We start from the raw sequence: 42,063 nt of genomic DNA on the forward strand, positions 1-42,063 counted from the left end.
GATATTATGTTATTATTAATGTAGTTTATCATAAGGAGTTTTTATCATGAAAAAGTTTTTAAAAGTTTTTTTAACTGTACTAGTACTTATTCTAATTGTAGGTGCAGGCGGTCTCTATTTCTGGAATAATCGTCAGTCACTAGAGGGGAAATGGCGTACAGTTTCTTTAGAGAAGCAAGTTGAGAAAGAAATAGAACAACAACTTGGAAGTCAGGCAGCGGATATGGGGATTAGTGCAGCTGATTTGGTTAAGGGCGCTAATATGCATATGAACGTCAAAAACGATGAGGCAAAGATAACAGTCACTGCTCAAATTGATGAGGTAAAATTCCATCAAGCTATAAAAACTTTTATTGATAAAGCTCTTGAAAAACAATTAAAAGATCAAGGTTTGACTTACAATGATTTAAGTGAAGCAGGTAAAAAGATTTTTGATGAAACAAAAATCACTGACAAACAAATTGACCAACAAATTGATAGAAGTTTCCAAAGTGCTGCACAAGCTGTCGGAGGAAAATATAATACTAATACTGGTGAAATGACATTGCCAGTTATGGATGGTAAAGTACATCGCTTAACAAGTGTTATTAAAGTATCGCATATCAATAAAAAGGCAAATGCGTTCTATGGTAATATTGTGAAAAATGGTGAAAAAACAGCCTATAAAAAAGAGGGCTCTAAATTGATTTTAGGTAATGAAAAATCATATCCATTTATGAAAGTAACTAAATAATTGTGAATTAGTAATGAAAGAGGATCAGAGCATATTCTGGTCCTCTTTCGGTTTTCCTGCCACGTTTTAAAGCTTGTGATATAATAGTCAATGTGAGGAGGACTATCATGTTATTTAAGGAAAAAATTCCTGGACTAATATTATGCTTTATTATTGCTATACCATCTTGGTTGCTTGGGCTTTATCTCCCTTTAATAGGAGCACCAGTCTTTGCTATCTTGATTGGAATAATTGTTGGATCCTTTTATCAAAATCGACAATTATTTAATAAGGGTATTGCTTTTACGTCTAAATATATTTTACAAACAGCAGTTGTCTTATTGGGTTTTGGACTAAACCTCATGCAAGTGATGAAAGTTGGTATATCATCGTTACCCATCATTATTATGACGATTTCCATTTCATTGATTATTGCTTATGTTTTGCAAAAGTTATTTAAGTTAGATAAAACGATTGCTACTTTAATAGGTGTTGGTTCATCTATTTGTGGTGGATCCGCAATTGCAGCGACTGCACCAGTTATTAATGCTAAAGATGATGAAGTAGCACAAGCTATTTCGGTTATTTTTTTATTCAATATCTTAGCGGCTTTAATTTTTCCAACGCTGGGGAATTTTATTGGTCTCTCTGATCACGGTTTTGCATTATTTGCAGGGACTGCTGTCAATGATACCTCGTCAGTTACAGCAACTGCTACTGCATGGGATGCTATCAATCACAGCAATACTTTAGGCGGAGCTACTATTGTTAAATTGACACGAACATTAGCCATCATTCCAATTACGATTGTATTATCTATTTATCATATGAAACAAACGCAGAAAGAACAATCTGTAAGTGTTACTAAGATATTTCCGAAGTTTGTGCTTTATTTTATCTTAGCTTCTTTGCTAACAACGATAGTTGCTTCATTAGGTTTTTCGTTACGTATTTTTGATCCACTTAAGGTTTTATCTAAATTTTTTATTGTTATGGCAATGGGGGCGATTGGTATAAATACTAATGTCAGCAAACTAATTAAAACTGGAGGAAAATCAATTCTTTTAGGTGTAGCGTGTTGGTTAGGCATTATTATAGTTAGTTTAACAATGCAAGCTATCCTTGGAACTTGGTGATCTTGTCTAAAGCTAAATATTTGTAATCGATTTCATAAATGTTATAATGAGGATATCAAAAGGAGGGAACATTATGGCATATAAAACAATTTATCCGTACACTAACGAAGTATTGCATGAATTCGATAATATCAGTGACAGTGATCTCGAACAGTCATTAGACATAGCGCATGCCCTCTACAAGACATGGCGCAAAGAAGATAATGTTGAAGAACGCCAAAATCAATTGCATAAAGTAGCAGATTTATTACGTAAGGACCGTGATAAGTACGCTGAAGTTATGACTAAAGATATGGGAAAACTTTTCACTGAAGCACAAGGAGAAGTGGACTTGTGTGCAGACATAGCTGACTATTATGCTGATAATGGGCAAAAGTTTTTAAAACCTGTTCCGTTAGAAAGTCCAAATGGAGAGGCTTACTATTTGAAACAAGCTGTCGGTGTTTTACTTGCTGTCGAGCCATGGAATTTCCCATTTTATCAGATTATGCGTGTATTTGCCCCTAACTTTATAGTGGGTAATACTATGCTTTTAAAACATGCTTCTATTTGTCCTGCCTCAGCTCAAGCGTTTGAGGATTTAGTCCGAGAAGCAGGAGCTCCAGAAGGAGCGTTTAAAAATATTTTTGCTTCGTATGATCAAGTTTCAAACCTTATATCAGATCCTCGTGTTGCAGGTGTGTGTTTAACTGGTTCTGAGCGTGGTGGGGCATCAATAGCAGCTGAAGCTGGTAAAAATTTGAAAAAATCGTCTATGGAATTAGGTGGGAACGATGCTTTTCTTATTTTAGATGATGCTGATTTTGATTTACTTAGTAAAACAATATTCTTTGCGCGTTTATATAATGCAGGTCAAGTATGTACATCTTCAAAACGTTTCATTGTCATGGCTGATAAGTATGACGAATTTGTAAATATGGTAGTTGAGACCTTTAAGTCTGCTAAATGGGGTGACCCAATGGATTCGGAAACAACCTTGGCTCCACTGTCATCTGCAGGTGCAAAGGATGATGTTTTAAAACAAATTAAATTGGCGGTAGACCACGGTGCTGAGGTAGTTTTTGGAAATGACACTATAGATCATCCAGGAAACTTCGTCATGCCAACTGTTTTAACGAATATCACTAAAGCAAATCCAATCTATAATCAAGAAATTTTCGGCCCCGTAGCCTCTATCTATAAAGTGGATACTGAAGAAGAAGCTATTGCTTTAGCTAATGATTCTAGTTATGGTTTAGGAAGCACTGTTTTTTCTTCTGATCCAGAACATGCTAAAAAAGTGGCGGCTCAGATTGAAACAGGGATGACATTTATTAATTCAGGGTGGACATCATTACCGGAATTACCGTTTGGAGGTATTAAAAATTCAGGATATGGTCGTGAGTTGAGCCAACTTGGATTTGATGCCTTTGTCAACGAACATTTGGTATTTACACCAAATAGTGATTAATCACTAAGTCAAACACAAGAACCAGATAATGTTATTTGGTTCTTTTTTGTTGAGGAGACAAGGAGAGGTCTTGATACAGGTGGCTAAAATGAGAGGAGTATTTATTAAAGTATGCTATACTATTTTAGTATAGGAGGAAATTTTGAGTAAAAAACATATTACGCCTGTGTTTACAGGTTCACTAATTGTATCGCTTATTTTAGTCTTATTAGGAATTATTGTTCCTCGTGGTTTTCAATCTTGGACACAAATCTTGCGTGAACAGGTATCTACCAATTTCGGTTGGTTGTACTTGTTGTTAGTTACTTCAATTCTTGCTTTGTGTGTCTTTTTTATTATGAGTCCTCTTGGACAAATACGTTTAGGGCAACCTCATTCACGTCCTGAATATTCAACTGTATCATGGATAGCAATGATGTTTTCAGCAGGTATGGGGATTGGTTTGGTCTTCTACGGAGCAGCTGAACCCTTATCGCATTTTGCTATTTCGACACCTGGTACACCTAAGGAATCGCAAACAGCATTAGCTGATGCATTTCGTTTTACATTTTTTCACTGGGGGATACATGCTTGGGCAGTATATGCATTGGTTGCTTTGGCTCTAGCTTATTTTGGATTTCGAAAGCAAGAGAAATACCTCTTGTCTGTCACTTTAAAGCCTCTTTTCGGTGATAAGACAGATGGTTGGCTAGGAAAAATTGTTGATATCACCACAGTTGTTGCTACAGTTATTGGAGTTGCTACGACACTTGGATTTGGAGCTGCTCAAATCAACGGAGGGTTAAGTTTTTTATTGGGTGTTCCCAATAATGCATTTGTTCAAATTGTTATTATCCTTATTACAACAGCTTTATTTGTTATGTCAGCTTTATCAGGTTTAGGAAAAGGTGTTAAAATTTTATCGAACTTAAATTTGATTTTAGCGGTAGCCCTCTTAGCTTTAGTTATTGTATTGGGACCAACGGTTCGTATTTTTGATACCCTAACAGAGTCTTTAGGCTCTTATTTACAAAATTTCTTTGGAATGAGCTTTCGTGCAGCTGCTTTTGACAATACTAAACGTTCTTGGATTGATAATTGGACGATTTTTTATTGGGCGTGGTGGATTTCCTGGCCTCCTTTTGTTGGAGTTTTCATCGCTCGTATTTCTAAAGGGCGTAGCATTCGGGAGTTTTTAACGGTAGTTCTTTTAATACCGACATTATTGAGTTTTGTATGGTTTGCAGCATTTGGTACATTATCAACCCAGGTACAACAACTGGGTACTAATTTGACAAAGTTTGCAACAGAGGAAGTATTGTTTGCTACTTTTAATCACTACACTTTAGGTTGGCTTTTATCCATTATTGCTATCATTTTAATTTTTTCATTTTTTATTACATCAGCAGATTCTGCAACGTACGTTTTGGCTATGTTGACAGAAGATGGTAATTTAAACCCAAAAAATCGAACTAAAGTAATTTGGGGGCTGGTGTTAGCAGTGATTGCTATTGTCTTACTCTTGTCTGGTGGTCTGTTAGCGCTGCAGAACGTTTTAATTATTGTCGCTCTGCCATTTTCATTCGTAATGATTTTGATGATGCTAGCGCTATTAGTGGAGCTTTTCCATGAGAAAAAAGAAATGGGCTTATCGATTTCTCCAGATCGTTATCCACGTAAAAATGAACCATTTAAATCTTATGAAGAATAAAAAGAAGCCAAAAGGCTTCTTTTTATTGGTTAATCGTCTTGATCAGATCATCATCGCTAGTAGTTGGTAAGATACGAACTCGATTAAGAGAAAGCAAACCGTTATCTTTTGTTGCAACTCCTTCGTTTGTTGTAAGGCCTAGTTTATAATATTGACTAGCAATATCCAAAGTTGTAGGATTGTAGCGTCCTGATGGATAAGCAATCGCAAGAGTATCTTGAGAGAGTTTTTGATCTAAAAACTGTTTTGATAGTGTCATTTCTTGGGTTTGTAGTTCTGGAGTTAAGAGAGAAAGATTGGGGTGAGTAACCGTATGTCCTTGGAATGACATGCCGTTTTGCTTCATTTCTAGCATTTGTTGAACGTTGAGGTTAGATTCTCGTCCTTCTTGAACAAAGCCAGTGATGATATTATTAGTGGCTTTAACCTTGTACTTTTTGAGTATAGGGTATGCCTTAGTGTAGAAATCGGCATTTCCATCATCAAAAGTAATCCAAATGACTTTTTTTTCAGGTAAAGCATTTTCGTTTAGTGCACGATATGCCTCGTTAGGGGCTAAGAAGTAATATCCTTCCTTTTTGAGACGTTTTATATGACTTTCAAAAATGTCAGGTGCCACAATTAAGTTAGCACTGGCGGCTTCAGAAGGGTCCATAACATGAACAGCATGGTACATTAAAATGGGTATTTTAACAGGAGTCTTTTGCTTAACCCATTTCTTTTTTTTGATAGATGTGACAATTTTTCGATGACTAGAGGCGTTCGTTTTTGTTTTTATTTCTTGCTTTGAACGATTGTTGAAGAATAGAAATATGCCGATTAAAGCTATTAACAAAAAAAAGACAGAAGCAATAGCTAACCATGGGGAACGTTTTCGTGGTTTACGATGACTAGTAGGTGTGTGTGCCATTTATTTCTCCTTAACTTTTAAAGTACTTTTATTGTATCATCTTTTCTGAAATAATATTCTCTTTTTAAGAACTTTCATAGGACAAGACGCGTTTACCCTATAAAAAATATTGGTAATTTGTTATAATATAGCCAATGTTTGTCTTGAAGTTAGAGACAATTTCTAAGGAGAAATTCATGACTATTAAAATAGCTTTATTAGGTTTTGGAACGGTTGCTAAGGGTATTCCATATTTGCTAAAAGAAAATCAACATAAGCTACTTTCTTTAGAAGGCGAAGATATTGTGATTGATAAAGTATTAGTAAGAGATAATGAAAGCCGCCAGCGTTTCATCAATCAGGGATTTACTTATAACTTTGTGACAGAGATAAATACTATTCTTCAAGATCCACAAATTGATATTGTAGTGGAATTAATGGGGGGGATTGAGCCAGCTAAAACTTATTTGAGTCAAGCATTAGGATTTGGTAAACATATTGTGACAGCCAATAAAGATCTCATTGCTTTACACGGAAAAGAGTTGATGGATTTAGCAGACGCTAGAGGTCTAGCTTTATTCTATGAGGGAGCAGTTGCTGGAGGCATTCCTATTTTAAGGACCCTATCGCATTCGTTTGCCTCAGATAAAATGACACGTTTATTAGGAATTCTCAACGGTACCTCCAACTTCATGTTAACAAAAATGTTTGAAGAGGGATGGTCTTATGAACAAGCTCTAAAAAAGGCACAAGAGTTAGGTTATGCCGAAAGTGATCCTACAAATGATGTTGAAGGTATTGATACTGCCTACAAAGCCACTATCTTAAGTCAATTTGGATTTGGTATGCCTATTGATTTTGATGATGTTAATTATAAGGGGATTTCTAGTATTCGCTCAGAGGATGTTGAAGTAGCTCAGGAGATGGGCTTTGCCATTAAGTTGGTAGCTGATCTTCGTGAAACTCCAACTGGTATAAGTGTAGACGTTTCTCCGACACTAATTTCTCAAGAGCATCCCTTAGCTGCAGTTAATCATGTGATGAATGCAGTATTCATTGAATCAATAGGGATTGGTCAGTCTCTTTTTTATGGACCAGGTGCGGGACAAAATCCAACAGCAACCTCTGTTTTAGCCGATATCATCGATATTAGTCGTAGTATTCGATCACAGATAAAAATTAAGCCTATGAATACTTATCATTGTCCGTGTAGGTTGTCAATGCAGTCTGATATCTTCAATGAGTACTATCTAGCTATTTCTTTGAGAAATGCTGAAGATAGTGATACACTTGGAAGGTACTTTGAGCAAGAAAATATAGGTTTGAAAAATGTTATTGAAAAAGCATTGGATGATAAACAACAAGAAATCTATGTATTAACAGATGAAGTTAGCCAAGAGAAAATAACTCAATTTATTGAGGAGTTTCCTGAGAGTGGTGTCATTCAGTTAATCAATGTTTTCAAAGTAATAGGAGGGTGAAATGAGGATAATTGTACCTGCAACTAGTGCGAATATTGGTCCAGGCTTTGATTCAATAGGAGTTGCGTTATCAAAGTATTTAAGCATTGAAGTATTAGAAGAAAGTACAGAGTGGTTAGTTGAACACAATTTAGTAAATATTCCAAAAGATCATACTAACCTCCTTATTCAAACAGCTTTGCATGTTAAGTCGGATTTGGCACCACACCGCTTAAAAATGTTTTCAGATATTCCTTTGGCCAGAGGTTTAGGTTCTTCTTCCTCTGTAATTGTTGCAGGAATAGAATTAGCTAATCAATTAGGAAATTTGGCTCTTTCTCAAAAAGAAAAATTAGAGATAGCTACCCGATTAGAAGGACATCCTGATAATGTAGCACCGGCCATTTTTGGTGATTTAGTTATTTCATCAATAGTGAAAAATGATATTAAAAGTTTGGAAGTGATGTTTCCAGATAGTTCCTTTATCGCTTTTATTCCAAATTATGAATTAAAAACAAGTGATAGTCGAAATGTACTACCTCAAAAATTGAGTTATGAGGATGCAGTTGCTTCAAGCAGCGTCGCTAATGTGATGGTTGCGTCGTTGTTGAAAGGTGATTTGGTAACTGCTGGATGGGCTATAGAAAGGGACCTCTTTCATGAAAGATATCGTCAACCTTTGGTGAAGGAATTTGGAGTTATAAAACAAATCAGCACTCAAAACGGTGCGTATGCTACTTATTTGTCTGGAGCAGGACCGACGGTAATGGTTCTGTGTTCGAAAGAAAAAGAACAACCAATTGTCACAGAGTTAAGTAAATTATGTTTAGATGGACAGATTCAAGTACTTAATATTGAGCGAAAAGGAGTGAGAGTTGAGAAAAGATAATTTAGGAATTATCCTTGGCTTGTCAGCCTATGTTTTATGGGGGCTTTTATCTCTTTATTGGAAATTATTATCTGGAATTGAAGCATATAGTACGTTTGCTTATAGGATTATATTCACTGTTTTAACTATGCTTATTTATATGCTCGTTTCGGGTAGAAAAACAGTCTATTTAAAAGACTTAAAAGGCTTAGTTAATAATAAAAAGTCATTTTGGACAATGTTTGTAGCCAGTATTTTAATTTCAATTAATTGGTTGGTCTATATTTTTGCAGTCACGCATGGTCACGCTACTGAGGCAAGTCTTGGTTATTATATGATGCCGATTATTTCAATTTTGTTGTCGGTCCTTGTTTTACGTGAACATCTGGCAAGAGTAGTTAGCCTTGCAATTTTGATTGCAATCATGGGAGTTGGAGTTTTAGTTTATCAAACTGGTCATTTTCCTTTAATTTCACTAACTCTAGCGCTTTCTTTTGGTTTTTATGGGTTATTAAAAAAATCAATTTCTTTATCTAGCGATTTTTCGATGCTGGTAGAAAGTAGTTTTATTGCTCCGTTTGCACTCATTTATATAGTGTTTTTCGCCAAAGATTTTCTAACTGATTATAATATATTACAATTAGTTTTACTCTCACTTTCAGGAATCATTACAGCAGTTCCTCTTTTATTATTTGCAGAAGCCATTAAGAGGGCTCCTCTAAATATTATCGGTTTTATCCAATACATCAATCCAACCATCCAATTATTGCTAGCATTGTTTATTTTTAAAGAAACTATCGTTAGTGGGGAGGTAATAGGTTTTATTTTTATCTGGCTTGCTATTTTAGTTTTTAGTATTGGACAAGTACATACGATGTTAAAGAAAGGTAAATAAGATGACTTATCAAGAAGCGCTAGAATGGATTCATAGCAAATTAGCTTTTGGTATTAAACCAGGTTTGGAACGTATGAGATGGATGCTAGAGCAGTTGGGAAATCCTCAAAACAACCTATCTGCCATTCATGTTGTTGGAACGAATGGTAAAGGATCAACAACTAGTTATTTACAACATATTTTTACCAATTCTGGTTATCAAGTTGGAACATTTACATCACCGTATATTGTTGACTTTAGAGAGCGTATTAGCATTGATGGTCAAATGATTCCAGAGTCTGATTTTATCAAACTTGTTGAAACTGTTCGTCCAGTTGTTGAACGGTTGCACCTTGAGACCAACCTAGAACCAGCTACAGAATTTGAAGTTATAACAGTTTTGATGTTCTATTACTTTGGCAATAGCTGTCCGGTTGATATCGTCATTATTGAGGCTGGAATGGGCGGTTATTATGATTCTACCAACATGTTCAAGGCTTTAGCAGTTACTTGTCCGTCAATTGGATTAGATCATCAGGAGGTTTTAGGACGAACTTATGTAGATATAGCTGAGCAAAAAGTAGGTGTTTTAAAAAAAGGAGTTCCATTCGTATATGCTAATGATCGTCAGGATGTTGAAGAAGTCTTTCAAATAAAAGCCGAGGAAACACACAGCCAGACTTATCGTTTACACAATGACTTTTATATAAAAGAAGAGGGAAATTATTTTAACTATATAGGTCCTCAAGCAAATATTGATCATATTCAGTTGCAAATGCCAGGACATCACCAAGTTTCCAATGCTAGCATAGCTATAACTACCAGTTTATTATTAAGAGACAAATATCCAAAGTTAACCCTACAGACCATTAAAGATGGGCTTGAAATGACAAAATGGGTAGGCCGTACAGAATTAATCTTTCCAAATGTAATGATTGATGGCGCTCATAATAATGAAAGTGTCGATGCTCTCGTTCAAGTTATAAAAAAATATCAGCAGAAAAACGTGCATATTCTATTTGCTGCAATTAATACTAAACCGATAGAGAGTATGTTAGAATCATTGTCTAGTATCGCTCCGGTTTCGGTTACTAGCTTTGATTACCCTAAATCAATAAGCCTAGACAAATATCCTAAAGCGTACACTAGAGTTAGTGATTGGAAGAAATGGCTACATGATATAAATCTGATATCAGATAAAGATTTCTATGTGATTACTGGCTCCCTTTATTTTATTTCTCAAGTTCGTCAGGAACTACTATTAATCAAAACTACAACAACTTAAAAAGGATAGGATAAATTAATGCCCAATCAAGAAAAAATGGAAAAAGCTATTTATCAATTTTTAGAGGCTTTAGGAGAAAATCCTGATCGAGAAGGATTGAAAGATACACCGAAGCGTGTGGCAAAAATGTATATAGAAATGTTCTCAGGACTTAATCAAGATCCAAAGGAGCAATTCACTGCAGTCTTTTCTGAAAATCATGAAGAGGTTGTGATTGTCAAGGATATTCCATTCTATTCCATGTGTGAACATCATTTGGTTCCTTTTTATGGTAAAGCTCATATTGCTTATTTACCAAACGATGGACGTGTTACTGGACTTAGTAAGCTTGCACGTGCAGTTGAAGTGGCGAGTAAGCGTCCTCAACTTCAGGAACGTTTAACAGCACAGGTTGCACAAGCTTTAGAGGATGCTTTGGCGCCTAAAGGTATTTTTGTTATGATAGAAGCAGAGCATATGTGCATGACAATGCGTGGCATAAAAAAACCAGGAAGTAAGACGATTACAACGGTAGCTCGTGGTTTATACAAGGACGATCGATATGAAAGACAAGAAATTCTATCGCTAATACAAAAAGGATAAAAGATGAAAATAGGACAATATGATATTACAGGTAAAGCTTGTATCATGGGGATTTTAAATGTAACGCCTGATTCCTTCTCAGATGGTGGTTCTTATACCACAATTGATTCAGCTTTAAATCAAGTTGGTGAGATGCTTGAACAAGGGGTGGCAATTGTAGATATTGGTGGAGAATCAACGCGGCCAGGTGCAGTATTTGTGACTGCTGAAGAAGAAATTAAACGTGTAGTTCCAATGATTAAAGCTATTAGAGAGGTCTACCCTGATCTTTTGTTATCAATAGATACTTATAAAACAGAGGTAGCTCAAGCAGCCCTTGATGCAGGTGTACATATTTTAAATGACGTTTGGTCAGGTTTATATGATGGTAAAATGCTATCTTTAGCAGCAGAACGAAATGTTCCAATTATTTTGATGCATAACCAGGAAGAAGCTGTTTATCAAGATATCAAAAAAGAAGTTTGTGAATTCTTACTTGAAAGAGCAGAGCGTGCTTTAGAAGCAGGTGTTTCAAAGGATAATATTTGGATAGATCCTGGCTTTGGTTTTGCTAAAACAGAGGAGCAAAATTTAGAACTATTAAAAGGTTTGGAACAAGTGTGTGATTTAGGTTATCCTGTGTTATTTGGGATCTCTCGAAAACGTACTGTTAATTATCTTCTAGGTGGTAATAGGGAAGTAATTGAACGTGATATGGGGACTGCTGCTTTGTCAGCATGGGCAATAGCAAAGGGGTGTCAGATTGTACGTGTTCACAATGTTGAAGTAAATAAGGACATTGTGACAGTAATTAGTCAGTTGGTGTAATATGGATAAGATTTATTTAAATAAATGTCGGTTTTATGGTTATCATGGTGCTTTTTCGGAAGAACAAACATTGGGGCAAGTTTTTCAAGTTGATGCTGTTCTATCACTTGATTTGGCAAAAGCATCACAAACTGATGATTTAATTGATACGGTTCATTATGGTGAAGTTTTTGACTGTATTAAAAATCATGTTGAAAACGAACAGTATCAATTAATAGAGAAATTAGCAGGTGTTATTGTTGAAGATATTTTCTTACAGTTTCATCCAGTACAAGCTATTACATTAAAGATTACAAAAGACAATCCACCAATTAATGGGCACTATGAATCAGTTGGAATTGAATTGGAGCGCAAGCGAGCATGACAACCGTTTACTTGAGTTTAGGTAGTAATATTGGTGATAGAGAAACTTTCCTGAAGCAGGCTCTCTTTTCAATTGATCATTTGCAAAAGACAAAAGTTGCGCAAATTTCCGCTATTTATGAAACAGCTGCTTGGGGGAATACTAACCAAGAAGATTTTTTTAATATATGTTGTCAGGTAGAGACAGACTTAGCACCTTTTGAATTATTGGATTATTGTCAAGAAATTGAAAAACGCTTAAAGCGCGTGAGACATGAGCACTGGGGTCCAAGAACAATAGATATTGATATCTTACTTTTTGGTAATCAAGTGATTAACCAAGAAGATTTAGTAGTACCCCATCCGTATATGACGAAGCGAGCATTTGTTTTAGTTCCGTTACTCGAAATAGCACCTCAACTAAGTTTACCTAATGGTTCTAAGCTAGAAGACTATCTCGAAAAATTGAATTTAGGAGAAGTTCATTATTTAAAACCAGTCGAATAGTCAGTTAGGATTTTAAAATTAAAATACACAGAAATTGTGATAATGTATCGTCAACAACCTATATTTTTGGTATAATAGAAATCGGTTTTATGCCGATTTTTTGTGTCTATAAAACACAATAAAACAGAATTGAGATAAAGGTTATGATTAAAACAATACAAAAAGAATTAGAAGGTCTCGATATTCGCTTTGATGAGCCTTTAAAGAAATATACTTATACTAAAGTAGGAGGACCTGCTGATTATCTTGCATTCCCAAGGAATCGCCTTGAACTATCGCGTATTGTTAAGTTTGCTAACAGTCAAAATATTCCTTGGATGGTTTTAGGAAATGCGAGTAATATTATCGTTAGAGATGGTGGTATCCGTGGTTTTGTTATCATGTTTGATAAACTGTCAACTGTTACAGTCAACGGTTATGTTATTGAAGCAGAAGCAGGAGCTAATCTCATTGAAACAACTCGTATTGCACGTTATCATAGCTTAACTGGCTTTGAATTTGCTTGTGGAATTCCTGGAAGTGTAGGTGGAGCAGTCTTTATGAATGCTGGTGCTTACGGTGGTGAAATTGCTCATATTTTATTGTCTGCACAAGTTTTGACACCACAGGGTGAACTCAAGACGATTGAAGCTAGGAATATGCAATTTGGTTATCGTCATTCTGTCATTCAAGAGAGTGGAGATATTGTTATATCAGCTAAATTTGCCTTAAAACCAGGAGATCATCTCATGATTACTCAGGAAATGGATCGTTTAACCTATCTCCGTGAGCTGAAACAACCTTTAGAATACCCTTCTTGTGGTTCTGTGTTCAAACGTCCTCCAGGACATTTTGCAGGGCAACTCATTAGCGAAGCACATCTTAAAGGTCAACGTATTGGTGGAGTAGAGGTTAGTCAAAAACATGCTGGTTTTATGGTTAACATTGCAGAAGGTTCAGCTCAAGATTATGAAAATCTTATTGAACATGTTATTAACACCGTTGAATCAACTTCAGGTGTTCATTTGGAACCAGAAGTTCGTATTATCGGTGAGTCGCTATTATAAAGTAGTTTAGTACTTACTTTAGTCAGAAAAATGGAGGATTTATGAGAATTGACTAACCCAATAATTGCATTTAAAAATGTATCAAAGGTATTTGAAGACAGCAACACCGTTGTCTTAAAAGATATTAATTTTGAACTTGAAGAAGGTAAATTTTACACCTTATTAGGGGCCTCAGGAAGTGGTAAATCAACTATCTTAAATATTATTGCAGGTTTGCTAGAGGCGAGTACAGGCGATATTTACTTAGATGGGAAACGCATCAATGATGTTCCCACTAATAAACGGGATGTTCATACCGTTTTCCAAAACTATGCTTTGTTTCCACATATGACGGTTTTTGAAAACGTTGCTTTTCCATTAAAGTTGAAAAAAATGGATAAGAAAGAAATTCAAAAACGTGTTCAAGAAACTCTAAAAATGGTTCGTTTAGAAGGGTTTGAAAAGCGAGCTATTCAAAAATTATCAGGAGGACAACGCCAGCGTGTTGCGATAGCGCGTGCTATCATCAATCAACCTAAAGTAGTCTTACTAGATGAACCCTTATCAGCATTGGATTTGAAATTGCGTACAGAGATGCAATATGAATTGCGAGAACTGCAACAACGTTTAGGAATTACCTTTGTTTTTGTCACACATGATCAAGAAGAAGCGTTGGCAATGAGTGATTGGATTTTCGTCATGAATGAAGGTGAAATTGTTCAATCAGGAACACCAGTAGATATCTACGATGAACCTATCAATCATTTTGTAGCAACTTTTATAGGTGAATCAAATATCTTATCTGGCAAGATGATTGAGGATTATTTGGTTGAATTTAACGGTAAGCGCTTTGAGGCTGTTGATGGCGGTATGCGCCCTAATGAATCAGTCCAAGTAGTTATTCGTCCAGAAGATCTTCAAATTACCCTACCCGATGAAGGAAAACTTCAAGTTAAAGTGGACACACAACTTTTTCGAGGTGTCCACTATGAAATTATTGCTTATGATGATTTAGGTAATGAATGGATGATTCATTCAACTCGTAAAGCTATTGAGGGTGAAGTTATTGGTTTAGATTTCACTCCAGAAGATATACATATTATGCGTCTTAATGAAACAGAAGAAGAATTTGATGCGCGCATTGAAGAATATGTAGACACTGACGATCATGAGGATGGTTTAATCAATGCTATCGAGGAGGAGAGAAATGAAGAAAACCTCTAGTCTATTTTCAATTCCTTATATGGCTTGGTTATTCTTATTTGTATTAGCACCTGTTGCTTTGATTGCTTGGAACTCGTTCTTTGATATTAATGGGCACTTTACTTTAGCTAATTACCAGACGTTTTTTAGCTCAGGAACCTATCTTAAAATGAGCTTTAACTCGGTCCTATATGCAGGCATCGTTAGTTTCATAACGCTTTTGATTAGCTATCCAGCTGCTTATTTGCTTACAAAATTAAAACACAAGCAATTATGGCTAATGCTAGTTATTTTGCCAACATGGATTAATCTTTTGTTAAAAGCCTATGCTTTTATGGGGATCTTTGGTCAACAAGGGGGAATTAACGCCTTCTTAACCTTTATAGGTATCGGTCCGAAACAGATTCTATTTACAGATTTTTCATTTCTTTTTGTAGCAGCTTACATTGAATTACCGTTTATGTTATTACCCATTTTTAATGCCTTGGATGATATTGATCAAAATCTCATTTATGCAAGTGATGACTTGGGTGCAAATGCATGGCAAACTTTTCAGAAGGTTATATTTCCTCTATCTCTGAATGGTGTAAGAGCAGGTGTACAATCTGTCTTTATTCCTAGTTTGAGTCTCTTTATGCTTACGCGTCTTATTGGTGGTAATCGAGTTATCACTTTAGGGACAGCCATAGAACAACATTTTTTAATCACACAAAATAAAGGTATGGGCTCTACCATAGGGGTTATTTTAATTTTAGTGATGGTTGCTATTATGTGGTTAACAAAGGAGAGGAAAGCATGAAAAAATTCGCAAATATCTATTTAGCACTTGTTTTTATTATCCTTTATATTCCTATTATTTATTTGATTTTTTATTCTTTCAATAAAGGTGGGGATATGAATTCTTTTACTGGATTCACCTTTAGTCACTATGGAGAACTGTTTCAGGATAGCCGCTTAATGCTAATTTTAGTGCAAACATTCTTTTTGGCTTTTCTTAGCGCCTTATTAGCTACAATTATTGGTACCTTTGGAGCTATTTGGATTTATCAGGTAAGACGTAGACATCAAACCTCTATTTTATCGCTTAATAATATCCTTTTAGTAGCACCAGATGTTATGATTGGTGCAAGTTTTCTCTTAGTATTTACTGTTATTGGTTTACAGTTAGGTTTCACTTCTGTATTATTGAGCCATGTTGCATTCTCTATTCCTATTGTTGTTTTAATGGTCTTACCTCGTTTAAAAGAAATGAATGATGATATGATTAATGCTTCCTATGATTTAGGAGCTTCAACTTGGCAAATGCTTAAAGAAGTTATGTTACCCTATTTGTCGTCGGGTATTATTTCAGGTTTCTTTATGGCTTTCACTTACTCGCTAGATGATTTTGCGGTTACTTTCTTTGTTACAGGTAATGGCTTTTCAACGCTTTCAGTAGAAATCTATTCACGCGCACGTCGCGGTATATCATTGGAAATTAACGCCTTGTCAACTATTGTCTTTTTATTTAGTATTTTATTGGTAATTGGTTATTACTATATTTCGAAAGAGAAGGGAGAAAAGAATGCGTAGAGTTTATTCCTTTTTAGGCGGTATTGTTCTTGTTATCCTGATCTTCTTTGGTTTAACCACTTACTTAGAAAAAAAGAGTAGTTCAACACCTAACTCAGATAAGTTAGTTATTTATAACTGGGGAGACTATATTGATCCAGCCTTATTAAAAAAATTTACAAAAGAAACTGGAATTGAAGTACAATACGAAACGTTTGACTCTAATGAGGCTATGCACACCAAAATTAAGCAGGGTGGGACGACATATGATATTGCTGTACCTAGTGATTATATGATTGACAAAATGATAAAAGAAAACCTTCTGGTTAAACTTGATCATTCAAAGATAGCTAATTGGGATGCTATTGGAGCTAGGTTTAAAAATTTGAGTTTCGATCCTAAAAATAAATATTCGATTCCTTATTTCTGGGGAACTGTTGGGATTGTTTATAATGATCAATTAGTTAAAACTCCTCCTAAACATTGGGATGATTTATGGCGTCCAGAGTTTCGAAATAAAATCATGCTAGTTGATAGTGCACGTGAGGTTATTGGAGTTGGTTTAAATTCCTTGGGATATGGATTGAATACAAAGAACATATCAGAATTAAAAGCCGCTTCTAAAAAGTTAGATGCTCTAACACCAAACGTTAAGGCTATTGTTGCTGATGAGATGAAAGGCTATATGATTCAGGGAGATGCAGCGATTGGTGTTACATTCTCTGGAGAAGCACGAGAAATGCTTGATGGGAACAAGCATTTGCATTACGTTGTTCCTAGTGAAGGATCGAACCTTTGGTTTGATAATATTGTAATCCCCAAAACAGTAAAGCATCGCAAAGAAGCCTATGCCTTTATTAATTTCATGATGGAACCTAAAAATGCGGCACAAAATGCAGAATATATTGGTTATGCGACCCCTAATCTCAAAGCAAAAGCGCTGTTACCAGCAGATATCAAAAATGATAAAGCATTTTATCCTCCTGATAAAACAATTGATCATTTAGAAGTTTATAATAACTTGGGTCAAAAATGGCTTGGTATTTACAATGATTTGTACTTACAATTTAAAATGTATCGTAAGTAATCTATTAACTAAAAGTACTTCTCTGATGAGAGGTATTTTTAGTTACCAAGAGTTCCTAGAAAGTTTGTGATATTTTTGTTAAAATAATTGTAAGAAAAGGAGGAAAATATGGAAAATCATAAAAATGAATTTCAGTTTTCACTTGAATCAATTCTGGGATTTGTTTGGAGAGGAATAGTAGTAGGCTTAATAGCAGGATTTGTTGTCAGCATATTTCGATTAGCGATTGAAAAAATTTTTTTAGTTGTTATGGAACTTTATAAAAGTGCCCATTATCAACCAATTATTTTATTGAGCATTACGGTTACTAGTATTATCGCTGCAGTGATAATAGGTTTTTTTATCAAATCTGATCCTGATATTAAAGGTTCAGGTATCCCGCATGTTGAAGGTGAACTTAAAGGAATGCTATCGCCAGACTGGTTTAGTATTGTATGGAAGAAATTCATTGCGGGTATTTTAGCTATTTCTTCGGGACTTATGCTTGGTCGCGAAGGTCCCAGTATTCAGTTAGGAGCTATGACAGGCAAGGGAATTGCACAGTATCTCAATGCTAGTCGAATGGAAAAACGTGTTTTAATTGCTAGTGGTGCGGCAGCAGGTCTTTCAGCAGCCTTCAACGCTCCTATTGCAGGCCTTTTATTTGTAGTTGAAGAAATTTACCATAATTTTTCTCGCTTAGTTTGGATAACAGCTTTGGTAGCAAGTTTAGTGGCAAACTTTGTCTCACTTAATATCTTTGGTTTAACCCCAGTTTTAGCTTTACCATCAGAATTACCATCTTTAAATCTCAACTTTTATTGGATTTTTTTACTCATGGGTCTCTTTTTGGGTATCTTAGGCTTTATCTATGAGTGGGTAATTTTGAGATTTCATGTGATCTATGATTATTTAGGTAAACTATTTCATCTACCATCTCACCTATATGGTATATTAGCGGTAATTTTTATTCTTCCTATTGGTTACTATTTCCCACAATTATTGGGGGGTGGAAATGGCTTAATTGTATCACTGCCTAGGAGTAATCTTAGTCTGATGATGTTAGGATTATTTTTCCTCATTCGTTTTTTATGGAGTATGTTGAGTTACAGTAGTGGCTTGCCAGGAGGAATTTTTTTACCAATTCTAGCTTTAGGATCTTTAGCAGGTGCTTTTTTTGCAGTAGGTATGCAGTACTTTGGTATAATATCTCATCAGCAGATATCTTTATTTGTTGTTCTAGGAATGGCGGGCTATTTTGGTGCAATCTCAAAAGCACCACTAACAGCTATGATTTTGGTTACAGAAATGGTTGGCGATTTAAAACAATTAATGGCTATTGGAATTGTAACAATGGTATCTTATATTGTCATGGATTTATTAAAGGGAGAACCTATTTATGAAGCGATGTTGGCTAAAATGACCTTCAATCCAAAAGATAAAGTAATGACACCTACATTGATTGAATTAACTGTTTCAGATAAAATATCAGGAAAGTATGTCCGAGATTTAGAATTACCAGAAAATGTGTTAATAACGACTCAAATTCATCATAAGACATCGGCTGTAGTATCAGGAAATACTATCTTGAATGCTGGCGACACCATTTTTTTAGTTGTGAATGAATCGGAAATTAAAGAAGTACGTGAACAGCTGATGTAAACTAATTAACGCTTAAATAATAAAAAATAGAAACTAGTCATGGATTTGACTAGTTTCTATTTTTTGTATTTATATTTCTATAGATAAGCGTACTACCGTCTTTTTTGTTGGTAAATTGTTTGCGGTACTGGCGAGGAGTTGTATGATAATAGCGTTTAAATTGGCGATTAAAATTTGATAGATTATTAAAACCAACGCTGTTGGCAATATCAATAATAGCCGTAGTGGAGTTAATAAGATGCTCACTAGCTTTATTAAGACGAACTTGTATGATAAATTCTGTACAGGATGTTCCAGTATGCTGTTTAAATACGGTCATAAAATGTGTCTTACTATACCCCATATAATCAGCTAAAAATTCAATGGTAAGATTTTGCTGGTAATTATTATTAATATAATCAATCAAATCACGAATTCTCTCGTTTTTTCTGTAGGTATCATCAGTATGTTTTTTAATGACATATTGATGATAATAGAGTAAATACAAGAGTTCGTTTAATTTAGCTTTTAGGAGTAGCTCAAAATGTCGATTTTCTTCTTTTGAAATATTAAAAATATCAAACAAACAATTTTTGATATCATTATATCCTGTCATACTAGGTTTGATACATTGGATAAACTTAAAAGAGCTAGTCTGCAACGGTTGTAAATAACGAAGGCTAACTTGGTCTACAATAGAATATCCTATTAAATCTAAGTGAAATTTAATGCTATCTGTGATATGCTCTTTATTTTCAATCGGATGAATAGAATGCATACCATTTGGACGGATCAAGATAATATCACCAGATTGGCTATTAAAAAAATCATAATCGATGTGATAACGTGCGGTCCCCTCGTGGACATATGAAATTTCAAGTTCCGGATGCCAGTGAAATAAAACGTCAGGGTAACCATTTCTAACCTCAGTATGCATGTGTTCGTAGGGTAATAAATGCCGGTTATCATCTAAATTATGTGATAGTAAATTATCAAGTGAGTTCATCGTTTTTCTTTCTAAAATCGTAGGATAGTATTATTATAACAGAAAACTATCAAAAAATGGGTTTCGTAGGATAGTATTATTTTTTGAAAGGATAGTGTAAGTTTTGTATAGGAACATGACATATAATATAAGTCATAGAGAAAACGCTTTAAAATTTTTGCTTAGAGTGTTTCTAATAACTTCAAAATCCTTACAGGGTCGTTTAATCTCCTTATCTCATGTAAGGATTTTTTGTTGTATTAATATGACCAAATTTATTAATATACTCAATTATTTATTTTTTCAAAATAGAATAACTATGTGAAAAAAATAATTTTAGGTCTCTCAAAAACACGTATAGCCATTTCGAATCTCAAATATTTTATTATGACTATTGCAATAGTTACGAATCTATTATTCAACTCAACAATAAGAAAACTCTTCAGTAAATCATTATGTTAAACAAGCTCTGATAGTATGGAGATAAGTATAGCTAAAAGTCGATTTAATCTCTGAAACAAAATTTAACTTAATTAATAGAACCGTTGATGTATCAGGTATCAAATCTTTTTGGTTTATATGTGATATAATGAAAGAACATATTGAGATATTTGGCACCCTCTTGAAAGGCAAAGGTTACTTGTATGATTAAATTGATAGCAACAGATATGGATGGAACTTTTCTACGCTCAGATAAAACTTATGATAAAGCACGGTTTTCTTCTTTATTAACGTTGATGGAGAAGTATGATATTAAATTTGTAGCTGCTAGTGGTAATTTATACGATCAATTGTTGTTAAACTTTTTGGAATACCCTAATCGTATCGCCTACGTCGCTGAAAATGGTGGTCGTGTCATTGACCAAGATGGCACATTACTAAAAGAAACTTATTTATCTAATGATACAGTTGCAGCTGTTTTATCCTATTTATATCAGAACTATCCTGAGACACTCATCAGCTTATCTGGTGAAAAACGTTCATACCTTGAGCAAAGAACTCCTATTAATAGGCGGACTGAATTAGAATACTATATGCCTAATTTTATCTATAAAGACCATTTGCTGCCCTTAGATGATGACCGCTATTTTCAAATGACACTTTGGGTAAATGAAAATCTTGTTTCTGAGATGTTGTTAGATATTAGTGAACACTTTAAAAATCATCATATCAGATTGACCTCTAGTGGTTTTGGTTGTATCGATGTCTTACCAGCTGATGTCAATAAAGCGGATGGTATCGCTATTCTTCTTGAAAAGTGGGGATTGAAACAGGATCAAGTGATGGTTTTTGGTGATGGGGGCAATGATGTGGAAATGTTGAGAGCAGCAAATATTTCTTACGCTATGTCAAATGCGCCAGAAGAAATTAAAGCTATTGCTAAATATCAAACAGTTAGTAACGATCAGGATGGTGTGTTAGAAACGATAGAGAACTTTCTTCACAAGATGAGTGATAATGAATAGGACCACGTAGCTTTTAACGAAGCATACTATTCAATTCTCAGGTGAAATTTTGTTATAATACAAGAAAGCCTAGAGAAATATTTAATAATGAAGGAGAACGATGTTAGAAGTTATTGACAAAGCTTTAAGAGATTATCAAATGAAACGAGAACAGTTTTTTGAGATTAACAATCAGACAGTACAAGAAGGTGCCATTGTTTTCACAGGAGATTCTATCGTTGAGTTTTTTCCTTTAAAAAAACATTTAGGACGTGACTATCCTTTAGTTAATAGAGGAGTAGCAGGATCAGATACTTATTGGCTTTTAGAAAACTTGAGAACCCAAGTATGGGAATTATTACCATCCAAAGTATTTATTTTAATTGGAACAAATGATATTGGTTTAGGGCATTCACAGTCAGAAATCATAGCTAATATCACGGATATAATTGCAGAAATTCGTGCGGAATCTTATATGACAGAGATTAATATACTGAGTGTTTTACCTGTTAGTGAAGAAGATGACTATATAGAGCGTGTCAAGGTAAGAAATAATCAAACAATAAAAGCTTTAAACAAAACCTTATCAGTAATTTCTGGCATTAATTATATTGAATTGTATGATTTATTAGTTGACGAAAAAGGTCAGCTTGCTAGCAGTTTTACAAAAGATGGTTTGCACCTAACAGATCAAGCCTATGCTAAAATTTCTGAAACGATAAAACTCTACCTTTAAAAGTGTTTTGATACTATTTTTAAGTATTTAAATACACAGAATTAGTGAAAAGACCTTCTAAGTAGAAAGTTCATGTCATGGATAGTACCAGTATTTGGCGAATCAATGTCAGTAACTGGTCTTTTTTAATATTATGATAAGAAAAAACAAGAGGGGTAAATGATGGTAAAACAAGTATTTCCAAAAGGTTTTTTATGGGGCGGGGCAACTGCTGCCAATCAATGTGAAGGAGCTTACAATGTTGATGGACGTGGCCTAGCAAATGTAGATGTTGTTCCTACTGGAGAAGATCGATTTGCAATTATTTCAGGACAAAAGAAAATGTTTGATTTTGAGGAAGGATACTTTTATCCAGCAAAAGAATCAATAGATTTTTATCACCATTATAAAGAGGACCTTGCATTACTTGCAGAAATGGGTTTCAAAACCTATCGTATGTCAATAGCATGGACGCGTATTTTTCCAAAGGGTGATGAGCTATATCCAAATGAAGCTGGTCTTCAGTTTTATGAAAATATTTTTAAAGAGTGTCGTAAGTATGGTATTGAACCTTTGGTAACCATTACACATTTTGACTGTCCTATCTACCTTATTAAACATTACGGTGGGTGGCGGAGCCGTAAAATGATTGGTTTTTATGAGCGCCTTGTACGAGCTTTATTTACTCGTTTTAAGGGGTTAGTTAAATATTGGTTGACCTTTAACGAAATCAATATGATTTTACACGCTCCTTTTATGGGCGCTGGCTTATATTTTGAAGATGGTGAAAATCAAGAGCAAATTAAATATCAAGCAGCTCACCATGAGTTAGTGGCTTCGGCTATTGCAGTAAAAATTGCTCATGAAGTTGATCCAAATAATCAAATCGGATGTATGCTAGCTGCAGGTCAATACTATCCAAATACGTGTCATCCACAAGATTATTGGGCTTCGATGCAAAAAAATAGAGAAAATTATTTTTTTATTGATGTGCAAGCGCGTGGCAAATACCCTAATTATGCTAAAAAACATTTTGAGCATTTAGGTATTTCAATTCAAATGACAGCAGAAGATCTTGCTTTGTTAAGAGACTATACGGTTGATTTTATTTCATTTTCTTACTATTCAAGCCGAGTAGCTTCAAGTAATCCAACCGTCAGTGAACAGGTTCAAGAAAATATTTTCGCATCACTTAAGAATCCTTACTTGAAATCTTCTGAATGGGGATGGCAAATTGATCCGCTTGGATTACGTATTACCTTAAATGCTATCTGGGATCGTTATCAAAAACCGATGTTTATTGTTGAAAATGGACTTGGGGCAGTAGATATTCCTGATGAGAATGGTTACGTAGAAGATGATTATCGTATTGATTACCTCCGTCAGCACATTGCTGCAATGAGAGATGCTATATATGTAGATGGTGTTAATTTAATTGGCTATACTACATGGGGATGTATTGATTTAGTATCTGCAGGAACTGGTGAAATGGAAAAACGCTATGGTTTCATTTATGTTGATTGCAATAATAAAGGAGAGGGAACACTCAAGCGTTACAAGAAAAAATCGTTTTATTGGTACAAGAAGGTTATTGCAAGTAATGGCAGTCAAATAGAATAAAGAGCAGACTAATAACTGTTAACTCTCTTTTTCTCATTCATAAAATAGTGTATAATAATTGAAAGAAATTAAGATTAATAAGGAGATTTCATGAAATTTGAAAAACGGCAGGTCTATTATGTTGTCATAACATTTGCTATTTGCTATGCTATACAGGCTTATTGGGGAGCTGTTTCTAATATTTTAACTACGCTTCATAAGGCAATATTTCCTTTTTTGATGGGAGCTGGAATTGCCTATATTATTAATATTGTAATGTCAGTCTATGAGCGATTATATATAAAGCTTTTTAAAGGATCTAGACTATTAATGGCAATCAAGCGTAGTGTTTCTATGATTTTATCCTATGCAACTTTTATTGGTTTAATTGTCTGGCTATTTTCAATTGTCATTCCAGATTTGATTTCTAGTTTGAGTTCTTTATTGGTTATTGATACCGGAGCACTTGCTAAATTGGTTAATAATCTCAATGAAAATAAACAAATTTCTGAGGCTTTAAATTATATGGGAACAGATAAAGACTTAGTTTCTACTTTAAGTGGTTATAGCCAGCAGATTTTGAAGCAAGTTTTATCTGTTTTAACAAATTTACTAACCTCAGTTTCCTCTATTGCGGCAACACTCCTGAATGTTTTTGTTAGTTTTATTTTTTCAATTTACGTTTTGGCAAACAAGGAGCAGTTGGGACGTCAGTTTAATTTGTTAATTGATACCTATTTAGGTTCAACAGGCAAAACATTCCATTACGTTCGTCATATCCTTCATCAACGTTTCCATGGTTTTTTTGTAAGCCAAACTTTAGAAGCTATGATTTTAGGAAGTTTGACGGTTATTGGTATGTTGATCTTCCAATTTCCTTATGCTTTAACAGTTGGGGTTTTAGTTGCTTTTACAGCTCTAATACCGGTTGTGGGAGCCTACATTGGTGTTACAATCGGTTTCATCTTAATTGCTACTGAATCGCTTACTGAAGCATTCTTGTTTGTTCTTTTCTTGATCCTTTTACAACAATTTGAAGGAAATGTCATTTATCCGAAAGTTGTCGGTGGATCGATTGGACTGCCTTCTATGTGGGTTTTAATGGCTATTACTATCGGAGGTGCTTTATGGGGGATCTTAGGCATGTTACTTGCTGTTCCTGTTGCAGCTACTATCTATCAGATTGTAAAAGATCATATTATCAAGCGACAAACGCTTAGAAATCGTGCACGAACCTATCGTTAAATAAAAAATACTTAGATTTTTCATCTAAGTATTTTTTATTGATTTAAAATATGAGTTTTTGATTGGTTTACGAATATTATGACTGGAGGTGTTTTATGTACCATATTGAATTAAAAAAGGAAGCTTTACTACCAAGAGAACGCCTAGTTGATTTAGGCGCAGATAGATTGAGTAATCAGGAGTTATTAGCCATTCTCTTACGTACAGGTATTAAAGAAAAACCTGTTCTGGAAATTTCAACGCAAATTTTAGAAAACATAAGCAGTTTAGCAGATTTTGGTCAATTATCCTTACAGGAGTTGCAATCCATTAAAGGAATCGGTCAGGTTAAATCCGTCGAAATAAAAGCTATGCTAGAACTAGCAAAACGGATTCACAAAGCTGAATATGATCGTAAAGAGCAAATTTTAAGTAGTGAACAATTAGCGAGGAAAATGATGCTCGAATTAGGGGATAAAAAACAAGAACATTTAGTAGCTATTTATATGGATACACAAAATCGTATTATCGAACAGAGAACAATTTTTATTGGTACTGTACGTCGTTCAGTAGCAGAGCCAAGAGAAATTCTACATTATGCTTGTAAAAACATGGCAACTTCTTTGATTATCATACATAATCATCCCTCAGGTTCTCCAAAGCCCAGTGAAAGTGATTTAAGTTTCACTAAAAAAATAAAACGATCATGTGATCATCTGGGAATTGTTTGCCTAGATCACATCATCGTTGGAAAAAATAAATATTATAGTTTTCGAGAAGAAGCAGATATTTTATAAATAATGAACTATTTATTGCTGCTGGTTCATGAAATAAAGTAAAGTTTGTAATTCGCTTGTTAAATCTACATACTGAACAATGATATCTTTTGGTAATGTTAAATGAACTGGAGAAAAACTCAAGATGCCTTTTATACCTGCTTTGACTAAGATGTCAGCAACTTCTTGGGCTTCTGTACTAGGTACTGTTAGGATAGCAGTTTCAATATCACTATCTATTAAATGGTCATTGATAGTCGAAATACCGTAGACAGGAATGCCATCCTCGGTTGTTTTACCAACTAAATCATTGCTATCTAAATCAAAAGCCATTGAAATTTGCATTTTATTGCGATCGTGGAAACGATAATGCAAGAGAGCTCTACCGATATTTCCACATCCCACCAACATAACATTTGTTGTAGAATGATCGTTCAATATTTCTGCAAAGAAGTTCATAAGTTTTTTGACATCATAACCAAAACCACGGCGTCCTAGTTCACCAAAATAAGAAAAATCACGTCGAACAGTAGCAGAATCGATACCTAGGGCATCTGCAATTTGTTTGGAACTAGCTTTTTCGATGCCATCAGTATTAAAACGTTTAAAAATACGGTAGTACAGTGATAAACGTTTAGCAGTTGCTTTAGGAATAGACTTATCCATAATCACAAAATTATCTCCTTGTTAAAAATTTTATTATTCGATTTAGAATTAGTTATATAACTTAATTCTTCACATCTCTATTGTACAAAAAGATTGTGAAAGTGACAACAAAATGGTTCGCAAAAAGACCACTAAAATGTTAAAAATAGTGGTCGATAAATTATTTTGCAGTTTTCGTAAAGATATCACGCTCAACGAGGCTGTCCATTAAGAAATAAAATTTGTCTTGAAGAATTTTATGATCGGTAGATTTAAAGATATTTACTATTCTAAGGCCAGATTTATCAGTAATTAAGAGCTTAAAACCAGAAAGTTCTTTATTGATTGTAATCTTTAGAGGAAAGCCATCGCCAGAATTAGGTACTGTTTCTAGGAGACGCTCTAATTCATAATTACCTAAGCGATTTTGAGTGAATGTAGTATCGCGTAAGGTATATTTTTTAATGTTCGGGCTGATAGTATAAATGTAATTGCAGTCTGGAAGATTTATTTCTTTTTCAAATGCCATATTAATCTCCTATAATTTTTCTTAAGGTTTTAGCTAATTTAAGAATTTCTTCTTGGGTATTTAGTTCTGAAAAACTAATACGTATTGATTCATTTAGACGTGGTGAGTTGGCTCCGTACAAGCTTGTTAAGACATGGCTAGGTTCGACTGTTCCTGCAGTACATGCAGAACCTGTTGAAACTGCGAATCCAGCTAAATCTAATTGTGTCAATAACAAGCCATTATTCTGTCCAGGAAAACCTATATTAAGTACATGAGGTAAGCAGTCTTGACCGTTATTAAGATAGAAGTCAAGGTCTGAAATAGCATCTAAAAAGGTCGTTCTCAGCTGACTAATGTGAGTCCAATTTTTAAGGGTGTTAGTCGTAGCATCAGTAAGAGCTTGAGACATTCCAGCAATACCAATTATATTTTCAGTTGAAGCACGCCTTTTTTCCTCTTGGTCTCCACCATGAAGTAGACTATCAAAGTGATGGGGAGCACAGTAAAGTATCCCAACACCTTTTGGACCGTGAAATTTATGGGCAGAAGCAGCTAAAAAGTCAATTCCTAAAGAATGAGGATCAAGTTCCATTTTGCTAAAGACTTGAACGGCATCAACGTGAAAAACAGCTTGGTGGTTCCTGAGAAGCTGACCAATCTCTTGAATTGGTAAAAAGTCCCCGGTTTCATTATTAGCAAACATGAGAGATACCATAATAGTATCATCTCGTAAAGCTTCTTGAACGTCTTTTGCAGTAATTTGTCCATGGTTTGGTTTTAAGTAAGTAATATCAAAACCAAATCGCTCTGATAAGTAAGTCATAGTATGTAGGACTGAATGATGTTCAATTTCAGAGGTAATAATATGTTTACCTTTTAGCTGATTTGCAAGAGCATACCCTTTGATAGCTGTATTGTTGCTCTCAGTTCCCCCAGAAGTGAAAATAATTTCACGTGAATTAACATTTAGATATTCAGCAATAATTTGTCGACATTCACGTAAAAGTTGATTTGCTTGACGCCCAAAGGTATGTATACTAGATGGATTACCATAGTTACTTGTCATGACATTGGTCATTTTCTCAATAACAGATGGGGTTAGAGCGGTAGTAGCAGCATTGTCTAAATAAATCATCAATTAATCCTTCTTATCTGAACGATATGAAAATAATGGACTTAAAGGTTTTCTTTCATGGATACGGATAATGGCGTCTGCAATGAGATGGCTAGCGGTCAGATATTTAATATTGCTAGGGATACGCTCTTTAGATAAAACAGAGTCTGTTACGATAATTTCTCTAATTGGTGCAGACTCTAAAATATCAGCTGCGCCGCCAGCAAAAAGCCCATGACTAGCAACAGCATAAATCTCAGTTGCTCCACCACGTTCTAAAATTTTTGCAGCTTCGGCAAAGGTTTTTCCTGTATTTAAAATATCATCAATAATAATAGCTTTCTTACCTTCTACCTCACCAATAATATAGCCTTCTTCACGTTCAGAATCATCTTGTGCATAATCAATGATAGCAATTGGAGAGTCAAGGTATTCTGCCAAACTACGAGCACGCTTGATTCCAGAATTTTTAGGACTAACAACGACGACATCTTCACCAGAGAGACCGAGTTGATTATAGTGTTCAGCAAATAGTGGGACAGTAAAAAGATTGTCAACTGGGATATCGAAGAACCCTTGTACTTGTACTGCATGTAAGTCGAGGGTAAGAACTCGATCAACCCCAGCTTTAACTAACATATTAGCGACCAATTTTGCAGTAATAGGTTCACGAGATGCAGCGATGCGGTCCTGACGAGAGTATCCAAAATAAGGGACTACGATGTTAACAGTATTAGCACTTGCACGTTTGCAAGCGTCAATCATAATGAGTAATTCCCAGAGATTATCATTGACTGGGAAGCTTGTAGATTGGATGATATAGATATCGTCACCGCGCACCGTTTCCTCAATATTAATCATAATTTCGCCATCAGAGAATTGACGTGATGACATCTTACCCAAAGGAATTCCTGAAGCTTGGGAAATTTTTTCAGCAATTTCTCTATTAGCGGTTAATGAGAAAAGTTTGATTTGTTTATCGGCGTATTGTTCTGCCATGAGATAGATGACTCCTTTAGATTGATACTAATAGTTTACCAAAAAAATAGAAAAAATTCACGATAAGAAACATGAAAATGCTTGCAATAACAATGTTGAGGAGAGATAGTATGAGATTTTAAGTTCTTGCTTAAATGAGAATTATAAAAGAGATTGGAAAATCCAATCTCTCAACGTTAGTTATTTTTTAAAGTAGCAGAGAATCTAGCTACCTTACTTTTGGCGTATTTAAAATTAATATTATTTTCTTTTAAAAACTGGTCGAAATCTCTTTTCCCTTGTTTAGGTTGTTTGACTTCTAACTCAAGTTCATAATCTTTAATATCAGCATATATATTGCTGTCTAGAGCCATTAAGCCGATTGAAGTTTCCATCTCTCGTCTTGTTGTTGTAAGTTGTCCAAAGACAGCTAATTTGGTTGGATCAACTCCCTTTTCAAGGATTAAAGAAGCAATCTCAGTATCTTCAGGGAACTGGCCATTTTTAACGATATATTTAGCTTCTTCTAAAGTAAGGTCATGATTGTGCTCTAAATTTCCTACTTCTCTAGGGATTTTTAGTGTTAGTTCGGCACGGTTAGGTAACGTTCTAATGCGAAGTGACATTCGGTGTGCTTTCATTTCAAATGTTTCTGTGTCAAAATAGTAATTGGTTTGAGTAATAGGTTGAACATGAGAAAATAAGCTTGTTAGACGATTAAATTCGTCTTTATTCAATAGAGTTTTGTATTCAATTTCTAGGTGTGTCATCTTATCACTTCCTTTTCCTAAATATGGTATAATATTAATTGTTGTGTTAATTTTATAGAAAAAAAGTTTATTTTACAAGAGAGTACATTAAATATTTTGGAGGATTAGAATGTCAATGGATTGGGAAACATTTCTAGACCCTTATATTCAAACGGTTGGTGAATTAAAAATAAAGCTTCGTGGTATTCGTAAACAATTTAGAAAGCAAAATCGTCACTCTCCAATAGAATTTGTTACTGGACGCGTAAAGTCGGTTGAAAGTATTCAAGAAAAGATGGTTTTACGTGGTATTTCAGAAGAAAATCTTGCTCAGGACTTGCAAGATATTGCAGGTCTTCGTATCATGGTACAATTTGTAGATGACGTTGATGAAGTCCTTGCCTTATTGAGAAAACGTCATGACATGACAGTGGTTCAGGAGCGAGACTATATTACCCATATGAAATCTAGTGGATATCGTTCATATCATGTCGTTGTAGAGTATCCTGTAGACACAATAGATGGACAAAAGAAAGTTTTAGCAGAAATACAAATTAGAACTCTGGCTATGAATTTTTGGGCAACCATCGAACATTCATTAAATTACAAGTATCAGGGGGACTTCCCTGAAGAAATTAAACAAAGACTGGAGAAAACAGCAAAAATCGCTTTAGAATTGGATGAAGAAATGCGTAAGATTCGCGAAGATATTCGTGAAGCACAGCTTTTATTTGATCCTTTAAATCGAAAATTGAGCGATGGTGTAGGAAATAGTGATGACACAGATGAATTTTACAGATAGAGCAACACGTGTTGCTATAATTGCTAACGGAAAATATCAAAGCAAGCGTGTAGCCTCAAAGCTCTTTGCTGCTTTTAAACATGATCCTGATTTTTATTTATCAAAAAAGGATCCTGATATTGTCATTTCTATTGGTGGAGATGGTATGCTTTTGTCAGCCTTCCATATGTACGAAAAACAACTGGATAAAGTAAGGTTTGTCGGTGTTCATACAGGACATTTAGGGTTTTATACAGACTATCGAGATTTTGAAGTTGACACATTAATTAATAATTTGAAAAATGATAAAGGTGAACAAATCTCCTATCCCATTTTGAAAGTAACTATTACCCTTGAAGATGGTCGAGTTATTCGTGCGCGTGCTTTAAATGAGTCTACTATTAAGCGTATTGAAAAAACAATGGTAGCGGATGTTGTTATTAATCAAGTGGTATTTGAAAGGTTTAGGGGAGATGGCATTTTAGTTTCTACACCAACCGGTAGTACTGCTTACAATAAATCACTAGGGGGGGCAGTACTCCACCCAACGATAGAAGCCTTGCAACTAACAGAAATTTCTAGTCTTAATAATCGCGTCTATCGTACCTTGGGGTCATCGGTTATCATCCCCAAAAAAGATGCTATAGAGATAGTTCCTAAACGAGTTGGTGTCTATACAATTTCTATAGATAACAAAACGGTCCATTACAAAAATGTTACCAAAATAGAATATAGTATTGACGAAAAAAGTATTAACTTTGTTTCAACTCCAAGTCACACTAGCTTTTGGGAACGTGTTAACGATGCTTTTATCGGAGAACCTGAACATTGAAATTTGAATACATAGCAGAAGAAAGGTGCAAAGTTAAAACACTTTTGAAAAGTCATGATGTTTCAAGGGGGTTATTAGCAAAGATTAAGTACAGAGGTGGTAAGATTTTTGTCAATGGTGAAGAGCAGAACGCTATTTTCTTATTAGAGATTGGCGATGTTGTTACGATAGATATTCCTGACGAGCCTTCTCACGAAACTTTGGAACCAGTACCTCACGATTTAGATATTGTTTATGAGGATGATCATTTTTTGATTTTAAATAAACCTTTTGGTTTCGCTAGTATTCCTAGCTCTATTCATTCAAATACAATTGCTAATTTTATAAAACACTATTATGTGTCTAATAACTATGCCAATCAGCAGGTCCATATTGTGACCCGGTTGGATCGAGATACAAGTGGATTAATGTTATTCGCCAAGCATGGTTATGCCCATGCTCGTCTAGATAAACAACTTCAGGCTAAAGCAATTGAAAAAAGGTATTATGCATTAGTATCAGGGAGTGGTGATTTAGCAGATAGTGGTGATATTATAGCTCCTATTGCACGAGATGTTGATAGTATTATTACGAGGCGAGTCCATGAATCAGGCAAATATGCACATACTAGTTATCAAGTAGTTGCTCGTTATGGTGATGTTAGATTAGTGGATATCAAATTACATACAGGGCGTACTCATCAAATTAGAGTTCACTTTGCTCATATCGGCTTTCCTCTTTTGGGAGATGATTTGTACGGAGGACGTATGGATCTAGGAATAAACAGGCAAGCATTGCATTGTCATTCTTTGTCTTTTTACGACCCTTTTATGGGAAAAATAAATAAACAGACGCTAGACTTGACAGATGACTTTGACAGCGTTATCATGGAATTACATTAATTTAGAAATAGAAGGTTTTATATATATGCGTTCCTTATTTGGTGGTTTAAGAGAAAAAGTTGCAAGTGATTATGTTAAGATTGTTTTCCCTGAGGGAAGCGATGAACGTGTATTACGTGCAGCAGCTCGTTTGAAATTTGAAGGTCTTGTGGATCCTGTTATTTTAGGTAAGGCTGACGAAGTTCACGATTCTTTGGCAAGACTTGGTTTTGTTGATCAAGATTATAGCGTTATTGACCCTGAACAATACGAAAAATTTGAAGAGATGAAAGAAGCTTTTGTTGAGATTCGTAAAGGCAAAGCTACTATGGAAGATGCAGATCGTCTTTTGAAGGATGTTAACTATTTTGGGGTTATGTTAGTAAAACTTGGTTTGGCAGATGGTATGGTATCAGGGGCCATTCATTCAACAGCTGATACTGTACGTCCTGCTCTTCAAATTATTAAAACAAAACCAGGAATTTCACGCACTTCAGGTGTATTCTTGATGAACCGTGAAAATACACAAGAACGTTATATTTTTGCTGACTGTGCTATTAACATTGATCCTAATGCACAAGAGCTAGCAGAAATTGCAGTAAATACTGCGGATACAGCTAAAATATTTGATATTAATCCCAAGATTGCTATGCTTAGTTTTTCAACAAAAGGAAGTGCAAAAGCGCCTCAAGCTGAAAAAGTTCAAGAAGCAGCTAAAATTGCCAAAGATTTATCTCCCGAATTAGCTGTTGATGGAGAATTACAATTTGATGCAGCTTTTGTTCCGGAAACTGCAGAAATTAAAGCTCCTAATAGTGATGTTGCTGGAAAAGCAAATGTTTTTATTTTCCCAGACCTTCAATCAGGAAATATTGGCTATAAAATTGCACAACGTTTGGGTATGTTTGAAGCAATCGGACCGATCTTACAAGGATTGAATGCTCCAGTAAATGATTTATCACGTGGATCAAGTGCTGAAGATATTTACAAACTTGCTATCATTACAGCTGCTCAAGCTATTGATGAGAAATCAAAATAAGTTATAAAACGAGAAGGATTTTTCCTAGCTCGTTTTTCTATATACTAGAGGAGGAGTATTTATGATATCACGTAAAGTTGCGCTTGTGACGGGGGCATCTGCTGGTTTTGGTGCAGCTATTGTTACTAAATTAGTTTCAGATGGTTATAGCGTTATTGGTTGTGCTCGTCGAATGGATAAATTAAAATGCCTTGGAGAAAAGTTTTCAGAGGGTTACTTTTATCCACTTCAAATGGATATTACAAGTAGAGAATCGGTTGACAAAGCTTTAGAAAGTCTGCCTAAAAATTTGCAATCAATTGATTTGTTGGTTAATAATGCAGGTTTAGCACTTGGATTGGATAAATCATATGAAGCTGATTTTGAAGATTGGATGACTATGATTAATACTAACGTTGTAGGATTAATTTACTTGACACGATGCATTTTACCGAAAATGGTAGAAGTTAATAGAGGGTTAATTATCAATTTGGGATCAACTGCAGGAACAATTCCTTATCCAGGAGCTAATGTCTATGGCGCATCAAAAGCTTTTGTAAAACAATTTTCTCTCAACTTGCGTGCCGATTTAGCTGGAACTAAAATCAGAGTTACTAACCTAGAACCCGGTTTATGTGAAGGGACAGAATTTTCAACTGTACGTTTCAAAGGAGATCATAAAAGAGTTGAAAAACTTTATGAAGGTGCGCATGCAATTCAAGCAGAGGATATTGCTAATACCGTGTCATGGGTTGCTAGCCAACCAGAACACATTAATATTAATCGCATAGAAATAATGCCAGTCAGTCAAACTTATGGACCTCAACCTGTTTATCGTGATTAAAATAGTAAAGACCAGGAAACGCTTTAATAATTTCTGGTCTTTTTATAGATAAGTGTTGTTTTTTTAACTTAATCTGCTATAATGAGTTCAGCCATTTTTTTGACTAATATTATTTAATCGGAGGGTTGGCAGAAATGCAACATGTCAATCATTCTTCTTTTGATAAAGCATCAAAAGCAGGATTTATTATTGCTTTAGGCATTGTTTATGGAGATATTGGTACAAGCCCACTCTATACGATGCAATCATTGGTTGAAAACCAAGGTGGTATTTCTAGTGTCACAGAATCGTTTATCTTAGGTTCTATATCTTTAATCATATGGACCTTGACACTTATTACAACTATCAAGTATGTGCTTGTAGCTTTAAAGGCGGATAATCACCACGAAGGTGGTATTTTTTCTTTATATACCCTTGTTAGAAAAATGACACCTTGGTTAATTGTTCCGGCTGTTATTGGAGGTGCAACCTTGTTGTCAGATGGAGCTTTGACGCCAGCTGTAACCGTAACTTCAGCCGTTGAAGGATTAAAAGTAGTTCCTAGTTTGCAGCATATTTTCCAGAATCAGAGTAATGTTATTTTTGTGACCTTGTTTATTTTACTGTTACTTTTTGCCATCCAAAGGTTTGGAACGGGTGTTATTGGGAAATTATTTGGGCCAATTATGTTTATATGGTTTGCCTTTTTAGGTATTAGCGGTCTCCTTAATAGTTTTGTCCATCCAGAAGTTTTCAAAGCAATTAATCCATACTACGGTTTGAAATTGTTATTTAGTCCAGAGAATCATAAAGGTATTTTTATTTTAGGATCTATTTTCCTGGCGACAACGGGGGCAGAAGCACTATACTCTGACTTAGGTCATGTTGGGCGTGGAAATATACATGTTTCATGGCCGTTCGTTAAGGTTGCCATTATACTTTCTTATTGTGGGCAAGGGGCATGGATTTTAGCTAATAAGAACGCAGGAAATGAATTGAATCCCTTTTTTGCTAGTATTCCTTCGCAATTTACAATGCATGTCGTTATTTTAGCTACTTTGGCAGCTATCATCGCTTCACAGGCACTGATTTCTGGATCATTTACCTTAGTTTCTGAAGCTATGCGACTAAAAATATTCCCACAATTTCGTTCAACTTATCCTGGTGACAATATTGGTCAAACCTACATACCTGTTATTAATTGGTTCTTATTTGCCATTACAACCTCTATTGTTTTGCTTTTTAAGACTTCAGCGCACATGGAAGCAGCATATGGATTAGCGATAACAATTACGATGCTAATGACAACTATTTTACTGTCTTTCTTTTTAATTCAAAAAGGAGTAAAAAGAGGTTTAGTCTTATTGATGATGATTTTCTTTGGTATTTTAGAGGGAATCTTCTTCCTTGCTTCAGCTGTTAAATTTATGCATGGAGGCTATGTTGTTGTTATTATAGCAGTAGCAATTATATTCATCATGACTATCTGGTATAAAGGTAGTAAAATTGTTTCGCGTTATGTTAAGTTGTTGGATTTAAAAGATTACATCGGACAATTAGATAAACTTAGACATGATCATCGTTATCCGATTTATCATACTAACGTTGTTTATTTGACAAATCGTATGGAAGGAGACATGATTGATAAGTCTATCATGTATTCTATCCTTGATAAGCGCCCTAAAAAAGCACAAGTTTATTGGTTTGTAAACATTAAGGTCACTGATGAACCTTATACAGCTGAGTATAAAGTTGACATGATGGGAACAGACTTCATTGTGAAGGTAGAACTTTACCTTGGATTTAAGATGCGTCAGACTGTGTCACGCTATCTTCGTACGATTGTAGAAGAATTACTTGAAAGTGGACGTCTGCCTAAACAAGGAAAGACATACAGCGTTAGACCTGATAGTAAAGTAGGAGATTTTAGGTTTATTGTCCTTGATGAACGTTTCTCAAGTAGTCAAAACCTAAAACCTGGTGAACGATTTGTTATGCTAATGAAATCATCTATAAAGCATTGGACAGCAACACCAATACGATGGTTTGGTCTACAATTTTCCGAAGTTACAACAGAAGTAGTTCCTTTGATTTTTACAGCTAATCGAGGTCTACCAATTAAAGAAAAAATTGAACTTACAACAACTGGAGATTGATTAATAAAAGGCGCTGGAATTAAACCAGTGCCTTTTAGTTATTAGTTTTCTTTTTTAGAGTGACGAGTGGATTATAGTTCAAAATCATCGTTAGAGATAGAAGCACCAGACGTGACATCAGACCATCCAACGATAGCTTGACCGGATTCTTTTAAATAACCCTCTAGCAGTGGTTTAATATTATGAACATGTTCAATATAACCAACGAGTTGCCCACTATCATTTTCTAAGCGTTTATAAGATTGTACTAGAATATAATCTTGTGATGCGCTAGGTAAGAGTAAATGTAGCTCTTTCGCTTTTTTCTCTATTAGGCTGTTTTGAACCCATTTGTCTATAGGATATTCTTCTTCAGGATAAATATCAAAAGGATCTTCAGGTTTATGGTTCGAATAAATTGTTTGACCGTCCTTATTATGCAATCTAAAACGATATGGGAGATGGTTAAATAAGTCAAAATTTAGCATATAGTGAAACTCGGTCATTGTTTTGGAGAGTTCCGAGAACGTTTTAATATCGTTAGCCTCTGTTTTTGAGTTAGTCTGACTAATCGCTAAGTAGTTGGAGTCAATTACCAGATGAGGTATGCTAGTTTCTATATCATGGAATGCAAAGCTACCGTCAAAATCTGCATGATTGAGAGTTGAAATATCTGTAATGATTTGTATAGAAAACAAATAATTAAAGTAAGTCTTTAACGTAATAAAGAAATTATTTTCAGATTCATTTGAGGCAAAAGCCACTATTTTCTTGGGTATTAGCATATGAACATGATAACGGTATTAAGAGTAAATTGCAATTGTTATGTTCTCTGAAGTGGTGATTGATGGGTAGAGAATAGATAAGAAAGTGAAGACATTAATATTCAAAAAACTCTTTGTTTTTCTTAGCTTTATTTGATATAATAAGAGCTGTTGATTGTCCTTTGACAACTAATATAAACAATTTAATTTTAATTCGAATGAATTAAATGGAGCACCTTGATTTAGCGGGGTGCTCTATTTTATGATAATAATCAAAGCAAGGAGATTTTAATGACTAAAAAGGGATGGCGTATTATGCCTGCCATAATTACAACGGCTATATTAGGTTTTTCAGGGATTCTTATTGAAACATCTATGAATGTCACTTTTCCGCTTTTGATGAAAGAATTTGGGGTTAACCCCGCTGTTATTCAATGGGTGACAACAGGAAATTTGTTAGCTGTTGCTGTGACTGTGCCTTTGTCAGCATTTATGATTAAAAATTTATCAGAGAGACAAATTTTTACATTGGCAAATGTGCTTTTTTTATCTGGTGTTTTAATTGATAGCTTTGCCCCTAATTTAGCTATATTGTTAGTAGGGAGAGTCTTGCAAGGTGTTGGGACAGGATTAGCCCTCCCTTTATTGTTTCATATCATTCTTACACAAATCCCGATGGAGCGTAGAGGACTAATGATGGGAGTAGCTGCTATGGTCACACTTTTAGCACCGGCAGTTGGACCTACTTATGGTGGTGTTATTTCAGGAATGTTAGGATGGAAGATGATTTTTATGCTTCTGGCACCAATACTTATCATATCTACCTTTATAGGTTTGGCTTCTATTCCCAAACGTCAAGTAAGAATTAATGATAAACTCAATTTTCCTGCCTTTGTCAGTTTAGGTATTGGCTTGGCAACCCTTCTTTTAGCTATTGAAAAGATGTCTATTTTTTACTTATTAGTAGCTATTGTTAGTTTTGTTATTTTTTACTATTTAAATAAACAGCTAGAATTTTTGAATTTGAATGTTTTTAAAGATAAAGATTTCTCAATCTTATTGTATGGCGTACTGGCTTTTCAAATGATTCCTCTAGCACTTTCGTTCTTATTACCTAACCTTTTGCAACTTGTTTTACATCAAACTTCAACCAAAGCTGGTTTGTTTATGTTTCCAGGTGCAATAGCAGTAGTTTTTTTATCCCCTTTTGCAGGTTATCTCCTGGATAAAATTGGTGCATTTAAGCCAATTATGATAGGTATCTCCTTTTCTTTGATAGGTTTAATTGGTACAGCTATATTCATTCCTGCGAAGTCTGTTGTAGTACTTTTAGCCTTTGATATCCTTACTAAAATTGGTATGGGGATTGGAGCAAGTAACATGGTTACGACAGCTTTAACAAAACTAAAGCCAACACAGTCAGCGGATGGTAATAGTATCTTGAATACACTTCAACAATTTGCGGGAGCTTTTGCAACCGCAGTAGCCTCACAAATTTTTACCATCGGACAAGTAGCTATTCCGAAAAATGGAGCTATAATTGGTAGTCAATTTGCAGTTCTATTCGTTATCGTTGTTGTTATCTTAGCTATTGTAGGATTAACTTATCTTCGAAAAAGAAAAGCAATATAATAAATGTAAAATCCTATAGAGTACTGCTCTATAGGATTTTACATTTATTTTGAAAAAACGAACATTATTCAAATAAATTGATCAAAAATTGACTAAAAATAAATAAAGTATATAATTTAAAAAGGAAAGGTATGTTTTTACCTAGCGATGCTTTGTTATACAAAGTTATAGGAAGGTCATTTTACTCATTAGGAGAACCATTATGTTTAACGATATTCCTGTTTTTGATTATGAAGATATTCAATTAATACCAAACAAGTGTATTATATCTAGCCGCTCACAAGCTGACACAAGTGTCAAACTTGGAAACTATACCTTTAAACTTCCAGTAATCCCTGCTAATATGCAGACTATTATTGATGAAGAGGTAGCTGAAACATTAGCGTGTGAAGGTTATTTTTATATTATGCACCGTTTTAATGAAGAAGCAAGAAGACCTTTTATCAAGCGTATGCATGATAAAGGCTTAATTGCTTCGATTTCGGTTGGGGTCAAAGACTATGAATATGATTTTGTGACAAGTCTGAAAGAAGATGCTCCTGAGTTTATCACTATTGATATTGCACATGGCCATTCTAACAGTGTTATAGAGATGATCCAACACATTAAACAAGAGCTTCCAGGAACTTTCGTTATTGCTGGAAATGTAGGAACGCCTGAAGCTGTTAGAGAATTGGAAAATGCAGGTGCAGATGCAACTAAAGTTGGTATTGGACCTGGTAAAGTTTGTATTACTAAAGTCAAGACAGGTTTTGGTACTGGAGGTTGGCAATTAGCTGCCTTACGTTGGTGTTCTAAAGCTGCTCGCAAGCCAATTATTGCTGATGGTGGTATTCGAACACATGGGGATATTGCAAAATCTATCCGCTTTGGTGCTAGTATGGTAATGATTGGTTCGCTGTTTGCTGGTCACCTTGAAAGTCCTGGAAAACTTGTGGAAGTAGAAGGACAGCAATTTAAAGAATACTATGGCTCAGCTTCTGAATATCAAAAGGGAGAACATAAAAATGTTGAAGGTAAGAAAATTCTATTACCTGTTAAAGGGCGACTAGAGGATACTTTGACAGAAATGCAACAAGATTTGCAAAGTTCTATTTCTTACGCAGGTGGAAAAGAATTGGATAGCTTGAGACACGTTGATTACGTTATTGTTAAAAATTCTATTTGGAATGGTGATTCCATTTAAATTAAATCTTGAAATCTTAATTAAAAATGTTACAATAGTTATCTATCATACATAACAATTAAATATATGATTTACTTATTTATGCTGAGGATTGGCTTAGCGTCTCTACAAGACACCGTAATGTCTAACAATAAGTAAGCTAATAAATAGCTTGCCTGTTGGTTCATGTTAATGAAGCGATAAATTAGAGGAGATTTGTGTCCTCTGATTGAGGTAAGTTATTTTTTTATTTTCTAAAGAGTGAAGGGGTTATTATGAAGTTATTGGAAGAACGTATTCTTAAAGATGGTGATGTTTTAGGTGAGAACATTTTAAAAGTTGATTCTTTTTTGACTCATCAGGTAGATTTTGAGTTAATGCAGGAAATAGGTAAAGTTTTTGCTGATAAATATAAAGAAGCCGGCATTACGAAGGTTGTTACAATTGAAGCATCTGGAATTGCGCCAGCAGTGTACGCAGCTCAAGCATTGGGCGTACCAATGATATTTGCTAAAAAAGCTAAGAACATTACTATGACTGAAGGTATCTTAACTGCTGAAGTGTATTCTTTTACAAAGCAAGTTACGAGTCAAGTTTCTATTGTGAGTCGCTTTTTATCTAACGATGATACTGTACTCATCATTGATGACTTTTTAGCAAACGGTCAAGCGGCTAAAGGATTACTTGAAATTATTGGTCAAGCTGGAGCTAAGGTTGCTGGTATCGGAATCGTTATTGAAAAATCTTTCCAAGATGGGCGTGATTTGTTAGAAAAAACAGGTGTTCCGGTTACTTCTCTTGCTCGTATTAAAGCGTTTGAAAATGGTCGAGTTGTTTTTGCGGAGGCTGATGCTTAATGAAATTTAATGAGCAAAGTAATTCGCAAGCAGCACTTCTAGGCTTGCAACACCTGTTAGCTATGTATGCAGGATCCATTCTTGTACCTATCATGATTGCTAGTGCTCTTGGTTATAATGCTAAGCAACTAACTTATCTTATTGCGACAGATATTTTTATGTGTGGGATTGCCACCTTATTACAATTACGATTAAGTAAGCACTTTGGAGTGGGTCTTCCAGTTGTATTAGGGTGTGCCTTTCAGTCTGTAGCTCCTTTATCAATTATTGGTGCACAACAAGGTTCTGGCTATATGTTTGGAGCTTTAATTGCTTCAGGAATATATGTCGTTTTAGTTGCTGGCATTTTTTCTAAAGTTGCAAATTTCTTTCCTCCAATTGTAACAGGATCAGTTATTACTACAATTGGTTTGACATTAATACCAGTTGCGATGGGAAATATGGGTGATAATGCAAAAGAACCAAGCTTACAATCTTTAACTTTATCACTGGTAACGATTGGTGTTGTTTTATTAATTAATATTTTCGCAAAAGGCTTTTTGAAGTCAATTTCAATCCTTATTGGACTCATTTCAGGTACAATTCTTGCAGCATTTATGGGCTTAGTTGATGCTTCTGTGGTAGCAGAAGCACCACTTGTACATATTCCGAAGCCATTTTATTTTGGAGCTCCTAGATTTGAATTTACTTCTATTTTAATGATGTGTATTATTGCAACAGTTTCTATGGTAGAATCAACAGGTGTTTACCTTGCGCTTTCAGATATTACAAACGATAAATTAGACAGTAAGAGACTTCGTAATGGTTACCGTTCAGAAGGATTGGCAGTATTACTTGGCGGCTTATTTAATACCTTTCCATATACCGGTTTTTCTCAAAATGTGGGATTGGTACAGATATCTGGGATACGTACGCGTAAGCCGATATATTTTACAGCTCTCTTCTTAGTTATACTTGGCTTGTTACCTAAATTTGGCGCAATGGCTCAAATGATTCCAAGTCCAGTTCTTGGTGGTGCTATGTTAGTTTTATTTGGTATGGTAGCACTTCAAGGGATGAAAATGCTTAATCAGGTTGATTTTGAGCATAATGAGCATAACTTTATCATTGCAGCCGTATCAATTGCAGCAGGAGTAGGTTTTAATGGGACAAATCTCTTCATTAGTCTTCCTAATACTTTACAAATGTTTTTGACAAATGGTATTGTTATCTCAACCCTGACAGCTGTTGTTTTAAATATTATTTTGAATGGATTGCCTAAAAAATTAATATGATACTTTCCTTTATTTATCAAAAAAGTTAATGTTTAGTTATTGATTTCATGATGAGAATATAAAAGAAAAACTGAGTAATTTATTACTCAGTTC

The 42,063-nt window shown here is 34.8% G+C and carries 41 protein-coding genes, 1 pseudogene and 1 riboswitch; of the genes and pseudogenes, 34 read left to right on the forward strand and 8 right to left on the reverse strand.

Features of this window, described 5'->3' with window-relative positions; all coding sequences use genetic code 11:
• The first annotated feature begins 46 nt into the window (after window positions 1-46).
• From HMPREF9171_RS108175 to HMPREF9171_RS108160, 4 genes are all read left to right on the forward strand, one after another.
• Window positions 47-733 (forward strand): hypothetical protein, encoded by a 687-nt coding sequence (locus HMPREF9171_RS108175; RefSeq protein WP_000714061.1) that lies wholly within the window; start codon window positions 47-49, stop codon window positions 731-733.
• A gap of 107 nt (window positions 734-840) precedes the next feature.
• Window positions 841-1,848 (forward strand): YeiH family protein, encoded by a 1,008-nt coding sequence (locus HMPREF9171_RS108170; RefSeq protein ID WP_000897649.1) that lies wholly within the window; start codon window positions 841-843, stop codon window positions 1,846-1,848.
• Between the two features lie 73 nt (window positions 1,849-1,921).
• Window positions 1,922-3,298: an NAD-dependent succinate-semialdehyde dehydrogenase gene (locus HMPREF9171_RS108165; RefSeq protein WP_000323650.1), complete on the forward strand. Its 1,377-nt coding sequence runs from the start codon at window positions 1,922-1,924 to the stop codon at window positions 3,296-3,298.
• A gap of 142 nt (window positions 3,299-3,440) precedes the next feature.
• Window positions 3,441-4,988: a BCCT family transporter gene (locus tag HMPREF9171_RS108160; protein WP_000037481.1), complete on the forward strand. Its 1,548-nt coding sequence runs from the start codon at window positions 3,441-3,443 to the stop codon at window positions 4,986-4,988.
• Between the two features lie 22 nt (window positions 4,989-5,010).
• On the opposite strand, the gene HMPREF9171_RS108155 is transcribed toward HMPREF9171_RS108160, so the two are convergent.
• Window positions 5,011-5,898, reverse strand: coding sequence for a polysaccharide deacetylase family protein (locus HMPREF9171_RS108155; protein ID WP_000951506.1), 888 nt, complete (start codon window positions 5,896-5,898; stop codon window positions 5,011-5,013).
• Window positions 5,899-6,074: 176 nt separating this feature from the next.
• Here HMPREF9171_RS108155 and HMPREF9171_RS108150 point away from each other — a divergent pair, with 176 nt between their 5' ends.
• The 14 genes from HMPREF9171_RS108150 to HMPREF9171_RS108085 all read left to right on the forward strand — a co-directional run bounded on the left by HMPREF9171_RS108150 (window position 6,075) and on the right by HMPREF9171_RS108085 (window position 19,109).
• Entirely contained in the window at window positions 6,075-7,358 is a 1,284-nt protein-coding gene (locus tag HMPREF9171_RS108150; RefSeq protein ID WP_000152823.1) for a homoserine dehydrogenase, read from the forward strand.
• A 1-nt stretch (window position 7,359) separates the two neighbouring features.
• Window positions 7,360-8,226: a homoserine kinase gene (gene thrB, locus HMPREF9171_RS108145; protein WP_001220331.1), complete on the forward strand. Its 867-nt coding sequence runs from the start codon at window positions 7,360-7,362 to the stop codon at window positions 8,224-8,226.
• Window positions 8,213-9,100, forward strand: coding sequence for an EamA family transporter RarD (rarD, locus tag HMPREF9171_RS108140; protein WP_001224295.1), 888 nt, complete (start codon window positions 8,213-8,215; stop codon window positions 9,098-9,100). The genes thrB and rarD overlap by 14 nt, the downstream gene beginning before the upstream one ends.
• 1 nt (window position 9,101) lies before the next feature.
• A complete protein-coding gene (locus HMPREF9171_RS108135; RefSeq protein ID WP_000222110.1) occupies window positions 9,102-10,364 on the forward strand; it encodes a bifunctional folylpolyglutamate synthase/dihydrofolate synthase in 1,263 nt (420 codons plus the stop codon).
• Window positions 10,365-10,382: 18 nt separating this feature from the next.
• Window positions 10,383-10,946, forward strand: a complete 564-nt coding sequence (gene folE / locus HMPREF9171_RS108130; RefSeq protein ID WP_001133587.1) for a GTP cyclohydrolase I FolE — start codon at window positions 10,383-10,385, stop codon at window positions 10,944-10,946.
• Window positions 10,947-10,949: 3 nt separating this feature from the next.
• Window positions 10,950-11,753, forward strand: a complete 804-nt coding sequence (gene folP / locus HMPREF9171_RS108125) for a dihydropteroate synthase (protein WP_000690156.1) — start codon at window positions 10,950-10,952, stop codon at window positions 11,751-11,753.
• A gap of 1 nt (window position 11,754) precedes the next feature.
• Complete coding sequence (folB, locus tag HMPREF9171_RS108120; RefSeq protein ID WP_000358071.1) at window positions 11,755-12,117, forward strand: dihydroneopterin aldolase; 363 nt, start codon at window positions 11,755-11,757, stop codon at window positions 12,115-12,117.
• Window positions 12,114-12,602, forward strand: coding sequence for a 2-amino-4-hydroxy-6-hydroxymethyldihydropteridine diphosphokinase (folK, locus tag HMPREF9171_RS108115; protein WP_000214500.1), 489 nt, complete (start codon window positions 12,114-12,116; stop codon window positions 12,600-12,602). Before folB ends, folK begins: the two co-directional genes overlap by 4 nt.
• A 143-nt stretch (window positions 12,603-12,745) precedes the next feature.
• Window positions 12,746-13,648 carry a UDP-N-acetylmuramate dehydrogenase gene (murB, locus tag HMPREF9171_RS108110; protein ID WP_000598027.1) on the forward strand — a complete coding sequence of 301 codons (903 nt, stop codon included), beginning with the start codon at window positions 12,746-12,748 and terminating at the stop codon, window positions 13,646-13,648.
• Between the two features lie 48 nt (window positions 13,649-13,696).
• Window positions 13,697-14,851: an ABC transporter ATP-binding protein gene (locus tag HMPREF9171_RS108105; RefSeq protein WP_000184098.1), complete on the forward strand. Its 1,155-nt coding sequence runs from the start codon at window positions 13,697-13,699 to the stop codon at window positions 14,849-14,851.
• On the forward strand, window positions 14,835-15,629 hold the full coding sequence (locus HMPREF9171_RS108100; RefSeq protein ID WP_000753812.1) for an ABC transporter permease: 795 nt from the start codon (window positions 14,835-14,837) through the stop codon (window positions 15,627-15,629). The genes HMPREF9171_RS108105 and HMPREF9171_RS108100 overlap by 17 nt, the downstream gene beginning before the upstream one ends.
• Window positions 15,626-16,402 carry an ABC transporter permease gene (locus HMPREF9171_RS108095; RefSeq protein ID WP_000712712.1) on the forward strand — a complete coding sequence of 259 codons (777 nt, stop codon included), beginning with the start codon at window positions 15,626-15,628 and terminating at the stop codon, window positions 16,400-16,402. The genes HMPREF9171_RS108100 and HMPREF9171_RS108095 overlap by 4 nt, the downstream gene beginning before the upstream one ends.
• The gene (locus HMPREF9171_RS108090; protein WP_001255369.1) at window positions 16,395-17,468 is read left to right on the forward strand and encodes an ABC transporter substrate-binding protein; all 1,074 of its coding nucleotides are present in this window, start codon (window positions 16,395-16,397) and stop codon (window positions 17,466-17,468) included. The genes HMPREF9171_RS108095 and HMPREF9171_RS108090 overlap by 8 nt, the downstream gene beginning before the upstream one ends.
• A 108-nt stretch (window positions 17,469-17,576) precedes the next feature.
• A complete protein-coding gene (locus HMPREF9171_RS108085; protein ID WP_000427429.1) occupies window positions 17,577-19,109 on the forward strand; it encodes a chloride channel protein in 1,533 nt (510 codons plus the stop codon).
• Window positions 19,110-19,158: 49 nt separating this feature from the next.
• Here the strand turns inward: HMPREF9171_RS108085 and HMPREF9171_RS108080 are convergent, their stop codons facing one another.
• Window positions 19,159-20,094, reverse strand: a complete 936-nt coding sequence (locus tag HMPREF9171_RS108080; RefSeq protein ID WP_001086425.1) for a helix-turn-helix transcriptional regulator — start codon at window positions 20,092-20,094, stop codon at window positions 19,159-19,161.
• A gap of 261 nt (window positions 20,095-20,355) precedes the next feature.
• On the opposite strand from HMPREF9171_RS108080, the pseudogene HMPREF9171_RS1000000114260 reads away from it, so the two are divergent.
• The 6 genes and pseudogenes from HMPREF9171_RS1000000114260 to radC form a co-directional block, all read left to right on the forward strand.
• Window positions 20,356-20,535 (forward strand): annotated as a pseudogene (locus HMPREF9171_RS1000000114260) (hypothetical protein); the annotation flags it as partial.
• 182 nt (window positions 20,536-20,717) lie between these two features.
• Window positions 20,718-21,539: a Cof-type HAD-IIB family hydrolase gene (locus HMPREF9171_RS108075; RefSeq protein ID WP_000593346.1), complete on the forward strand. Its 822-nt coding sequence runs from the start codon at window positions 20,718-20,720 to the stop codon at window positions 21,537-21,539.
• A gap of 100 nt (window positions 21,540-21,639) precedes the next feature.
• Window positions 21,640-22,254, forward strand: a complete 615-nt coding sequence (locus HMPREF9171_RS108070; protein ID WP_000895132.1) for an SGNH/GDSL hydrolase family protein — start codon at window positions 21,640-21,642, stop codon at window positions 22,252-22,254.
• A 159-nt stretch (window positions 22,255-22,413) separates the two neighbouring features.
• On the forward strand, window positions 22,414-23,853 hold the full coding sequence (locus HMPREF9171_RS108065) for a 6-phospho-beta-glucosidase (RefSeq protein WP_001872257.1): 1,440 nt from the start codon (window positions 22,414-22,416) through the stop codon (window positions 23,851-23,853).
• A gap of 90 nt (window positions 23,854-23,943) precedes the next feature.
• Window positions 23,944-25,077, forward strand: a complete 1,134-nt coding sequence (locus tag HMPREF9171_RS108060; RefSeq protein ID WP_000667240.1) for an AI-2E family transporter — start codon at window positions 23,944-23,946, stop codon at window positions 25,075-25,077.
• Between the two features lie 95 nt (window positions 25,078-25,172).
• The gene (radC, locus tag HMPREF9171_RS108055; protein ID WP_000274751.1) at window positions 25,173-25,853 is read left to right on the forward strand and encodes a RadC family protein; all 681 of its coding nucleotides are present in this window, start codon (window positions 25,173-25,175) and stop codon (window positions 25,851-25,853) included.
• Between the two features lie 12 nt (window positions 25,854-25,865).
• Here radC and HMPREF9171_RS108050 read toward each other — a convergent pair whose 3' ends face one another.
• The 5 genes from HMPREF9171_RS108050 to HMPREF9171_RS108030 form a co-directional block, all read right to left on the reverse strand.
• Window positions 25,866-26,504 carry a redox-sensing transcriptional repressor Rex gene (locus HMPREF9171_RS108050; RefSeq protein ID WP_000605175.1) on the reverse strand — a complete coding sequence of 213 codons (639 nt, stop codon included), beginning with the start codon at window positions 26,502-26,504 and terminating at the stop codon, window positions 25,866-25,868.
• A 154-nt stretch (window positions 26,505-26,658) separates the two neighbouring features.
• Complete coding sequence (locus HMPREF9171_RS108045) at window positions 26,659-27,006, reverse strand: DUF1831 domain-containing protein (protein WP_000863499.1); 348 nt, start codon at window positions 27,004-27,006, stop codon at window positions 26,659-26,661.
• A gap of 1 nt (window position 27,007) precedes the next feature.
• Window positions 27,008-28,123, reverse strand: a complete 1,116-nt coding sequence (locus HMPREF9171_RS108040) for a cysteine desulfurase family protein (RefSeq protein WP_000639602.1) — start codon at window positions 28,121-28,123, stop codon at window positions 27,008-27,010.
• 3 nt (window positions 28,124-28,126) lie between these two features.
• Window positions 28,127-29,101: a ribose-phosphate diphosphokinase gene (locus HMPREF9171_RS108035; RefSeq protein ID WP_000840698.1), complete on the reverse strand. Its 975-nt coding sequence runs from the start codon at window positions 29,099-29,101 to the stop codon at window positions 28,127-28,129.
• A 176-nt stretch (window positions 29,102-29,277) separates the two neighbouring features.
• The gene (locus HMPREF9171_RS108030) at window positions 29,278-29,850 is read right to left on the reverse strand and encodes a CYTH domain-containing protein (protein ID WP_000149079.1); all 573 of its coding nucleotides are present in this window, start codon (window positions 29,848-29,850) and stop codon (window positions 29,278-29,280) included.
• Window positions 29,851-29,959: 109 nt separating this feature from the next.
• Here HMPREF9171_RS108030 and yjbM point away from each other — a divergent pair, with 109 nt between their 5' ends.
• The 6 genes from yjbM (at window position 29,960) to HMPREF9171_RS108000 (ending at window position 36,299) form a co-directional block, all read left to right on the forward strand.
• Window positions 29,960-30,631 (forward strand): GTP diphosphokinase, encoded by a 672-nt coding sequence (yjbM, locus tag HMPREF9171_RS108025; protein WP_000061344.1) that lies wholly within the window; start codon window positions 29,960-29,962, stop codon window positions 30,629-30,631.
• Window positions 30,606-31,442: an NAD kinase gene (locus tag HMPREF9171_RS108020; RefSeq protein ID WP_000192910.1), complete on the forward strand. Its 837-nt coding sequence runs from the start codon at window positions 30,606-30,608 to the stop codon at window positions 31,440-31,442. The genes yjbM and HMPREF9171_RS108020 overlap by 26 nt, the downstream gene beginning before the upstream one ends.
• The gene (locus HMPREF9171_RS108015; RefSeq protein ID WP_000667471.1) at window positions 31,439-32,323 is read left to right on the forward strand and encodes an RluA family pseudouridine synthase; all 885 of its coding nucleotides are present in this window, start codon (window positions 31,439-31,441) and stop codon (window positions 32,321-32,323) included. The genes HMPREF9171_RS108020 and HMPREF9171_RS108015 overlap by 4 nt, the downstream gene beginning before the upstream one ends.
• Window positions 32,324-32,348: 25 nt before the next feature.
• Window positions 32,349-33,341, forward strand: coding sequence for a phosphate acetyltransferase (gene pta / locus HMPREF9171_RS108010; RefSeq protein WP_001257098.1), 993 nt, complete (start codon window positions 32,349-32,351; stop codon window positions 33,339-33,341).
• Window positions 33,342-33,402: 61 nt separating this feature from the next.
• A complete protein-coding gene (locus HMPREF9171_RS108005; RefSeq protein WP_000625600.1) occupies window positions 33,403-34,164 on the forward strand; it encodes an SDR family NAD(P)-dependent oxidoreductase in 762 nt (253 codons plus the stop codon).
• Between the two features lie 134 nt (window positions 34,165-34,298).
• Window positions 34,299-36,299: a KUP/HAK/KT family potassium transporter gene (locus HMPREF9171_RS108000; RefSeq protein ID WP_001164952.1), complete on the forward strand. Its 2,001-nt coding sequence runs from the start codon at window positions 34,299-34,301 to the stop codon at window positions 36,297-36,299.
• Window positions 36,300-36,370: 71 nt separating this feature from the next.
• Here HMPREF9171_RS108000 and HMPREF9171_RS107995 read toward each other — a convergent pair whose 3' ends face one another.
• Window positions 36,371-37,042: a hypothetical protein gene (locus HMPREF9171_RS107995; protein ID WP_000853103.1), complete on the reverse strand. Its 672-nt coding sequence runs from the start codon at window positions 37,040-37,042 to the stop codon at window positions 36,371-36,373.
• A gap of 291 nt (window positions 37,043-37,333) precedes the next feature.
• On the opposite strand from HMPREF9171_RS107995, the gene HMPREF9171_RS107990 reads away from it, so the two are divergent.
• From HMPREF9171_RS107990 to HMPREF9171_RS107975, 4 genes are all read left to right on the forward strand, one after another.
• Complete coding sequence (locus HMPREF9171_RS107990) at window positions 37,334-38,674, forward strand: MFS transporter (protein WP_000162145.1); 1,341 nt, start codon at window positions 37,334-37,336, stop codon at window positions 38,672-38,674.
• A gap of 202 nt (window positions 38,675-38,876) precedes the next feature.
• Complete coding sequence (gene guaC, locus HMPREF9171_RS107985; protein WP_000481323.1) at window positions 38,877-39,860, forward strand: GMP reductase; 984 nt, start codon at window positions 38,877-38,879, stop codon at window positions 39,858-39,860.
• 55 nt (window positions 39,861-39,915) lie between these two features.
• Window positions 39,916-40,011: riboswitch (purine riboswitch) on the forward strand.
• A 103-nt stretch (window positions 40,012-40,114) separates the two neighbouring features.
• On the forward strand, window positions 40,115-40,696 hold the full coding sequence (locus HMPREF9171_RS107980) for a xanthine phosphoribosyltransferase (protein WP_000770389.1): 582 nt from the start codon (window positions 40,115-40,117) through the stop codon (window positions 40,694-40,696).
• Window positions 40,696-41,970 (forward strand): nucleobase:cation symporter-2 family protein, encoded by a 1,275-nt coding sequence (locus tag HMPREF9171_RS107975; RefSeq protein WP_000671148.1) that lies wholly within the window; start codon window positions 40,696-40,698, stop codon window positions 41,968-41,970. The genes HMPREF9171_RS107980 and HMPREF9171_RS107975 overlap by 1 nt, the downstream gene beginning before the upstream one ends.
• Window positions 41,971-42,063: the final 93 nt, after the last annotated feature.

The sequence above is a fragment of the Streptococcus agalactiae ATCC 13813 genome, assembly GCF_000186445.1.
In the GTDB taxonomy this organism is placed as follows: Bacteria; Bacillota; Bacilli; order Lactobacillales; family Streptococcaceae; genus Streptococcus; species Streptococcus agalactiae.

Coding starts and splice junctions, on each gene's coding strand:
- radC (WP_000274751.1), top strand. CDS start 25,173: ATGTACCATATTGAATTAAAAAAGGAAGCTTTACTACCAAGAGAACGC.
- HMPREF9171_RS107975 (WP_000671148.1), top strand. CDS start 40,696: ATGAAATTTAATGAGCAAAGTAATTCGCAAGCAGCACTTCTAGGCTTG.
- HMPREF9171_RS108065 (WP_001872257.1), top strand. CDS start 22,414: ATGATGGTAAAACAAGTATTTCCAAAAGGTTTTTTATGGGGCGGGGCA.
- folB (WP_000358071.1), top strand. CDS start 11,755: ATGGATAAGATTTATTTAAATAAATGTCGGTTTTATGGTTATCATGGT.
- pta (WP_001257098.1), top strand. CDS start 32,349: ATGCGTTCCTTATTTGGTGGTTTAAGAGAAAAAGTTGCAAGTGATTAT.
- HMPREF9171_RS108075 (WP_000593346.1), top strand. CDS start 20,718: ATGATTAAATTGATAGCAACAGATATGGATGGAACTTTTCTACGCTCA.
- HMPREF9171_RS108175 (WP_000714061.1), top strand. CDS start 47: ATGAAAAAGTTTTTAAAAGTTTTTTTAACTGTACTAGTACTTATTCTA.
- HMPREF9171_RS108020 (WP_000192910.1), top strand. CDS start 30,606: ATGACACAGATGAATTTTACAGATAGAGCAACACGTGTTGCTATAATT.
- HMPREF9171_RS108035 (WP_000840698.1), bottom strand. CDS start 29,101: ATGGCAGAACAATACGCCGATAAACAAATCAAACTTTTCTCATTAACC.
- folK (WP_000214500.1), top strand. CDS start 12,114: ATGACAACCGTTTACTTGAGTTTAGGTAGTAATATTGGTGATAGAGAA.
- folE (WP_001133587.1), top strand. CDS start 10,383: ATGCCCAATCAAGAAAAAATGGAAAAAGCTATTTATCAATTTTTAGAG.
- thrB (WP_001220331.1), top strand. CDS start 7,360: ATGAGGATAATTGTACCTGCAACTAGTGCGAATATTGGTCCAGGCTTT.
- HMPREF9171_RS108135 (WP_000222110.1), top strand. CDS start 9,102: ATGACTTATCAAGAAGCGCTAGAATGGATTCATAGCAAATTAGCTTTT.
- HMPREF9171_RS108030 (WP_000149079.1), bottom strand. CDS start 29,850: ATGACACACCTAGAAATTGAATACAAAACTCTATTGAATAAAGACGAA.
- HMPREF9171_RS108070 (WP_000895132.1), top strand. CDS start 21,640: ATGTTAGAAGTTATTGACAAAGCTTTAAGAGATTATCAAATGAAACGA.
- HMPREF9171_RS108080 (WP_001086425.1), bottom strand. CDS start 20,094: ATGAACTCACTTGATAATTTACTATCACATAATTTAGATGATAACCGG.
- folP (WP_000690156.1), top strand. CDS start 10,950: ATGAAAATAGGACAATATGATATTACAGGTAAAGCTTGTATCATGGGG.
- HMPREF9171_RS108060 (WP_000667240.1), top strand. CDS start 23,944: ATGAAATTTGAAAAACGGCAGGTCTATTATGTTGTCATAACATTTGCT.
- HMPREF9171_RS108100 (WP_000753812.1), top strand. CDS start 14,835: ATGAAGAAAACCTCTAGTCTATTTTCAATTCCTTATATGGCTTGGTTA.
- HMPREF9171_RS107980 (WP_000770389.1), top strand. CDS start 40,115: ATGAAGTTATTGGAAGAACGTATTCTTAAAGATGGTGATGTTTTAGGT.
- HMPREF9171_RS108095 (WP_000712712.1), top strand. CDS start 15,626: ATGAAAAAATTCGCAAATATCTATTTAGCACTTGTTTTTATTATCCTT.
- HMPREF9171_RS108155 (WP_000951506.1), bottom strand. CDS start 5,898: ATGGCACACACACCTACTAGTCATCGTAAACCACGAAAACGTTCCCCA.
- HMPREF9171_RS108165 (WP_000323650.1), top strand. CDS start 1,922: ATGGCATATAAAACAATTTATCCGTACACTAACGAAGTATTGCATGAA.
- HMPREF9171_RS108045 (WP_000863499.1), bottom strand. CDS start 27,006: ATGGCATTTGAAAAAGAAATAAATCTTCCAGACTGCAATTACATTTAT.
- HMPREF9171_RS107990 (WP_000162145.1), top strand. CDS start 37,334: ATGACTAAAAAGGGATGGCGTATTATGCCTGCCATAATTACAACGGCT.
- murB (WP_000598027.1), top strand. CDS start 12,746: ATGATTAAAACAATACAAAAAGAATTAGAAGGTCTCGATATTCGCTTT.
- HMPREF9171_RS108000 (WP_001164952.1), top strand. CDS start 34,299: ATGCAACATGTCAATCATTCTTCTTTTGATAAAGCATCAAAAGCAGGA.
- guaC (WP_000481323.1), top strand. CDS start 38,877: ATGTTTAACGATATTCCTGTTTTTGATTATGAAGATATTCAATTAATA.
- HMPREF9171_RS108150 (WP_000152823.1), top strand. CDS start 6,075: ATGACTATTAAAATAGCTTTATTAGGTTTTGGAACGGTTGCTAAGGGT.
- HMPREF9171_RS108090 (WP_001255369.1), top strand. CDS start 16,395: ATGCGTAGAGTTTATTCCTTTTTAGGCGGTATTGTTCTTGTTATCCTG.
- HMPREF9171_RS108040 (WP_000639602.1), bottom strand. CDS start 28,123: ATGATTTATTTAGACAATGCTGCTACTACCGCTCTAACCCCATCTGTT.
- HMPREF9171_RS108085 (WP_000427429.1), top strand. CDS start 17,577: ATGGAAAATCATAAAAATGAATTTCAGTTTTCACTTGAATCAATTCTG.
- yjbM (WP_000061344.1), top strand. CDS start 29,960: ATGTCAATGGATTGGGAAACATTTCTAGACCCTTATATTCAAACGGTT.
- HMPREF9171_RS108005 (WP_000625600.1), top strand. CDS start 33,403: ATGATATCACGTAAAGTTGCGCTTGTGACGGGGGCATCTGCTGGTTTT.
- HMPREF9171_RS108170 (WP_000897649.1), top strand. CDS start 841: ATGTTATTTAAGGAAAAAATTCCTGGACTAATATTATGCTTTATTATT.